52 protein-coding genes, 1 pseudogene and 1 riboswitch are annotated in these 54,617 nt (G+C 43.7%); of the genes and pseudogenes, 28 read left to right on the top strand and 25 right to left on the bottom strand.

What is annotated here, in order from left to right; translation table 11 throughout:
* Positions 1-734: 734 nt before the first annotated feature.
* Complete coding sequence (locus tag R8N49_RS20790) at positions 735-1,355, top strand: LysE family translocator (protein ID WP_186585445.1); 621 nt, start codon at positions 735-737, stop codon at positions 1,353-1,355.
* Positions 1,356-1,370: 15 nt separating this feature from the next.
* Positions 1,371-1,637: a hypothetical protein gene (locus tag R8N49_RS20785; protein WP_186585446.1), complete on the top strand. Its 267-nt coding sequence runs from the start codon at positions 1,371-1,373 to the stop codon at positions 1,635-1,637.
* A gap of 58 nt (positions 1,638-1,695) precedes the next feature.
* Here the strand turns inward: R8N49_RS20785 and secF are convergent, their stop codons facing one another.
* The 4 genes from secF to R8N49_RS20765 all read right to left on the bottom strand — a co-directional run bounded on the left by secF (position 1,696) and on the right by R8N49_RS20765 (position 5,920).
* Positions 1,696-2,598, bottom strand: coding sequence for a protein translocase subunit SecF (gene secF, locus R8N49_RS20780; protein WP_005373567.1), 903 nt, complete (start codon positions 2,596-2,598; stop codon positions 1,696-1,698).
* A gap of 2 nt (positions 2,599-2,600) precedes the next feature.
* The gene (gene secD, locus R8N49_RS20775; protein WP_186585447.1) at positions 2,601-4,439 is read right to left on the bottom strand and encodes a protein translocase subunit SecD; all 1,839 of its coding nucleotides are present in this window, start codon (positions 4,437-4,439) and stop codon (positions 2,601-2,603) included.
* Between the two features lie 164 nt (positions 4,440-4,603).
* Positions 4,604-5,083 (bottom strand): hypothetical protein, encoded by a 480-nt coding sequence (locus tag R8N49_RS20770; RefSeq protein ID WP_005373572.1) that lies wholly within the window; start codon positions 5,081-5,083, stop codon positions 4,604-4,606.
* A gap of 168 nt (positions 5,084-5,251) precedes the next feature.
* Positions 5,252-5,920 carry an SH3 domain-containing protein gene (locus R8N49_RS20765; RefSeq protein ID WP_138940091.1) on the bottom strand — a complete coding sequence of 223 codons (669 nt, stop codon included), beginning with the start codon at positions 5,918-5,920 and terminating at the stop codon, positions 5,252-5,254.
* Positions 5,921-6,023: 103 nt separating this feature from the next.
* Here R8N49_RS20765 and R8N49_RS20760 point away from each other — a divergent pair, with 103 nt between their 5' ends.
* Positions 6,024-6,572 carry a hypothetical protein gene (locus R8N49_RS20760; protein WP_017635183.1) on the top strand — a complete coding sequence of 183 codons (549 nt, stop codon included), beginning with the start codon at positions 6,024-6,026 and terminating at the stop codon, positions 6,570-6,572.
* Positions 6,573-7,098: 526 nt separating this feature from the next.
* Here R8N49_RS20760 and R8N49_RS20750 read toward each other — a convergent pair.
* Positions 7,099-7,722: a class I SAM-dependent methyltransferase gene (locus R8N49_RS20750; RefSeq protein ID WP_005373579.1), complete on the bottom strand. Its 624-nt coding sequence runs from the start codon at positions 7,720-7,722 to the stop codon at positions 7,099-7,101.
* Between the two features lie 5 nt (positions 7,723-7,727).
* Positions 7,728-8,183, bottom strand: coding sequence for an Lrp/AsnC family transcriptional regulator (locus tag R8N49_RS20745; protein ID WP_186585449.1), 456 nt, complete (start codon positions 8,181-8,183; stop codon positions 7,728-7,730).
* Positions 8,184-8,331: 148 nt separating this feature from the next.
* Between R8N49_RS20745 and R8N49_RS20740 the strand changes: the two genes are divergently transcribed.
* Together R8N49_RS20740 and R8N49_RS20735 are read left to right on the top strand one after the other, a co-directional pair.
* Positions 8,332-9,258: a DMT family transporter gene (locus R8N49_RS20740; RefSeq protein ID WP_017635181.1), complete on the top strand. Its 927-nt coding sequence runs from the start codon at positions 8,332-8,334 to the stop codon at positions 9,256-9,258.
* 94 nt (positions 9,259-9,352) lie between these two features.
* Entirely contained in the window at positions 9,353-10,015 is a 663-nt protein-coding gene (locus R8N49_RS20735) for a flagellar brake protein (protein ID WP_064369362.1), read from the top strand.
* A gap of 2 nt (positions 10,016-10,017) precedes the next feature.
* Here the strand turns inward: R8N49_RS20735 and R8N49_RS20730 are convergent, their stop codons facing one another.
* The 8 genes from R8N49_RS20730 to R8N49_RS20695 form a co-directional block, all read right to left on the bottom strand.
* Positions 10,018-11,055 carry a DUF2955 domain-containing protein gene (locus R8N49_RS20730; protein WP_186585451.1) on the bottom strand — a complete coding sequence of 346 codons (1,038 nt, stop codon included), beginning with the start codon at positions 11,053-11,055 and terminating at the stop codon, positions 10,018-10,020.
* Between the two features lie 12 nt (positions 11,056-11,067).
* Complete coding sequence (locus tag R8N49_RS20725) at positions 11,068-12,126, bottom strand: HlyD family secretion protein (RefSeq protein WP_017635178.1); 1,059 nt, start codon at positions 12,124-12,126, stop codon at positions 11,068-11,070.
* Between the two features lie 35 nt (positions 12,127-12,161).
* Entirely contained in the window at positions 12,162-12,617 is a 456-nt protein-coding gene (gene slyA / locus R8N49_RS20720; RefSeq protein WP_005373589.1) for a transcriptional regulator SlyA, read from the bottom strand.
* A 313-nt stretch (positions 12,618-12,930) separates the two neighbouring features.
* Positions 12,931-15,507, bottom strand: a complete 2,577-nt coding sequence (luxQ, locus tag R8N49_RS20715) for a quorum-sensing autoinducer 2 sensor kinase/phosphatase LuxQ (RefSeq protein ID WP_186585453.1) — start codon at positions 15,505-15,507, stop codon at positions 12,931-12,933.
* On the bottom strand, positions 15,507-16,604 hold the full coding sequence (locus tag R8N49_RS20710) for an autoinducer 2-binding periplasmic protein LuxP (protein WP_005385634.1): 1,098 nt from the start codon (positions 16,602-16,604) through the stop codon (positions 15,507-15,509). The genes luxQ and R8N49_RS20710 overlap by 1 nt, the downstream gene beginning before the upstream one ends.
* A 331-nt stretch (positions 16,605-16,935) precedes the next feature.
* Complete coding sequence (locus R8N49_RS20705) at positions 16,936-17,253, bottom strand: GIY-YIG nuclease family protein (RefSeq protein ID WP_053349265.1); 318 nt, start codon at positions 17,251-17,253, stop codon at positions 16,936-16,938.
* Positions 17,250-17,900: a YceH family protein gene (locus tag R8N49_RS20700; protein WP_054577764.1), complete on the bottom strand. Its 651-nt coding sequence runs from the start codon at positions 17,898-17,900 to the stop codon at positions 17,250-17,252. The genes R8N49_RS20705 and R8N49_RS20700 overlap by 4 nt, the downstream gene beginning before the upstream one ends.
* 165 nt (positions 17,901-18,065) lie before the next feature.
* Positions 18,066-18,269, bottom strand: a complete 204-nt coding sequence (locus tag R8N49_RS20695) for a hypothetical protein (RefSeq protein WP_031777159.1) — start codon at positions 18,267-18,269, stop codon at positions 18,066-18,068.
* Positions 18,270-18,510: 241 nt separating this feature from the next.
* On the opposite strand from R8N49_RS20695, the gene R8N49_RS20690 reads away from it, so the two are divergent.
* Together R8N49_RS20690 and R8N49_RS20685 are read left to right on the top strand one after the other, a co-directional pair.
* Positions 18,511-18,825, top strand: coding sequence for a DUF496 family protein (locus R8N49_RS20690; RefSeq protein ID WP_005373603.1), 315 nt, complete (start codon positions 18,511-18,513; stop codon positions 18,823-18,825).
* 121 nt (positions 18,826-18,946) lie between these two features.
* On the top strand, positions 18,947-20,284 hold the full coding sequence (locus R8N49_RS20685; RefSeq protein WP_005385628.1) for an MATE family efflux transporter: 1,338 nt from the start codon (positions 18,947-18,949) through the stop codon (positions 20,282-20,284).
* A gap of 74 nt (positions 20,285-20,358) precedes the next feature.
* Here R8N49_RS20685 and R8N49_RS20680 read toward each other — a convergent pair whose 3' ends face one another.
* Positions 20,359-22,995 (bottom strand): ATP-binding protein, encoded by a 2,637-nt coding sequence (locus R8N49_RS20680; RefSeq protein WP_258489111.1) that lies wholly within the window; start codon positions 22,993-22,995, stop codon positions 20,359-20,361.
* A gap of 614 nt (positions 22,996-23,609) precedes the next feature.
* On the opposite strand from R8N49_RS20680, the gene R8N49_RS20675 reads away from it, so the two are divergent.
* Positions 23,610-25,043: a glyceraldehyde-3-phosphate dehydrogenase gene (locus tag R8N49_RS20675; RefSeq protein ID WP_025767937.1), complete on the top strand. Its 1,434-nt coding sequence runs from the start codon at positions 23,610-23,612 to the stop codon at positions 25,041-25,043.
* Positions 25,044-25,283: 240 nt separating this feature from the next.
* A complete protein-coding gene (locus R8N49_RS20670) occupies positions 25,284-25,505 on the top strand; it encodes a hypothetical protein (RefSeq protein ID WP_104976599.1) in 222 nt (73 codons plus the stop codon).
* Between the two features lie 125 nt (positions 25,506-25,630).
* On the opposite strand, the gene R8N49_RS20665 is transcribed toward R8N49_RS20670, so the two are convergent.
* From R8N49_RS20665 to R8N49_RS20650, 4 genes are all read right to left on the bottom strand, one after another.
* Entirely contained in the window at positions 25,631-25,960 is a 330-nt protein-coding gene (locus R8N49_RS20665; protein WP_005373609.1) for a hypothetical protein, read from the bottom strand.
* A gap of 329 nt (positions 25,961-26,289) precedes the next feature.
* The gene (locus R8N49_RS20660; protein WP_318190067.1) at positions 26,290-26,904 is read right to left on the bottom strand and encodes a LysE family translocator; all 615 of its coding nucleotides are present in this window, start codon (positions 26,902-26,904) and stop codon (positions 26,290-26,292) included.
* A 109-nt stretch (positions 26,905-27,013) separates the two neighbouring features.
* On the bottom strand, positions 27,014-27,928 hold the full coding sequence (locus R8N49_RS20655) for a LysR family transcriptional regulator (RefSeq protein ID WP_258489112.1): 915 nt from the start codon (positions 27,926-27,928) through the stop codon (positions 27,014-27,016).
* Between the two features lie 40 nt (positions 27,929-27,968).
* Positions 27,969-28,424 carry an Lrp/AsnC family transcriptional regulator gene (locus tag R8N49_RS20650; RefSeq protein WP_005373615.1) on the bottom strand — a complete coding sequence of 152 codons (456 nt, stop codon included), beginning with the start codon at positions 28,422-28,424 and terminating at the stop codon, positions 27,969-27,971.
* A 327-nt stretch (positions 28,425-28,751) separates the two neighbouring features.
* Between R8N49_RS20650 and yjeH the strand changes: the two genes are divergently transcribed.
* Complete coding sequence (yjeH, locus tag R8N49_RS20645) at positions 28,752-30,014, top strand: L-methionine/branched-chain amino acid transporter (RefSeq protein WP_215810495.1); 1,263 nt, start codon at positions 28,752-28,754, stop codon at positions 30,012-30,014.
* Here yjeH and R8N49_RS20640 read toward each other — a convergent pair whose 3' ends face one another.
* Entirely contained in the window at positions 30,015-31,460 is a 1,446-nt protein-coding gene (locus R8N49_RS20640) for a PLP-dependent aminotransferase family protein (RefSeq protein ID WP_213965419.1), read from the bottom strand.
* Positions 31,461-31,560: 100 nt separating this feature from the next.
* Here R8N49_RS20640 and R8N49_RS20635 point away from each other — a divergent pair, with 100 nt between their 5' ends.
* Positions 31,561-32,217 (top strand): pyridoxamine 5'-phosphate oxidase family protein, encoded by a 657-nt coding sequence (locus tag R8N49_RS20635; protein WP_318190066.1) that lies wholly within the window; start codon positions 31,561-31,563, stop codon positions 32,215-32,217.
* Here R8N49_RS20635 and R8N49_RS20630 read toward each other — a convergent pair.
* Together R8N49_RS20630 and R8N49_RS20625 are read right to left on the bottom strand one after the other, a co-directional pair.
* On the bottom strand, positions 32,198-33,520 hold the full coding sequence (locus R8N49_RS20630; protein WP_213965418.1) for an ATP-binding protein: 1,323 nt from the start codon (positions 33,518-33,520) through the stop codon (positions 32,198-32,200). The genes R8N49_RS20635 and R8N49_RS20630 overlap by 20 nt on opposite strands.
* A 3-nt stretch (positions 33,521-33,523) precedes the next feature.
* A complete protein-coding gene (locus R8N49_RS20625) occupies positions 33,524-34,216 on the bottom strand; it encodes a response regulator transcription factor (protein WP_054701819.1) in 693 nt (230 codons plus the stop codon).
* Between the two features lie 366 nt (positions 34,217-34,582).
* Between R8N49_RS20625 and R8N49_RS20620 the strand changes: the two are divergent.
* Both R8N49_RS20620 and R8N49_RS20615 read left to right on the top strand, forming a co-directional pair.
* Positions 34,583-36,123 (top strand): annotated as a pseudogene (locus R8N49_RS20620) (hypothetical protein).
* A 12-nt stretch (positions 36,124-36,135) separates the two neighbouring features.
* Positions 36,136-36,825 (top strand): hypothetical protein, encoded by a 690-nt coding sequence (locus R8N49_RS20615; protein WP_132937193.1) that lies wholly within the window; start codon positions 36,136-36,138, stop codon positions 36,823-36,825.
* 90 nt (positions 36,826-36,915) lie between these two features.
* Here the strand turns inward: R8N49_RS20615 and R8N49_RS20610 are convergent, their stop codons facing one another.
* Positions 36,916-37,917 carry an AraC family transcriptional regulator gene (locus tag R8N49_RS20610; RefSeq protein ID WP_062731051.1) on the bottom strand — a complete coding sequence of 334 codons (1,002 nt, stop codon included), beginning with the start codon at positions 37,915-37,917 and terminating at the stop codon, positions 36,916-36,918.
* A 107-nt stretch (positions 37,918-38,024) separates the two neighbouring features.
* Here R8N49_RS20610 and R8N49_RS20605 point away from each other — a divergent pair, with 107 nt between their 5' ends.
* The 14 genes from R8N49_RS20605 to R8N49_RS20540 all read left to right on the top strand — a co-directional run bounded on the left by R8N49_RS20605 (position 38,025) and on the right by R8N49_RS20540 (position 52,687).
* Positions 38,025-38,351, top strand: coding sequence for a DUF3302 domain-containing protein (locus tag R8N49_RS20605; protein ID WP_213965417.1), 327 nt, complete (start codon positions 38,025-38,027; stop codon positions 38,349-38,351).
* On the top strand, positions 38,351-39,574 hold the full coding sequence (locus R8N49_RS20600) for an HlyD family secretion protein (RefSeq protein ID WP_132937195.1): 1,224 nt from the start codon (positions 38,351-38,353) through the stop codon (positions 39,572-39,574). The genes R8N49_RS20605 and R8N49_RS20600 overlap by 1 nt, the downstream gene beginning before the upstream one ends.
* A gap of 101 nt (positions 39,575-39,675) precedes the next feature.
* A complete protein-coding gene (locus R8N49_RS20595) occupies positions 39,676-40,998 on the top strand; it encodes an ABC1 kinase family protein (protein ID WP_256900903.1) in 1,323 nt (440 codons plus the stop codon).
* A gap of 112 nt (positions 40,999-41,110) precedes the next feature.
* Positions 41,111-42,457 carry a magnesium transporter gene (locus R8N49_RS20590; RefSeq protein ID WP_132937197.1) on the top strand — a complete coding sequence of 449 codons (1,347 nt, stop codon included), beginning with the start codon at positions 41,111-41,113 and terminating at the stop codon, positions 42,455-42,457.
* A gap of 805 nt (positions 42,458-43,262) precedes the next feature.
* Positions 43,263-44,501 (top strand): cytosine permease, encoded by a 1,239-nt coding sequence (gene codB, locus R8N49_RS20585; protein ID WP_318190065.1) that lies wholly within the window; start codon positions 43,263-43,265, stop codon positions 44,499-44,501.
* 9 nt (positions 44,502-44,510) lie between these two features.
* On the top strand, positions 44,511-45,788 hold the full coding sequence (locus tag R8N49_RS20580; RefSeq protein WP_258489118.1) for a cytosine deaminase: 1,278 nt from the start codon (positions 44,511-44,513) through the stop codon (positions 45,786-45,788).
* A 248-nt stretch (positions 45,789-46,036) separates the two neighbouring features.
* Positions 46,037-46,675 (top strand): HD domain-containing protein, encoded by a 639-nt coding sequence (locus R8N49_RS20575; protein WP_017819864.1) that lies wholly within the window; start codon positions 46,037-46,039, stop codon positions 46,673-46,675.
* Complete coding sequence (locus R8N49_RS20570) at positions 46,676-47,434, top strand: helix-turn-helix transcriptional regulator (protein WP_318190064.1); 759 nt, start codon at positions 46,676-46,678, stop codon at positions 47,432-47,434. It begins immediately after the preceding gene.
* Positions 47,435-47,580: 146 nt separating this feature from the next.
* The gene (locus R8N49_RS20565) at positions 47,581-49,434 is read left to right on the top strand and encodes an MFS transporter (protein ID WP_186585462.1); all 1,854 of its coding nucleotides are present in this window, start codon (positions 47,581-47,583) and stop codon (positions 49,432-49,434) included.
* 117 nt (positions 49,435-49,551) lie between these two features.
* Positions 49,552-50,169 (top strand): hypothetical protein, encoded by a 618-nt coding sequence (locus tag R8N49_RS20560; protein ID WP_005373653.1) that lies wholly within the window; start codon positions 49,552-49,554, stop codon positions 50,167-50,169.
* A 104-nt stretch (positions 50,170-50,273) separates the two neighbouring features.
* Positions 50,274-50,414, top strand: a riboswitch (FMN riboswitch).
* A gap of 113 nt (positions 50,415-50,527) precedes the next feature.
* Complete coding sequence (ribB, locus tag R8N49_RS20555; protein WP_005385579.1) at positions 50,528-51,184, top strand: 3,4-dihydroxy-2-butanone-4-phosphate synthase; 657 nt, start codon at positions 50,528-50,530, stop codon at positions 51,182-51,184.
* Positions 51,185-51,289: 105 nt separating this feature from the next.
* The gene (locus tag R8N49_RS20550; RefSeq protein WP_054577749.1) at positions 51,290-51,835 is read left to right on the top strand and encodes a glutathione peroxidase; all 546 of its coding nucleotides are present in this window, start codon (positions 51,290-51,292) and stop codon (positions 51,833-51,835) included.
* A gap of 10 nt (positions 51,836-51,845) precedes the next feature.
* Complete coding sequence (locus R8N49_RS20545; protein ID WP_005396352.1) at positions 51,846-52,289, top strand: DUF3429 domain-containing protein; 444 nt, start codon at positions 51,846-51,848, stop codon at positions 52,287-52,289.
* Between the two features lie 152 nt (positions 52,290-52,441).
* The gene (locus R8N49_RS20540; protein WP_005373664.1) at positions 52,442-52,687 is read left to right on the top strand and encodes a hypothetical protein; all 246 of its coding nucleotides are present in this window, start codon (positions 52,442-52,444) and stop codon (positions 52,685-52,687) included.
* Positions 52,688-52,757: 70 nt separating this feature from the next.
* Here R8N49_RS20540 and R8N49_RS20535 read toward each other — a convergent pair whose 3' ends face one another.
* Both R8N49_RS20535 and R8N49_RS20530 read right to left on the bottom strand, forming a co-directional pair.
* On the bottom strand, positions 52,758-53,357 hold the full coding sequence (locus tag R8N49_RS20535; protein WP_005373667.1) for a thiol:disulfide interchange protein DsbA/DsbL: 600 nt from the start codon (positions 53,355-53,357) through the stop codon (positions 52,758-52,760).
* Positions 53,358-53,440: 83 nt separating this feature from the next.
* The gene (locus R8N49_RS20530) at positions 53,441-53,821 is read right to left on the bottom strand and encodes a hypothetical protein (protein ID WP_318190063.1); all 381 of its coding nucleotides are present in this window, start codon (positions 53,819-53,821) and stop codon (positions 53,441-53,443) included.
* 278 nt (positions 53,822-54,099) lie between these two features.
* Here R8N49_RS20530 and R8N49_RS20525 point away from each other — a divergent pair, with 278 nt between their 5' ends.
* Entirely contained in the window at positions 54,100-54,396 is a 297-nt protein-coding gene (locus R8N49_RS20525; RefSeq protein WP_017635151.1) for an isoamylase early set domain-containing protein, read from the top strand.
* Positions 54,397-54,617: the final 221 nt, after the last annotated feature.

Genomic DNA, 54,617 nt, shown 5'->3' with positions numbered 1-54,617 from the left:
GAGCGTACCACTTTCAGTAGTTGACTTCCTCTTCTACACCTATCCATGAATGTCGCACTTATTATCTGAAATCGGGTTCTTTTGACAACCAATCCCGTGCTGCCTTTATTTTAAGTTAACCTAGAAATATTACATTTCAAATAAAAAACTCACCCAATTGCATAAGATTGATTTAGATCTCATTACCCGTGAAATGTTATAAAATGGTTAATTTTACATAAGTCATTGTTTTAAATCACACTTCCACAAAAGCCACTCCAACAGAAATAGAAACATAATTATTAAATATCATGAACTTACATACAGAATGGTAGACGTTACATTGTGTCATGATTTAAGATCTGAATTTTAAGCCTATATGATTACAACAAACTTGAGATTAGAATAATAATTCAATTATCAGTAAAAATAATTATCAAACATATCATTTAATTACTGCATTTAATGACAATTTAGTTATCAACTCGATTATTTTAATACAGTGAGAATTAATAACGATAAAATATAAGAAATTAAATATATTCAATCTAAAAATGATATAAGAGCTTGTCTCATACTGGTGCATTACGCACTATTATGACGCATAGATTAAAATATAATTTCATTTTAAATTTATATATTCGAAGAACATCAACTAGCTACTAGTGAAAGTAATCGCTCGCTTTGTAGTAGCATCCTTTTCCACTTTGCACTATCTTTGTGGCTTCTCTTTAATCACTAAATCATCAACAGATATGAATCTTGCATTGCTCAGTATGTTCATCCCTACTTTCTTTTTTGTCTCAATCACGCCTGGTATGTGCATGACTCTCGCCCTAACGTTAGGTATGAGTATCGGTTATCGTCGCACGTTATGGATGATGATAGGAGAACTTCTCGGTGTCGCGCTGGTGTCAGTCTCTGCGGTGTTAGGTATCGCTGCGATTATGCTCAATTATCCTTGGATGTTTATCGCGTTAAAGTTCATTGGTGGCGGTTATTTACTCTATCTTGGAATTGAAATGTGGCGGTCGCGAGGGAAACTTGCGATTAATGTCGACAACTTAGAAACACCAAAGAGTGACAATATCGCACTTATCATGCAAGGCTTCGTTACCGCAATCGCAAACCCAAAAGGCTGGGCATTTATGATTTCTCTTTTACCGCCTTTTATAGACCAAAACGCAGCACTTGCACCGCAACTGATCATACTTGTCTCCATTATTTTACTGTTTGAGTTCATTTGCATGTCTCTGTACGCTACTGGTGGTAAAGGGTTGAAACACGTATTAGGTCAGTCTAAGAATGTACGCCTAATGAACCGTATCGCAGGCACTTTAATGATGGGAGTTGGTGTCTGGTTGCTACTAAGCTAAGGCAAACTGGAAACAATGAAAAATATTCTGAATAAAATCGCTAAAGTCATGGGTGAAGTATTGGACTTTCAAGCCCGAGTTTGGGTTGTGAACGTCTATAGCGGTGAGCATAAAGGCGAGTCTTATGTCGTTAATGAAGATGCTTTCTCTGTACCTCTTCAGTGGATGAAGAAGAAAGGCTACCAAGAGTCGATGTTGAATAAAGTCGAAGCAATGAAGCGCTCACAAGTCTTAGAGTTCGATTTGGGACTTGAGAAACATCGTCTGATGCGCGTGAAATAAGCACAAGAAAGCGCCACTCAAGATGAGTGGCGCAAGCACTTTTACCTTAAAAATAATGCTACGGCGCTGCGTCAATCTCAACTGGAAGATAATGTTTCGGCTCCAGTTTCAACCACTCCGGCAGCACAGTACCAATCGAAATCGAAGACCATGTACCCGACAGAACGCCAATAAACATGGCGGTTGAGAAACCAGCCAAAGGCGCTCCTCCCATAATCCATAATGCACCAACAGTGATCAATGTCGTACCAGATGTCACCATAGTGCGTGAAAACGTCGCGATAACAGCTTGGTCATTGATGTCTTCTGTTTTCCAACTCTGTTTCGCAATCAACAGCTCACGGATTCGGTCTGCAATGATGATCGAGTCATTCAATGAGTAACCTAAAATTGCTAACACCGCTGCAAAAACGGTTAAGTTGAACTCCATTTGAGTAATTGCAAAGAAACCAAGCACTAAGATCACATCATGGGCCAAAGCAAATAGTGAACCACTCGCTAAACGCCATTCAAAACGGAAACACAAGTAACCGAGAATACTCAACACACAAATCAACAATGCTAAGCCACCTTGTTCAAACAAGTCTTGGCCAACTTGAGCGCCAACTATACTGTTGCTGACAACATCAACTTGGTGAGAGATTGGCTTCAACACCTCTTCTACACTTGGCAACGTTTGTCCATCTTCCGGCGCAGAGTAACGAATCACCCAACGGCCATCTTCACCAGAGCGTGTCACTGACGCAGATTCACCAAGCTTTGGTTGCAGAACGTCAAGCAGATCATGGTTAGTTAGCTGCTTATCTACCTTTACTTCTGTCACCATACCGCCAGTGAAGTCCAAACCTAGGTTCAACCCTTTAAAGCCTAGAGCGACGATCGCGATCACCGTTAAAATGATGGAAACTAGCGTAGTAAAGTAGCGAATTTTACGAATATTTTGTTTTAGCATTTCGACCATGATTAAACCCTCACATCACGACGGGCATCGCGGCCCCAAATTAAATTGATCATTGCTCGAGAGGCAAATACGCCTGTAAACATACTGGTTAACAAACCTAATCCGAGTGTTAAGGCAAAGCCTTGGATTGGGCCATTACCGATGGCGTACAAAATCACGGCGGTGATCATGGTAGTAATGTTGGCATCAAGGATGGTCGAGAATGCGCTGTCAAAGCCAAGGTCAATCGCTTGAGCGAAGCTGCGACCTTCACACATTTTGTCCTTAATACGTTCGAAAATAATAACGTTGGTGTCCACTGCCATACCGACGGTTAACACTAAACCGGCAATACCCGGAAGCGTTAGAACCGCTCCTGGTAACAAGGCGATTAAGCCAAGCAAACAAAGCATGTTGGCACAAAGCGCCACGTTTGCTACCCAACCTAAGCGGCGGTACCAAAGTGCCATAAAGGTCAGTGTTAAACCCATACCTAAAGCCAGTGCTGCAAAACCGTTTTCAATGTTTTCTGCACCCAGAGAAGCACCGATTGTTCGCTCTTCCACAATAGTAACCGGCGCAGTTAGTGAACCCGCTCGAAGTAATAGCGCTAACTGCTGTGCATCGTCCATGCTACCTGCACCAGTAATACGGAACTGGCTACCAAGTTGAGATTGAATAGTTGCGACGCTGATAACGCGCTCACTACGCTCAGTTACACCGCGATCGTTTGTTTTGTACTCTCGGTAAACGGTCGCCATTGGCTTGCCGATGTGAGTTGCTGAGAAGTCACTCATTTTCTTACCACCAGCGTGGTCAAGAGAAATATTTACCTCTGACATGCCCATTTTGTCGACACCAGCACGAGCGTTCACGATGTGCTCGCCCGTTAGAACTGGTCGTTTTGCCAAAATCACAGTACGACCGTCATTATCTTGAAGAACAAGATCTTGGCTGCTGTGTGCTTGGCTCGCATCTTTCACTTCATAAAACGCCAAGCTTGCTGTTGCACCAATAACGTTTTTCGCTTGAGCAGGATCTTGTACACCAGGGAGCTCAATTCGAATGCTCTCTTTACCTTGGCGTTGCACTAGTGCCTCTGTGATACCAAGTTCTTCAATACGACCACGCATGATCTTCAGGTTTTGTTGAAGAGTCGACGATTGAAATTCTTGGATATTTTGTTCACTCGGTTCAAGCACAAAGCCACGAGATGAACTTTTTGAAATCCAGCCCGGGTAGTTTTGACGCAAAAACTTGTTCACTTCCGACAATGCTTGCTCGCTGTCACTGTTTACCGTAATTCGGTTGCCACTTTCTGCTCGAACTTGCACACCACGAACACGTTGATCACGTAGGTTCGCTTTGATTTCATCAATCAATGCATCACGTTGTTCTTCAAACGCTTTATTCACATCAACATTCAACAGAAACTGAACGCCACCACGAAGGTCAAGACCGAGCTTAATTGGGCTAAAGCCCATCTCATTCAACCATTCTGGCGCAACCGATACGTATGAGAAAGTGATGCTGTCGTCTTTATTTAGCTCTTTGTTTAACAACGCACGAGCTTTACTTTGCGCATCTTCACCATCGAATACAATGGTTGTTTTGCCGTCTTTTTCGATGATTTTGTCGGCTGAAATATGGTTGGTTTTTAGCAGTTGATTCAGATGAACAACCGACATTTCACTGTTGTTTTGATCCGCAAACGTCAACTGGATAGAAGGCTGTTCGCCAAACCAAGTTGGTATAGCACTTAGGGTTAAAATAATGACTGTCGTGATTAATACGACATATTTCCAAGCTGAGTAGTGATTCATCAGCTTTCTGTTCTTTTGCTGCTTTGGCGTTTTTTTCATGTAAACATCATCCCTTCACAATGAAGTGAAGCTTTTAATAACAAGGCTTAACACACGACAGATGCTCCCAGAATAAATTCAGGGTATGAAATGCTCAGAACGCTCACGTCCTGTCGAATACAATCGTCGTGTTAAGAGTGCACAATGGTGCAAATAGATGGTGTTTAGGCAGAAAACTGACTATTGAGTGCGACGTACATGGCATTGGTCTCTTTCCAACCAGAAATGCGATGATCGCTTGTGAAATGATAAAATGTGGACTGGTTGTGACGCCAGTTAATGTCCATCAAGCTGTATGCGTAACCCGCATCAGCATAAAACGGAGTAGTGAGATCGCCGACAAAATCTACGTGCTCGTCATCAAGCCCTTCCCGTAAGTAAGACGTCCAGCGCTGAGAGTTAAACAAAGCAACGGAATCGAGACTTGCATGGCCTTCAGATACTGGAGATTGAGAGCTTTCTTCTGAAACTTCAGAAAAATCGACGGAAGAGTTTGGCGATACACTTACGGCTACAAAAGGTTGTAGCTTAGAAAAGTGCGGTACGTGAGCCTTGTGGTCGATTTGCGCAGCAGATACATGCACTGGTAGCAATACCATTGCAAATAGCAGCAAAATCAACTTTCTAAGGTAAATCCAAGGCATAGGAACTCACTAAAAACACAAAGAGCCAAGTTAGGTCACTTGACTCGTTGATAGTATTCCTATTGATTATGGTTCACAACTAAAAAGTTATAAATCTCTGATTTCAGGTTTGCATCGTTATTGCATTTATCAAAACGTCTTTAGAAAACTAGTGTAATTGGTGGTGAGTTATCGATAAAAAATATCGCCCTTATCAACATCTAAGTAGATCTTGTTCTCTTGCTCCAAACCGCCACAATAGATGAAGTAAACGTTGCGCTTTTTGAACGTCACAGAACGAACCCAGCCTCCGAGCTCCTCAAAATCACTCGGATCACAGGTTTCATCGTCTAACAATTGCTGTGTTTTCTTACGGAAAATATCCAAGTGAACTTTTAAATCATCCGACTTCTGTAGGTATTCATCCAATATCTCTAAGCGCTCTTGCTCTTTAATAACTGGCTCTGCATCAGATAACCCTTCAGCATTCAACCATTCGGCTTTTTCTTCTCCACCCTCTTCATAGACAAGATAGCCGGAGATTCGGTACCACCCATCTACTTTTTCTAACACCGATACTTTTTCTCCCTTATAGAGCGTATCGACAACTAAAGCATTAGGGTTAGGCTTATTGTAAACATTGACACGACGCTCAATAACGTAGTACTCGGTAACTTCCGGGGGAACGGCTTCTAAATCCAGAATCGGTTTGGATGTTTCTTTTTGCAGTGACGATTGCTCGACTTGTGTAGTCTTTGGTGCTTCAGGTTCATCTTTCTGCATAAAGAAGAAATAGTATCCAGCCCCCGCTCCGCCGAGCAACAGCATGACAATCAATGCGACGAGAATTTTCTTCATGCCCTTTTCCTTTTCATTCTTTATTCTTATCCCACCAGCAGCACGCATGTCGTAGAAATTTGGGTATATACTCAAAAGAGCAGGTCAACTAACGCGAGCAATAATGATCAACAGACTCAATTGGATACTACTATTTCTTCTGTTCCCGATAACGGGGCACGCCAATATTCAATGTAACCCATCGTCGTGGAATGACAATCTTACCCAATTCAATCGTTTAGAGTCCAATTACAATCAGCATGTTGAGGTATTCAATACACTTTTGACCGAACATAAACAGCGTCAGTTATTGTCCGAAACCTTTTCACTGCATGAGCTCGTGCTACTTTGGCGTGCCAAGTCGAACCAAAATGTGTTCAAAGCGCAATTAAAAGCATCGATTCAATACAAAGAAGAGCTCACAACTAAAGCGAATCAGCTGCTTAAATTGAGCACACAATCCCAATGGTCAGCAAATGGGTGGGAGATACTGGCCCAGAAGTGCCGAGAGTCAAACAAAACAGCCAATCAAATAACTGCGGAATGGTATAACACCAACGCTTTGGAACTTGCTGAAGATTACAAGCGCCTCTCTTCACAATATCAAACTCTGTCACAAGTCTATGATAAAGAAGCCCGAGCGCTTCAATACGCTCAAGATGTTTCGAAGTAAAAACAGAGCCAGTTTTGAATAGACGATGTTGGTTTTTCACTCCAATATTGGACGTTATTCGTGCTTTTTATCTTTCCTTAGTCGTGAATGATATCAAATGTAAATAATGGGATTGTTCCCTTTGACAAACTTGACTAAACCATGACCAAGACAATCAATTTATAGAGACATGCGTCACATTAATGCTTTACTTATGGACATTTTTTGGTTAGTTTAGCCATTAATAAAATTTAATAAAAAGTCACATTTGGCTGGAGATGATGCTACAAACATGGTTATCAATCGATTAAGTAACAGGGAATGTCCTAATGCTACCAAAGCCAAGTTTTTGTCAGTAGTTAGGCACGTAAAAGAGTTCGGTTCAATCAGTGATTTGGATCTGTGTAAAATCTTCGGAGAAACAATATGGAGTGATGGGAGGGAATACCATTCAGCCGCGTTCTCATTCAAGGTTGATAGATACACAGGTAACTGTGAAATCTCACAATACAAAAACCAATAAGGCTTAAGAATTTATTAAGCGGAGTCAGGAAACGGACTCCGCTTTTTTGATCATGGCAATCGTAAAGTCGTGCTCGGAGTATCCCTCAATCAATCGTGTATTCGGACACAGCAATCGACAATAGCGAAAGACACCTTCTTTATTGTGCGACGCTAACATTTTCATGCTGGGTAGTTTGGATTCATCCAACAAGTTAAACACACAACCTTTCTCTGTCGCTCGGTACATTTTATCAATCATTTCAATGGTATGATTTGGGTTGGTGGATTGATAGTTCAATGATCCGGAAGCAAAAACAAAATCGCAACGAGGCAATACCAACGTTGAAAAGTCGCCACATATAAACTTACTTTGCGTGCGAAAATCTCGTTTTCTGGCTTCAGAGATAAACTGTTTTTGCTGATCAATGCCAATATAGCTTTGAGGAAGCCCCCCCGTAAGTTCGATAAACGCTAACAAGTCTCCGTAGCCGCACCCAATATCTAAAATACTTGAACCGTCTAACGTTAACCCTCGGCACAACGCCTCAAAACGGCTGATCTGACTATACTTATCTGCCCATCCCAGAGTTCGGGCTCTGTCTTTACCAAACTGTCTATATCGCTTTCGATGATAGTGAGCAATCTTAAGTCTATCGAAAAATTTCATCTTTCTTATGCATAAATCGGCAAACTGCCATTTCCTTTCACTTGTCTAATCGCCAGGTGGGTATGAATATCTTTCACATTTTCTAATCGCTGTAACTTTCTAGTAAATGTTTCATAGCCAACGAGGTCTTTGCTGACCACCTCTAACAGGTAATCATAGGCCCCTGATACGACATGGCATGAGATCACTTCATCCATCTCAACAACGGCATGTTCAAACTCATCAATCGAAGAAGCTTGGTGGTTATTTAAACTCACTTCAACAAATACAGTCATCGCGATGCCTACAGTGTCTCTGGACACAATAGCTCGATAACCACTAATTACACCTTCCTGCTCCAAACGCTTAATGCGCCTTGCACAAGGTGATGCCGATAGCCCTACTTGGTCAGCAAGTTCTGCAGTTGTCAGAGTGGCATCCTTCTGCATTAGGTTGATAAGTTGCCTGTCAATTTTATCCATTTATTCTTCCGTGCCTTTAATCACTAATAATTAACATTTATACGCAATTTATCACCAACATCAAGCCTAATTACGTCAAACTTTGCCTCCCTTTGGCAAGAGTTTTATTCAACAATTAACACATCATTTACAAATGGACATGTCGATAATGATCTTGGGATACGCAGCTATATTAACGACCTTACTGCTTTGGTCTGGTTTCTTTATTTCTTTAAAAGGGGGCGCAATTTCTGCCTTGCAGCCAGCCGATATCGCGTTAGTTCGCTTTCTCATCCCAAGTATAATTTTATTACCATTTGTGATTAAGCATAAACAGTCGCTGCGCGTAGTGCCTAAACGCTACCTGGTTGGTGTTGTGGTTGGAAGCGGCCTTCCCTATCTTCTGGTCGTCGGAACGGCTATGCATTTCGCTCCCGTGGCGCACGGCAGTGCATTAGTACCTGGCACTTTGCCATTGTTTGTTTCTGCTATCGCGGTACTTTGTTATCAACAGTCGCTGAGTGCTCACCGCTTAATCGGGCTTTCTACGGTGCTGTTAGGGATTTTCGTATTCCTTCTTTCTAATAGCGGCGCAGAGTACAACTGGTCTCAATTACAAGGGCATATCCTGTTTCTAACTGGCAGCATCATGTGGGCTGCTTTCACCATCAGCGCTCGTGTCGCCAATCTTAATGCACACGTCTGTGCAGGATTCGTTGCAATCGCGTCTTTGGCTCTGCTCATTATCGCCGTTGGTTTCGGGTGGGTAGACAGTTATTTGGTGGTAACACCGTTCAGCCAGTGGCCATGGGAGGAGTTATTTGGCCACGCGATGCTACAAGGTGTTGGCGCAGGTTTAATCGCTTCTTTCACTTTCATTTATGCAATTAGGATCATCGGTGCCGAAGCCAGCGCTGCTTTTGGTTCATTAACTCCAGTCGTCGCGACACTTCTTGCCGTTCCAATTTTTGGTGAACAACCAGATTCTCTCACTTGGTTAGCGCTGATGTTGGTCACATGCGGCAGTATTGTGGCAAGCCAAATCTTTATGAAAGGTGGAATGAGCCAAACTTATCGCCCACCACTTCACAGATAGCGATGATTTTACAAAAACTTATGCCTTACTATCTTGAATAACAAAATGGCGTTTTGATAGCCTCAGCTCAACTAATAATTAAAACGCCAATGTGATGCCAGCCACTCATACTAAAGATGAACTGCATAGGTTTCTCAAACCGGGAATGAAACTTTCTACTAATTTCGAATTTGGGCCTAAGGATCAATATACGTATTCCACCACCTATCTGGGGATGAAAGAAAATGCTTATTTGATTCTTGATATACCAATGCGTTTGCTTGAAGAGCAAGTGATGAGAAAACTCCCCAACGCCGATGTCATCGTGCGTGGTGTATCAGATACGGAGTTAGGCCATGTCATTGCGTTTAAGTCCAGCGTACTGACGACGACCGTTCGACCATCCCCCCTTTTGTTTATCCGCATTCCAGGAACATTTGCAACCAAACCAGTTCGGGAACATGAGCGTTACAAGTTGCAAATGGACTGTAACGTTATTCATGCAGGGAATGTCTACGACGGTAGCCTTATCGATTTCTCTCTAGCAGGTGTTGGTATATCAACCTTGATTGAGCCCGAATTCAACGTGGGTGAGAGTGTTACCATCGAATGCCCGTTAAGCCACTATATCGGAGAAGAAAATCGATGTGTCATTGCCAACATTAAGAAATTGGTGAAGGGATGGGTAGTTGGAATTAAGTTTGCCAGTCCCATTGCGATGACTCACGAACTAAAAACAGAGTTACTGGAGCAATCCTTTCTAACCAGTAACGTCTGAAATTACTGCTCGCTAAAGCGCGTCGCCTCAAAGCTGTTGAGTATTCTGTGAACCGTATAGGTCACAAGCAGCGTCGCAACAATAGCAAACAAAATACTGCTCACGCGATACAGCGCACTGAACATTAAGTCACCATCCGGAGTAAGATATTGGCCGAACAAAATGCCTAATGTGGTTAAGCCGCCAAATCCGGCTCCCGAACCGCTAGACTCTTTCACGTGCATATAGCTGAACATCATCGCACCAATCCAAAGCAATGGGACGATAAACAATAAGGTATCCGACCAATCGTATAATACAAGTTGTCCGACAATACCAAAGGTCACCCCCATCAAGGTCCCCATTGCTCTTTTTCGCGCATACCCTAAAGCACCGTTCCAATGCATAGGAAACAATAAAAGTAAGGTTGTCGCCTGAGCAGACATAGAGTCACTGAGGTCAAATAGCTGGAATACAAGGAAAGACATTGTAGCGATACTCGCCCCCATAATGGCTTCATGACGCATTCGATGACTCTGTTTAGGCTGCGACGGTTTCGCTGGTGGCTGACGAGGTTCCGCATCGGGAATCAAAAATGTCACCACATAAGCAACGATCACTGAAATAACATTCGCTTGCAGGTTGCTAAATATTAGGTCATTTAAGTCAGTGGTTGGATAACTCGCAAAGTGCAGCATGATGCTTAAGCTCAGTACGCTGTTCGCTCCAAATAAGAATAAGCTCCCTTTTGACATACAGGCGAATTTATACAGGAACAACCCGAATGCAATGATTGTCATCATGCCTGGGTGCCCACCAAATAACCCACCAAGCACACCAACTTCTAATCCACACACAACCGCTGAAAAAATCAGTTGTCGTGCGGCATGTAGACTCATGACTGGCACCATTCCAAGTAACAGCATCGGGGTTACAGTAAAGAATACGCCATAGTTCCAACCAAATACTTTACATAAAGTGAAACCAATGGTCGCACCAGTTGCAATGCGCAAACACTGACGGAAGTCGTTTTCCGACATGGGGTGGTCCCATAACTTCATATCGCCTCCTCGTTAATAAATATAATGAAGAAGACTCAAGAATTGGATCTGGCACCTCGCTAACCAACCAGATAACGAGTTTTCTGGCAACAACTGCACGGTTGCTCGTGCCCCTGCTGGAAATGCGCGCTGCTGAGGTTCATCGATAGCTAAATGTAAACGTAAGCGCTGCGCATCTCTCACCCAACGGTTTGAGTCAGTTGGTGTTGCTAAGCGACCATCCGCATCGAATTGACCCGAGCTGACCCCGGCATCCACACTCGTAATACGAGCTTCAAATACATCACCAGGTAAGCTATCAAAAGCCACTAACGCACGGCTGTTCTGATTAAAGTGTCGTAAACTCTTTTCACGAAAGTCGGCAATGATATCCACGTCATCGGAGACTAAAGCGACAAGAGGTGTACCAGCTGCCGCATAGGCCCCCGTCTCCAGCTGCAAGTTAGCGACAACGCCATCATGTTCCGCCGAGACTTGAGTGTAAGACAGATTAAGTTCCGCTTGTTTTAGCTGGTTTTGCGCCACGCGGATATTCACATTCGTCGCGCCTAAATCACCGCGGTTTACTTCCAACTCTTTTAAACGAGCACGTGCGGCCAGTAAGTTCGCTTTAGCTGCCGTTGCACTGCTCTGTGCGTCATCGCGCTGCTGTTGCGAAGTACCATTACGGTGAAACAGAGTATTAAGACGTTTTGCTTCGCGAACTTTTTGTTCCGCCACGATTTTGCTCGCTTCAACGTCTGCTTTTGCCGCAGCAATAGAAGCATCAAGTTGTTCGTTGTTTTGAATCACACGCTCAAGGTTAAGTTGAGCCTTTTCTACGGCGAGCTGATAAGGCTGGGGATCAATCTGAAATAGTAGATCGCCTTGGCTTATTTCTTGGTTGTTGGCAACATAAAGATGCGTAATCTGCCCACTCACACGGGGGGCCACTTTAGTTACCACACGCGTTGCCATTGCCTGAGGCGTCAACGGCATGGCGAGATCTGCAACTAGAAAATAGGCAAAGACAAGGACAAACGCGACGCAAGAATATTTGATCCAACGTGCGAATTTTTGATCTGGAGTCATAGGCGTTTACTTCTCTTTTAATTCGGTTTTCTGACTTATTCGCTAAGTGAATCAAGCGCATTGTGAGCAATCTGATCAAGAATCAATGAAAGCTGCTGAAGTTCCTGGTCGTTGATGTCCGTTAGGAGCTTGCTTCGAACTTGAAGAATTCGAGCCTCCATTTGCTTTAGTAGGGTTTTCCCCTCTTCTGTGAGGCTAACAATACGTGCTCGCTTATCGTGTTCACAGCAATGGCGAGTGATCAGAGATTGCTCTTCTAATAATTTTAATGTTCGCATCAACGACGCTAACTCGATCTCAAGCGCTTCAGCCAAATGCTTCTGACTGATGTTGTCACCCATTCGATAAAGCTTCCATAACGCAGTCCAACGCGGATACGTTAGGTTTAAAGGCTCTAACTCGCGATCTGCAACCATTTTCCATAAACGAGCAACACGAGATAATTTTTCAGCCAGAGAAAGGTCTCGCAAACTGTTGATGTCTTGAATCATAAGATCTACTCAATTACTTAGCGTGCTAAGCAATATAAAATAGTTAGCACGCTAAGTAAATATCTTTTTGTGATTGAAATCACGTTGGGTGTGTCAGTGAAGGGGCAGAAATCTAAGTAATACAACACTATGTTTGAATTTGAAATGCTGCGATGTACACAACAAACGTCGAGACCAATAAAGTCTGAAAAGTCTGAAAAGTCTGATTTGTATAAGAGTAAAAGGGTCAGATACAAAAAAGCACAACCCACAGTCATGGTGTTGTGCTTTTCAGATAATGAATAATTGGGTTATCCCGTAGTGAGCCAATTATTCATGTTCGCTCGACTAAGAACCGCTGCTTAAAATCCACAAATGCTTCATGGAGCGCATTTTCTTTAATCGGCTTGAGAAGCACGTAATTCGCACCCGATTCCATAAAGGCGTCACTGGTTTCTTTCGCGGTGTCAGCAGTACACGCATAAATTGGCGTGCCTAGTTTTAGCTTTTGTCGGATCTCTTTGGTCGTTTCAATTCCACCAAGATGCGGAAGTTGGTTGTCCATCAGTATCAAATCGTAAGTATGATCTTTTAAGAATTCCATTGCTTCTAACCCATCTTTCGCCCAATCAACCTGCATTTTGTACTTGTTACAAAACGCTTTTAGAATGAATGCGTTAGTATGGTTATCCTCTACCAACAACACTTTGAGACTCTCTGCAAATAGTTCACCTGGCTTAACTCGCAAACTCGAATCAAGAGGGGTGAGTACTCGCTCACGATCTTTCACTGGCATTGTAATGACAAAAGTCGTTCCTAAGCCTTTCTGACTGCGGACTTGAACATCACCTTCCAGCATGTCGACAAGGCTCTTCACAATGGTCAGCCCTAAGCCACTGCCGCCGTATTCTCGAGTCGTTGTTGCTTCTTCTTGAACAAAAGGTTCGAACATTTGGTCGAGTTTGTCAGACTCGATGCCGATACCTGTATCCGTAATTTCCACGACCAGCACGCTATTGTCAGCGCCATAGAACTGCTCCAGTTCCGCATGCAAGCGCACGCTACCCGAGGGCGTAAACTTCACAGAATTACTGACTAGGTTGAATAAAATTTGGTTCAGACGAACTTGGTCAGTAAAGATTTCAACATTGGGATCTATTTTGTTTTCAATGACAAGGTTGACGCCTTTACTTTCACAAATAGGACGATAAATGTTTTCTAACGTTCGAATTGTATCAGTGAAAGAAAACGGGTGCTTTTGGATATTAAACTTACCCTGCTCAATTTTCGAAAAGTCCAAAATATCATTCAAAACAGCAAGTAAGTGCTCACCACTATGCCGAAGTACGTCAATTTGGTTATTCTGCTCTTCTGTTTCCACAGAGTCTTTTAGCAATTGAGCAACCCCTAAAATTCCATTGATTGGCGTTCGGATCTCATGGCTCATTTTAGCCAGAAAGTCGGCACGGGCTTGAGCAGATTTTTCCGCTTCTTTGCGCGCCAAGTTACTCTGTTTTTCCGCCTCAATAAGTGTGGTTATATCCTGACCTTGAACAATAATACCGCTAATATCTCCATCAACTCGAATCGGCGATAAGTTCCAGCGATATACTTTGTCTCCAATTGGCACATTAACGCCTGTCAACGTAGCTCCCTGAGCCGCCATGCGAAGGTGTGGCATCAACTTTTCTTTGAAACCTTTGAACACTGGGTGCATGGTTTCAACATCGTTTTCCATGACTAACTCTTTGCGTGCTGCCGGATTGATTTGGACAAGCACACCCGATTCAGACCACACCATAATAGGAGATAACGCAAAGTTAAACAGGTCGCGGAAAGAGCGCTTTTGTGCTTCAAGCTCTTCAAAAGTGTTTTCTAGTGTCGAACCAATATGATCGAATTCCTCAATATCTGACCCCTCAAAACGCTCAAATCCTTTTTCTTCACGAGCCGAGCGGGTATATGCCATCAGGGATCCTAACTCTTCAACTACACGATTCTCGATCCATTCTTTAGTCATCAGCGCAATCATGACCATACCGATAACTGAGGCTAGCATTGCTAGCAGGTGTTGGATTTGCAATGTCACCACGCTCTGATTGTCTTGCACAGTAAGCAAGCACAAGTCAGTCTCGGCGGCATTTACCTCAATAGGGGTTTTGATGATCAATAATTGGTCAAGCTTGTGCTGGGACTCTCGTCGTTTGAGTACGTCAAATATTTGATAAGCCTCATCTCCTACTAATGAGCTTGCCAATGGTGTGTTGTTAGCGACCAACACAACATTGTCGACGTTGCCTTCATTTTTTAACCTTTCCATCAACCCAAAGTTATTATCTAAAACAACAACATTGTAAGAGTACCCCATCACTTCACCGGTTTTAGGTTGTAAAACGGGTACGCGACGAAGTAACAGATGGCGAGTTCCCATCGGGGTCTGTGAGGGTAGATAATACCAGTTGTTGCTAAAGGTCACCTGACTGGCAAGTCGGCTAAGTATCAGATTGTTGATGCCATAGAAATGCGCGTTACCATCGTCCCAAATAATACCTTGATGATCGGTTAGGAAACGAAACTCTGGTGTATGGGAAGGATCACTCTGGTCAATACTCATGAAAAAGTAATTGAGTGCCTCTTCATCACGTTCTGTATAAAAATCCAATACAACATCACCTTTCGAATTGCTGTTGTGATGAATCTGAATCGCTGCAAAATGGCTATCAAAAATGTTCAGGATCAGGGCAGAGGTCTGCTGCTTGGTTCGGTCGACTTCCTGCCAAATAATCTGCTTCGAGAAGTAATAACTCTGAACAAAGATGCCTAGAATGATCGGAGCAAGTACGAGAATAATTATTTTGGTAATAAGCGTCGACAGTGAGCGACGCTTTCTTGTTTTTGATGTAGTTGTCATCAATTATCTGAGTATCTAAATGCACGTTTTCTTAATGCTTCAATTCTTTCTGGAGAGTCCGATTTGGTAACGACTTCAAAATCACCAGAGTAAACGGTGGGAACTGGCTTTCCTTCTAAATCCCACTTAATGGCCTCAGCCATTGCAATACCTGTATCATCGTTCATACGCATAACGGTAACGTCTAACTCCCCTTTAGAAAGCGCCTCTAACTCTGCTGAACCGCCGCCCCAACCATTGATCATGACATCATCACGACCTAACTCTTTAAGAGCGTCAACAGCACCTAATGCTACATCGGTAGAACACGCGTAAATGAAGTCAACGTCCGGATACTTCTCCAAACTGGCTTTTGCAGCTTCATACCCAGATTGCTTTGTTGCTTTGGTGTAGTAAGCAGATTGTAGTTCAAATTGATTATCGCGGTTCACTTGGTTGATAAAAGTGTTGCCTCTGATGTCACTAATGTAGCCCTCTGAGAAGTAGAGAACACTATAGTGGCTATGTTTAGGGAAACGCTTGCCAAACTCAACGGCCAATTCACGACTTCCTTCTGCGTGGTCGAAACCAACATAAAGAAACGGCTGATGATGTTCCCAATCCCTAACAGGTGTGGTGATATTTTGTAAAATTAACTTGGTTTTCTTTGAATCTAAGACATGCTCAACAAACTTACGATGTCTTGTGGTATCTAGAGTAAAGATCAAGTAATCGGAGTTGCTTTTCAGCGCCTCCATTAAAGACAAACTTTGCTGCTTTATATCTGCATTAGGACGAGTAAACACTTGATTTAGTTGATAGTCGATATCAAGCTTATCTAGGCGTTTTTCAAACGCATCGATGTTTCGAATCCAATAATCAGAGATCTGCTGCCCTGGATAAACAACAGAAATTTTCAGTGGACGCTTTTTGTCTTTTGCTACGGGTACAGGGGTTTCTCTTACCACTTCAGCCAACGCACTAGTTAACTGCTTCTGTTGTGGAAACTGGTCTAAAAACTCTTGATATGCCCAATACCCATTAAGAACTTGGGTGGCCTGCACATTCGGCGCAAAAGCGGCCATTGAAATCAGGGAGAATACTAACGCTTTTTTCATCTACTGCTCTTTTAGCTTTTTTATGAGCCTAATTCAGCTCTATTCATTACCTAGCCGAGTCATCCTATACTCTTGTAATCTACCTTCCTCTTAGTGCCTGTTTCAATAGTAAATTAGTTCTTGGTCTGAGTGGATGCAAATGAAAGTACATTGAGTCGCTTCCTTTGTCTCGATAACGTAGAGACATTTCGCGCTTTTCATATTCAGGCCCTTTAAACAGAACACCAGCCCATTATGCGTCAGTTTATTCCTACATGGTACTCCAAAAACAAAAAGAAACCGCCAATGTGACATAGGCGGTTTCCGTGTATCTTTGCGTAGCAAGGGCTTATCAGAGTGCCACTATCTCTAACATCATTTGTTGATGTTCGTCGACGACAATATTTGCTTTTGACATAACGAGCAGCTCTTTTTTCGCTTTAGTTAGTTGCTTAATATAGTACTCTGCTCGCATGGCAAGCGTCTTTGACTCAAAATCCGATGACCATTCCAATATCAAAGGGCCTTTTCCCTTCAAAGCTTTAGCTCCTTTTCCGGTTTGGTGCTGATTGAATCTTCGTTCAACATCATTGGTAACACCACAATACAACGCGTTGCGGTTATTTCGTATCAGGTAGACACTCCAACGCTGCGTTGTATTTTCCATCATGAAAGCAGTAACTCAACCTTAGCTTTTAATTCATCCAGCTCTTCTTTAAGCTGAGCGACTTCGAGCTCTAGCTGACTTACTCGATCGGAGCTCGAGCTTGCAGCAGACACAGGCGCTGCAAGTTCGGACGCATCAACATCACCACAGAACAAATGCATATAACGCGACTCCCGCTTACCAGCCTCACGTGGTAATTTGACCACTAATGGTCCTTTCTCTTCGCTTGCTAAATGCTCAAGGACCGTTTCCACTTCTTTTACATCATGAAATGTCGCGAGACGATTAGTACGAGTACGAATTTCCCCAGGTGTTTGAGCACCGCGCAAAAGCATACAGCATACAATGCCCTTCTCCTGCTCTGTCAGCTTTAAATCACCAAATTCCGTATTACAGAAACGGTGTTGATACTTGCTGACGCGGCTGTTGAACGCACTTTCGTCACTGACGAGCCTGCGCTCAATAAGAGCATCAACGGCATCGAGAACGTCTGACTCAGAGAGTGACATCACGGGATCACGGTTGCTTTTTTGATTACACGCGTTGGTTAATGCGTTTAGGCTGAGGGGGTAAAGATCTGGGGTAGTGACTTCTTTTTCGATCAAACAACCAATAACTCGTGCTTCAATTGCCGTTAGCTCAACTTTCATAATGCATTTCCTTATTATTTTTGCATTTGACTTTGTACCTAAATCGCTTCGAAATCATACGCCATAAATTCACACAGCAGTGCAAGAAGCGTTAGCGGTTCAGGTGTTGGTGTCAGGCTAAAGCATAGCGTAAGACCTGACACCCCTTACGAATAGGGTCAGGTATCAATGCTCCGAGAGAATCGGCACTCTCGTCAAATTGCCATCTTGGTCGACCATCATTATTTTTGAACGATTAAGCTCAACTTCGATGATTTCGAGTTGCTCGCGAGCGTTGATATACGCCGTTTTTAACTTTTCAGCCACAGAGCGAGTGACTTGCTCATTATCTTGACTATTTACTTGCTCCGCAGTGTTACCAGAGTCCATATCAAGTTCATCATTTTGCATTCAATGGTGTTGATAATATAGTGAAGGCCACGTTATGACAATGAATCGATGGATTCTACGATGTTGGCCAAAACTCGAAGAAAGCAGCACGATTATATGGACACAGCGCAATTGGTTGAGAAATGTTCAACTCTGCATTGCTATTGATCTAAAGACTGTTATGCCACTGGATGTTGTGCTTTAATCGAGGAAGATATTCATAAAATTAGGAAAGAGAACTATGAGTAGCGTATTTGAAATCGTTAACCAAGCTCGTCGTAAAAACAAACTAAAACGTGAGCTTCTTGATAACGAGAAGAAAGTTCGTGATAACCGTAAACGTGTTGATCTTCTAGAAAACCTTCTAGACTACATCAAACCAGAAATGACTCACGATGAAATCGTCGCAATCATCAAAAATATGAAAGCAGACTATGAAGATCGTGTTGATGACCACATCATTAAAAGCGCTGAGATCTCTAAAGCACGTCGTGACATCAGCCGTCGCATTCGTGAGCTGACTGAAGAAGACAAGCAAACTAGCGGCAAAAAATAAACGCGTAAGCTAGATTTTCGAACCCCGAGCAAGAATATCTTCCTCGGGGTTTATTTTTGTCTCTAAACTAACCGCCGTGTACAATCAATCTAACTCTTATTCCTAACGCATTCAGCTTTCTATGTCTTCAACTACGACAAGTACACAACCAACGCTTGCAAAACAATTATTTACAATGACCTGGCCAATGCTTTTTGGCGTTCTGTCTTTAATGAGCTTTCAGCTTGTGGATAGCGCGTTTATCGGTCAGCTCGGCGTTTTACCGTTAGCCGCTCAAGGTTTCACTCTGCCTTTGCAAATGGTCATTATCGGTATTCAAGTCGGTCTAGGGATCGCAACGACAGCGGTCATTTCTAAAGCTCTTGGGGCGAATGAAAGTCGGTATGCCAAACAACTTGGCGGATTGGTATTGATGATCGGCTCAATTGGTGTCGCTATTTTTGGCGGGCTAATTTGGCTTTTGCGCTACCCCATTTTAGCTCTATTAAGCGCTCCAGAATCTGTTATGCCGATAATCGACAGTTACTGGCCTTGGTGGTTATTAAGCTCATGGACTGGTGCGGTTTTGTATTTTTATTACAGTATCTGCCGAGCTAATGGCAATACAATGTTACCTGGCACAATGATGATGATAACCAGCGGCGTGAACCTTGTGCTCGATCCGCTATTTATTTTCACGTTTGACTTGGGTATTAACGGAGCGGCAATAGCAACCATCGTCGCTTTTGGGTTTGGTATTTTAGTCGTCGCTCCTCGCGTGAAAAAGAATCACTGGGCAACGACACAATGGCAAGATCTTAACGTAGCCAAAAGTGTTGCATCTATCGGTAACATTATGGGCCCCGCGATGATTAGCCAACTGCTGCCACCGTTGTCTTCCATGCTAGCAACAAAATTATTGGCAAGCTTTGGAACCGCAGCAGTCGCCGCTTGGGCACTTGGTTCACGCTATGAGTTCTTTGCTATCGTTTCGGTCTTGGCGCTGACAATGTCTATGCCTCCAATGGTTGGACGCTTACTTGGAGCAAAGAACTATGAAGATATCCAAAGGCTCGTCAGTATTGCCGTAAAATTCATTCTAGGTTTCCAACTTTTGATTGCTGCCATTACATTTGCCGTCGCAAACCCACTCGCATTATTGATGACAAGTGATGTGCAAGTGGAGCAAGTCTTGGAAATGCATTTACTGATAGTGCCGATCAGTTTGGGTTCGTTAGGGGTTTGTATGCTAATGGTTTCTCTTTGTAATGCATTAGGCAAATCTTACACCGCGCTCACTATTTCAGCGCTGCGCTTGTTTGTCTTTTTCCTACCGTGCTTGTGGGTTGGCGCTCAAATGGATGGAATCCGAGGTTTACTCTTAGGCGCTTGTATCGGCAACCTGTTAGCTGGTGTTTCCGCATACCTAACCTATCGCCAAACCATACGCAAACTCGCAGGCGCTCAAGCCAACGCGTAACGATGAATAATCAGAACTAAGCCCCTGAAATGGGGCTTAATCGTTTTGACACCTTGTCTAAGTTGAAATGTTAGCTAGGCGAGTTTTAATTCACTAAAGAGCTCAAACAACTGGTTCGATTTATACGGCTTAGGTAAATAAGCATCCATGCCTGCCGCAAAACAGTTGTGGATGTCTTCTTCCAAAACACTCGCAGTGAGTGCGATAATCATCGTTTTTTCACGTCCTGCTTTCTTTTCCCAACGACGAATTTCTTTCGTCGCGGTCAGTCCATCCATCACGGGCATCATGCAGTCCATTAAAATTGCATCGAATTCTTCTCCCTTTGTGATGGCTTCTAACGCTTCTTGACCGTTGCTTGTTATCAAATAGTCATAACCTGCTTTATCCAGAAAGAAACTCGCTATTTTCTGGTTCATCAAGTTATCCTCCGCAATTAAGATCCTCCGATGAGAGCGCGACACTCGATATTCAGAGCTGACAACATTATTGGTGACATTGTCACTTGATATAGTCTTTTCAACCTTAGCTAAATCATCAATGACATGCTTAAATCGATTGCCAAGGAAAGGTAATGTGAGTACGGCATGTACTTTTTCTGCATTTTCGTAGGGAGTGGATAAATGATGGTGGCAAATAATCACACGGCGAAGATCGTAATTAAATGATAGATTATCCAAGATTTCATCGGTATTAGCGTCGTTACTGTGGCACAGAAATATGACATCAAAGTCATCATTTATCGCTTGCACTTCATTCACATTATTAACACCAAAGAGATTGATTTTCGCTAAGCGACACTCTTTTAATACTTGGTCGGCGTAGTCGTAATTTGAGCAGATCAAAAGCCCTTTATTAATCACCTCAGAACGCCAGCCAAACACCGGAATTGCTTCAACCTCAATCGAGAATTCAAAGCATGTGCCCACTCCTTTTGTAGATGTTGCTACGAGCTTGCCCCCCATCATCGACACAAGCTGACAACAAATTGCCAAACCCAACCCTGTGCCGCCAAATTGCCTCGACACTCCTTCATCTTCCTGAGTAAAGGGTTCAAAAATCGTGGTTAACTTATCTTGATCAATGCCTATTCCGGTATCTTCTACTTTAAACGTCAGCACTCCACGTTCTTTCTCAAGTAACTCCTCATAACTAACATCAACGCATACATGCCCACTTTCGGTAAACTTAACCGCATTCGATACCAGATTCGTAACTACCTGTTTGACACGATGATCATCGACCATCACGCGAATGGGGATATTTTCAGCTAAATTAATACCTAACTTTAGCTGTTTAGATGTTGCTTTGGATTGGAATAAAATCATCGACTGATACACGACTTCTCGGATATCCGCTTCTACTAGTGACAGCTCCAATCGTCCAGACTCGATTTTAGAGAGATCCAATATATCGTTAAGTAAAGTAAGCAGTGTTTGAGATGAGGAGTCAATGTCATCAACAACTTCTTGTTGATGCGAAGACAACTCACTTTGAGAGAGTATTTCTGTCATGCCCATGATCCCGTTAAGGGGCGTGCGTATTTCATGTGACATGTTGGCAAGAAACACAGATTTTGCACGATTAGCCGATACTGCTGACTCTTTTGCATGCAGTATTTCTTCAGTTTGTCTCTGCATTTCTTCAACCACTCGATTCACTTGCTGAGCAAAAATGGTCAGTTCATCACTTCCATCAACTTTGACTTTTGTTTGCTTCTCTTCGGAGTTGATCAACGCGTTTAAAGTATGAATGATCGCATCGAGTTTGCTGTTAACTCGGAACCAAGTACTAAATCCGAGCCAACAAAGCAGGATAACCACTAAGGCAACGCCAAAACTGATCATCGCTATATTGGCCTTTTGTTCATGAACCTGCGTGAGAAGCGACTGCTCAGTTTGTTTGGTGAACCCATCAATGAGCACTTGTAAGCGCTGCACACGAAAATCGAGTTCTTTTAAATACGCGGCGTAGTCACTTTGTGACATGTCTCCTGACATTAATTGTCCGCGAGACGCCAAGTTTCTCTGATATCTCGGCGAAGTAAACAAGCCAAGCAATTTATCCACTTGCTCGTATGACCCACCTAAGTTTAAAAACGCATCCAAATTTTGCTGCTGTCGGTCAATCGCCTGATAAAACATGCTTTGACTTAGCCGACTCTTAGGGTCTTGGACTAAACGGTTCGTCAGCCAAGCTTCTTTCTGTGTCCAAAAAGAGAGCTGAGCAAGGTAGGCAATAAAATTTTGCATGCGAATGCCATCGTCGCTGCCATACCATTGATGATTTTGCAACAAAGAGCGCGACATATTTTGGAGCTGTTTAAATGCCCAATCACCCAGATCGTTCATCTCACTCAATCTACCTGACAATACCCCCAGCATGGCTTCTTTCAGTTCATCAGCATACTCAGCAGTATTAGGGTTACTCACAAACTTTTGATGCAAAGAAGAAATAACTTCACCTTGTTCTTCAATATTAATGGCTGCAGAGACTTGAAGATCAGGCTGTCGGCGTACTTTCTCTATGGAGTAAATAAAGTGGGAGGCCTTGGATATCAATTGGAAACCTTGAATATTGCTAACCGTTTGATTGAGACGGCTCACGCGCAACGCATTATCAGAAAACTGCTGAACTGCAAATACCACTATTACCACAGCGGGTAATAGTGCGAGGAGTGCTAAGCGTGTTTTTATTGATAATCTCAACATCCATCAGCCTAATGGTTGATTTCATCCGTTTATTTAATATTAGACTAGTTTCCAGCATTGAAAGGCATATACGACATTGTTACTTTCAAACAACATTCACCTACCTAGATTATGGTTATTGTGAGTGTTTTATCATCGGCTAATGAAGTGACAATTGTGATTCAAGTCATATTTTTGATCTTAAAGTTGGATGCAAACAATAAAGTTTCACTCACAACTAAGAGTCGCATCACTTTTCGGGAAATCATCTATTGTATGTTTACCTATTGAGTTGCCTTGTCGAGTTAAATCACACAAAAATGCAAAATATCCATTTTTGTCAACAAAACTAATTTGAAAGCAAACGTTATCATCGCAAAAAAAGTAAGTTACTTTCTAAATGTCAATACGTGAAAACCACTGCTTTAGTCACATTAATCCACCACTAACGTCCCCTTAAGTAGTGTTTTACACTGGATTTAATTTTCCTAGCAGAATAAGGACTCCGACCTTAGAATCCGCACACATAACTATTACAACCCGATTACATAACCCACCACACTCTTGCACGCTGCCGAAGAGGCAACAGCAGAGAGTATGGTTAGCCCCCAAAACGTGAAAGGTCTAATACAACAATGAGTCCAGAGAAATATCTCCAAGACTGGCAAACTAGCCAAACGATTGCTGAATCTATTTCCCCTCTAATTGGTAAGCTATATCGTCAAAAAGGAATCGAAGTGGTTCTGTTTGGTAAAACGCTTATTAATGCTACTACTATAGACATTCTCAAAACTCATCGCGTTGCAAGACGTTATACCGGTAACCCACTTTCGCTTGAGCACACGATGCCTATTATTCAAGCGCTTTGTGAAATGAGCATTTCTTCATGCCGTGTCGATGTTGGCCAATTGGCAACTATGTACTGGAATGAACATGACGATACAAGCTCTCTAAACGATTTCCTTATCACTGCACTTGATGGCGCTCGCGACGCAGATTCTTCATTGAAAGCGCGTGATGTGGTTCTTTACGGGTTCGGTCGCATTGGTCGACTACTTACTCGCCTTCTCATTGAGAAAAGTGGTCCAGGTTACCCACTAAGACTACGTGCGATTGTGGTTCGTGGCGGTAAAAAAGGCGATTTGGAGAAGCGTGCTAGCTTGTTGCGTCGTGACTCAGTTCACGGTCAGTTCAACGGTAGCATTGTTATCGATGAAGAGCGTAAAGCACTGATCGTTAACGGCAACTACATCCAAATCATCTACGCAAATAATCCAAGCGAAGTGGATTACTCAGCTTTCGGTATCAATAACGCGCTAGTTGTTGATAACACAGGTGTTTGGCGTGATTCTGAGGGTCTGAGCCAGCACTTAGCGTGTAAAGGCGCAGAGAAAGTACTGCTAACAGCACCAGGTAAAGGTGACATCAAAAACGTTGTATTCGGTGTAAATGAGTCGGTAATTAAAGAAGATGACACCATCATCTCTGCGGCAAGCTGTACAACAAATGCAATCACGCCAGTCCTTAAGGCTCTGAACGATAAATATGGTGTTCTTTCTGGCCATATTGAAACCGTGCATTCATACACAAACGACCAAAATTTGATCGACAACTTCCACTCTGGTGACCGTCGCGGACGTAGTGCTTCACTAAACATGGTTCTGACTTCAACAGGTGCGGCAAAGGCAGTTGCTAAAGCATTGCCAGAGCTTGCAGGCAAGCTAACAGGCAACGCGATTCGCGTACCGACACCAAACGTTTCTATGGCAGTCGCTAATCTAAACTTAGGTGAAGACGTAGACCGTGATTCACTGAACGATTACTTGCGTGAAATGGCGTTGAACTCTGAGCTTTCGGCACAGATTGACTACACCGATTCAACAGAAATTGTATCAACTGACTTAGTTGGTTCTCGTCATGCAGGCGTCGTAGATGGTCAAGCGACTATCGCACAGGACAAGCGTTGTGTACTTTACATCTGGTACGACAACGAATTCGGTTACAGCTGCCAAGTTGTGCACTGTATGGAACAAATGATGGGTGTTCGTTACCAAACATTCCCTCGATAGGTGAACTTTGCTCCACAACGTTAACCACATAGCGTAGCGGACAATATCTCATATTTGTTCTAAATAATAAGCGCCATGCGCATTACTAATATTTTTCCCCGTTTATACGCCTGATCACCCTCAGGCGTTTTTTCGTTTCATTCATTTGACACTCTCCGGACAAAGTGAACGTCAGCATTCATGTTTTGTTCATGTTCACAGCATTAATCTGAGCACATAAATTACAGAGAGGTCATGATTATGAATCGGATTATTGTAACTGCACTAGCACTGATTACCGGCTTTTTTACGTTAGTATTTAGCTTGATCATTGCGATTCCGTTGACCATCGCAGCATTAATTACCGGTAAACGTATTGAAAAGCGCGTAAAGAAAATGCAGAGAGAAATACACGAAGAATATGAATTTAATACAGGTAAAGCAGATGCGATTGAAGGTGAATTTGAAGAGGTTCGCCGGTAAGTAAATAAGATTTAGATGAGTTTCTCTCCCCCGACCGCTCCTGAGAAACTTCTTGCTTTCACCCTGTCCTTAAAATGGCAGGGTGCTTTTTTGAAAAGCACAATATTGAATAAACACCTAGCGGTTTATTGCTTTATCTTTTTATTGTAGGAGGCTGTGTAACCAGCCTCCCATAAATCACCATCGACACCAGAGTATGGGTTGGATTCTTTCGGAGCGCCGCTTAGGCAAGCATCTTTGCCTTCCTTCTTAATTTCATCGATGTGGTTTAAAACAAAGTCAAAGTGTTTAGGATCAGCCTTTTGTAGTAACCCGTACAAAAGGCCAAAGCCAAGCATCGTAAATACAAACAGTTCAAAAAACACCCAAATGCTCTTTGTTGAAAAGAATATCCAAGCAACGCTGCAAACACTGGTCAAAATTACTACTGGAGCTAAATCTACTATTCTTTGCATATTGCTCTCACCTTCTAAACGGTCATGGAGTCTCTACCCCTTTCATAGGGTAAGTAAGAGGAAAGTCCGTTTTTATCCAATAAAGCACTCTCGACTTAATATGCGACACTGTTAGTATTAACGTTAAGTGGCTATCGTTCTCATTATAACAATGCGTTGGAAAGTAGCTTTCACAGCAAATGAGAATATGAACCAAAGTAACACTATTGATAATATTAATTTTAGCAACATTTAGCGTCAGAATTACGTAAATTGTGTAAGGGTTACTGAGAGTAGACAAAAAAGCAGCCACACGGGCTGCTTTTAGTATTTCTGTCTTGCGAGCTTGTCTATACCGTTACGACCACTCTAAGAGCCAGCAGCATGAGTACTACTCCTGACAAACGATCAATCAACACTGCCTTAGAGCGAATTCTGTCAACGACTTTAGAGCTCGATAGCACTAGGGTAATAAAGGTGTACCAAAGCCCATCCACAACAAACGGCGTGACAACAATGATCATCTGATTACTCAAATCATTACCGAGCGCGACAAACTGACTGAATAATGCGATAAAAAACAAAGCAATTTTGGGACTTAAAATCGAGATAAAAAAGCCTTCTCGCGCAGACTGGATTACCGTTGTTTCCTCACCTGACTCCAACTTCGCAGCCACACCACCTTTTGAACGCAAAGCATTAAACCCTAAATACGCAAGATATGCCGCACCCACAAGGCTAATCGTCTTGAACAGCATCGGGCTTTGCTGCAAAACAACAGCGAGCCCAATCAAGGTAATAAACGCATATATACCAATGCCAAACGCATGAGCCCAAGCCGTAGCTAATCCATTGATACGTCCACCAGCCAACGAGTGCTTAGCGACAATAGCTAAACTGGGACCTGGTGACATAGCCCCTAATAAACACACGGTAAAAAGTGATAACCAAACTGTTAGTGTCATAAGAATCTCCCCTCTTTGACGCTCACTCTATCAACGGAAGAGGTATAATTAGAAATCAAAGTTATTCATACTAATCATGACTTCAAGTCATGGCTAAACGGTGTACGTATTAGCGAATGGAATATTCAGAGATTTGCATTACTGAGCGAATCTCTTCTCGCACCCATTTATGCGCAGGATCCGTGTCGTATTTGGGGTGCCACATTAACCAATATTGATGAATAGGTGTTTCGAGTGGTAATGCTTTATGGGTTAAGTCCCAATGCTTAGCGAGGTTAACGGCAATATGTTCAGGAGCCACCATCAGGTGCTCACTTGCAACTAAGCGATTGATCGCAGCAGAGAAGAATGGAACCTTAAAGGTAACGTGGCGGGTGTGCCCTAGCTCTTTCAATGCTAAATCAGTGTAGGAATCTTTGTCTCCGCCGCCAGTCACTTTGATGTGTGAATATGAAATCAAGTCTTCAATACTGATCTGGTCCTGCTTTGCTAACGGATGAGAAGATTTCATCAAACAAACTGATGAATCCTCACCAATTTTAACGCTCGACACACTCTGTGGTTTTTCTGGATACATAGAAGACGCGATATGGATGCCCGTCTCATGAAGTTTATCAAGAAAGTTGGGTTGCCACAGTCGGTACACCATATCTACCTGTGGCGCTTGTTCACCCAAGTGAGAGGCAATATCGGGCAATACGTATTGCGCCACGTAGTCACTAGAAGCAATAACAAGCTCACCTTGCCACTGCCGCGGCTCAAAAGGTTGGTCATCGAGTAAATGGTCAAACTCAGCCAGTAATGCATCAAGCTTTGATTTTAACGCTATTGCTCGTGGCGTTGGTATCAGTTGATTACCTTGACGAATAAGCAGTGGGTCACCACACAGATCGCGCAATTGTGCAAGCTGTCGACTGACGGCAGACTGCGTAATGTGCAAACGGTCTGCGGTCCGGCTGACATGACACTCCTCTAAAAGTACATGCAAGGATCTAAGTAGATTCAAATTAATGTTGTTTAACATATTCGCTCAGAAGGGTTTTCAACATGGCATCCATTCATGGTCACTTCACAAACAGGTTCCCAGTCGTGTTAAAGAATTCAGCTAAGACGGTATGAGTCATCAGGTTTCGAAGCTCTGGATATCGTTGAATTTGATCTCTGATTTCGTTCAAGCGAGCCATCGTAGGCACTTCGACAAAAACCATCATGTCCGTCTCACCGCTGATCGCATGACACCATTTTACGCCATCAATTTTGTATAACTCGTCCGCGTATGATTCGCAATAATACGTAGAGGTTGATTTATCGAACTTTAAGGCAAAATAGGCGCAAATCGAATCCCCACCCGAAGGTGCAATTTCAGCGTGATACCCTAGAATCACTTTGTCATGCTCTAGCTTACGAATACGGGCCGTTACCGCAGAACGAGAAAGGTTTACTTTATCCGCAATTTCAGTCACCGACAGCCGAGCGTTGTGCCTGAGCAGATCCACAATCTTATGATCAAACTTGTCCATACCGTTACCAAGCTTTCCTTATTTTTCTCATTCTATACCGATTCTAACTGCATAAGAAACCAACATTTTGTTGGAATTATTTAAAACAACCGTCATATTGACGGTTTAGTAAATCATTTTGTTATTAACATTTTGGATATGCTATTTGGCGGGCATGAGATGAGTGCTGTTATCCATTTCAACAGAAAATAGATAACACATTGAAATCAAATTCCCAACTTAAGTGCTCAGCACATAAATAGCATCGCTTAAACACATAAAACGAAATAACCAGAAGCCACAAGCTTTTTCGTAATAAGCCTCATAACATTGGATGAATCAATTCGCATGGAAGAGCTCAAAAAAGACATTTCACTCACATCAGGTATCGCACAGTTATCCACCACATTAATGGGAACTGGGCTGTTTATGATCCCGGCTATCGCAGCAGGTATAGCTGGCCATTTTTCACTATGGGCTTGGATTTTATTGTTCATCGCGATTTGTCCTATTGCGCTGACTTTTGCTCAACTGGGTAAACGATACCCCAACGCGGGCGGAACAGCCTTTTTTGTACGCAAAGCCTTTAACGCCAAACTGGAAAGTAGTGTCGCTTGGCTATTTGTTAGTGTCATTCCGGTAGGGGTTCCGGCCGCGATTGCACTCGCCGCAGGCTTCCTACAACAAATATTGCCAGAGCCTATTAGCAACAATCTGTTTGCACAAATTCTGACGGTAGTACTACTTGTGTTCGTCAACTTGATGGGCACAAAATCATCAGGTCATTTACAAACTCTTATTGCTTTGAGTGTCTTCGCACTTGTTGGCGCATTTTTATGGAAAGGCGACGTTAACAGCGCCGATCTTGTGATGCCCGCCATCACACAAGAGTCAATTTGGCCTATTACCGCAGCGTTAGGCGTGATGTTCTGGTGTTTTGTTGGCATAGAGGCTTTTGCCCATATGGGGGAAGAGTTCAAAAACCCTCAAAGAGATTTCCCTATTGCCATTGTGGTCGGTTGTTTTGTAGCAGGGGCTACCTATTGGGCATGCTCTGTCGTTATTTTAAAATTTGGCGCGTATGGTAACGCTCAATTTGATAACGCATCCATCCCCTGGCTTAGTGCCCAACTACTAGGCGATGGAGCCAAATGGATAATCAGCTTGATAGGTTTCTCCGCTTGTTTCGCGAGCGTTAACTTATACACACAGAGTCTAGCGCGAATGGTCTGGGCTCAAGCTCGTGAACATCGTCCTTCTAGTCCACTAGCCAAGATTTCACGTCGTGGTGTCCCTTTCTCAGCCACCATATTAGTTGGCGGTATATTATTGATATCTTGTGTGATAGGAACCCTATCACAGCTCGATCTGGAGTTTTTCCTAAAACTCGCAAACAGTGTATTCGTTCTGGTTTACATGTTGGCGATGTTAGCCGCTTTCAAATTGCTTCGAGGATTTGGTAACACACTTGCGGGACTGTCCCTACTGCTTTGTACCGGTGTTTTTATATGTTTAGGCTGGTCAATGTTTTATGCACTTGGCATTTTTACTCTACTTTTACTGCCTTGGAAACAGTGGCGACATAAGCGACAAACACGTGTAGTTGAATAGTCATCGCTTCCCATTTCGAAATATGTGAGCTAAACGTTGGATACCAGCGTCTATGTTCTCTAACGCGATATTGCCGTAACCAAGCACGGCACCATGCCAGTGACGTGCTTGAAAATCTGGGTGTTCATAATAGCTCAAAGGTCGCAAGATGATCCCTTCATGCTCTGCCAGTTTTGTAAAACGCTGCTCATCCATACCGTCTTGCCATTTCAACGTAATATGAAGCCCCGCCGCTTGGCTAACGACGCAAACACGGTCGCCAAAATACTGTTGAATGGATAAATGCATCTGTTCATGCTTAGTTTTGTATAGTCGACGCATTTTTCGAATATGACGTAATAACCCACCTTCAGTAATAAAATCTGCCAATGCTTCTTGTGTATGCGTCGGCGAATCACCAGTTAACGCGTCCTTAACCACTAAGCATTGCTCTACTAAACGTTCAGGAACTACAAGGTAGCCAAGCCGCAATCCGTTAAACATCACTTTACTGAAGGAACCCACATACAACACGCGATCATCTCGACCCATTTGAGCTGCTAGCCCCTGTAAACTGGTATAGGGACGATGAGCAAACTGAAATTCGCTGTCATAATCGTCCTCGATGATCCAACTTGATTGTTCGACCGCCCAGTTGATGATCTTTCCTCTTTGCTCGGTATTGAGTGTGGTGCCCATCGGATATTGATTACTTGGTGTAATATACAGCGCATCGGCATCGCTTGAGGTCACCGCTTCCACATCAAAACCTAATTTCTCTCTTACGAACAAAGGCTCAAATTGATAGTTTTGGAACTGAATCAACTTCCGCATTTGCGCGTAACCTGGTTGCTCCATCAGAACCTTATCACCTTGTTTGAGCACTACCATCGTCGCAATTGACAACGCTTGCTGCGCCCCGGAGGTAATAATAATGCGCTCTGGAGAACAATTCACTGAACGGCTTGATGCGAGGTAGTCAGCTAAAGCACAGCGCAATGCCCAACTACCCTGAATATCTTGATTACCCAGCAAGCAAGTACGAGACATATGGCGAGTGAGTAACTTTTGCCATTGCGCCATCGGAAATGCGTCCAAATCCGGTACACCCGGTGCAAATGCGCGGTTGATATCAAAGTGAGCTTTCGGTGATGAGTCTCTCTGAACTGAACTAGGTTCAGGCAAGTACTGCTCTGGCAGTTCTACGGCAACATAAAAACCAGAACCTTTTTGGCTGTTCAAGTACCCTTCCGCCACTAACTGTTCGTAGGCAGAAATCACGGTATTCCTACTTAGATTAAGCTCTTGTGAAAGCTTCCGCGTAGAAGGCAGCTTCCCATTCTTCATCCACAGTCCTTGAACAATTTTCTTGCGAATAGCAAAAAACAACGCTTGCTGACGCGTTCCATCACTGTCTTTTAAATGCAGGTCACCGATATCAATCAAAGACAAACTGGATCCATCCATTAGTTAAAAGTGGCTCTCTTTAAGCTACCAGTTAAACGCTACATTGCAATCAAAGAATGAGGATCAATCGCTCGTAATCGTGAGCAAACAAGGAGAGAAAATGCTATCCAACACCAATAGAACGGAAATTAAGAAAGGCGCACATAAAGCCGTCTCTGATGTTAGCAAACTGCACGCCATCATAGATGAAAGCCTAATCGCTCATATTGCGATAACCAACGAGTCAGGCCCTGTGGTCATCCCTATGCTGGCATGGCTTGTCGATGATTACGTGTATATCCATGGTGCCAACAACAGTCGACTGTTACGCTCACTCAAACAAGGAGTGCAAACGTGCTTAACCTTTACTTTGTTTGATGGTTGGGTATTGGCTCGAAGTGCGTTTCACCACAGTGCGCATTATCGCAGTGCTGTGGTCTTTGGCCAGTTTGAGGTGGTGGAAGATAACCAAGAGAAAGACAGGTTGCTGAATCACTTTATTGAACAGATCGCTCCGGGGAGAACAGAACAAATCCGTTTGAGTAATGAAAAAGAACTCAAAGCCACCATGCTGCTGCGTATTCCACTCACAGAAGCATCGGTGAAAATCAGCAATTTTGGCGTCAACGACGATGCGGAAGACATGGACATCCCTGTTTGGGCAGGTGTCCTACCCTACCAAACCGTCGTAGGTCCGCTGCAAGCTTGTGACGATTTGTATGAAGGTATCGCAGAGCCAGACTACCGCAGTGCCTACTCTAACCGTTGGCAGGAATAAGCACCGTAAAACGTGCGCCGCCTAAGTGACTCTCGCCGACAGAAAGCTCCCACCCCAGTTGCCGCGCTGCACTGGTAGCGATGGCAAGCCCTAAACCAAAGCCTTTCATGTCGGCGTTGCGGCTTTTGTCTAAGCGCGAAAATGGCATAAATACTTCTTCTCGCATCGCCTCAGGGATGCCCGGACCATCGTCCTCAATATCGATGCTCCAGCAATCCGCTACCGTTCGAATCGTCACCTCAACGCAGGATTCACCGTAACGCTTGGCGTTTTGCAGTAAATTATCGAGGACGAGGTTACCCAAAGTAGGCTGAAAGTGAATCAATCGGTTCGCGAGTTCATTTTCTGCTCTCAACATGGCGGACTCTAAGCCTAGGTAATTCATGCGGCTTTTACACCAAAGTGGCAGTTCCATGGTTTCAACAGAATCGATCCATGAGTGGTTTTTCACACTCAAGCGAGACAGCATGACGATGTCGGATGTTAAATCCGTCACGACATCAACGTATCGTTCAATATCGTCATGTAACTCTGCCTGCATTTCACCACTCGTGCGTCGAGCTAAATCCGTCGCTAGCTGAATACGACTCAGCGGAGTGCGCACTTCATGAGGAATAGCTTGAGTAAAGATGTGTGTTTGGCGCACTCGTCTCTCAATCTCTTCAGACATGCAGTTGAAGCCTTGGGCGAGCTCTTTTACGGGTTGCGAAAATTGCTTTAGATCGACTCGCGTATTCAACTCACCAGAACCAAATTGGTGTTGCGCAGCCGTTAATTGCCGAATTTGGCGGTCAAGACGTCGTACAGGTATGTAAACCATAATGCCTAAACTGCATACAACAACCAAAAGTAGAGTAAGTATAAATACAATCTCAGAATCTTCATTCCAATCAACGTGTGGGCTAAAGAAATCCGTTTTTTCTTTGAAAACTAAACTCTTCGAAGTGTTAGGCAAAGGGAATACCGCAGCATAGGTACTGCCATCAATAAGATAAACAGGTATCCCTTGCATACGGTACAGCAGATTACAATCTCGACAAGGCGGTGATCCGTCCCAGTTTTCAACCAATGTTAAATCAAAGATAAAGAAATCTTGCTTGCCGTTTTCGGTTAACTTCTTGTAGAGAGAATCCGGAGTGCCTCGTTGCTCAATGTATTGATCGACAAAATAAGCACCGTCACTCAAAAAAACACCGACTTCTGTTTTGCGCATGTACTCTTCCCCCATAAAGAGAAACAAAGCAACAGTCAGCGCAAGGCCGGTTACTAACCCCACATATAGACGAGTAAACAGGGAAAACACGCGTCATTTACCTGTCAGCATGTAGCCGTGGTGACGTATGGTTTTAATGGTAGCCGTATGGATATGAGCCTTGGAGAACTTCTTCCTTAGCGAGGATATACGCATATCAATCGAACGATCAGTAATGCAGTATTCAATGCCTCGGGCAAGACGACAAAATGATTCACGAGATACTGGCTTATCGACATTCAGCATCAGGAGCTCTAAAATTTCAAACTCAGAACTCGTTAAACCAATATCTTTTTGCAAATAAAATGCTTGGGAGCGACGAAGACAAAGACTAATGCCATATCGGCTCAGCTTTTCTTCTTCAACGATATCAACTTGACGACAATAGCGACGCAACGCTGCTTCAATACGGGCGAGAAGGATATTGCCTTTTATCGGTTTGGTAAGGTAATCATCAGCACCGAACTTAAATAAGCTCACCTCGCTCATTTCATCATCGGTCGCAGTCAAAACAATGATAACACCATGATAAAACTTACGCGCCTCTTGGCATATTTCTGCGCCATTCTTTCCTGGTAACATCAAATCTAACAGCACTAGGTCAGGCTTGAGTCCCCTAATCGTTTCTAATGCATTTTGACCGTTATCGATGACAGTTACCGTATACCCCTCGGCTTCGAGGTACATTTTGGTTAATCGAGCAATCTCAGAGTCGTCTTCTACTAGTAAGATTGTATTGCCCACCATGAATCATTTACTCCACCAATATGATGGAGGGAGTATATCGCTCGTCCTATACTGCGCAACCTACTTAAATGATAATTTTAATAAAACGCAAGCTTACATACGCTTACAAACCATACATATACGATAATCCTAATCATTCTATACCCCTAAAACCATGCAATAACCTGAGGTTTTATTCATTATCAGAATATAGCTTCACATAGAAAATAAAATTCGGAATAAAAATCCACTATATTTTTAAATATATCGAATAATAGGTCTTACCAAAAAACAATATCAACATATATGACTTAGTTTGCTTATATAGACAGGACTTTATGTTGCTTCTAAGTTTCTTGCTCTAATAAAGTCTACGAGTAACATGAAATGAGATATTCCAAATTAACGCCTTTAGCCATATTTTGCGCGATAAGTCTAACTGCTTGTGGCGGCAGTGAATCTAATTCGAAACCATCGACAACGACACCTCCAACACCACCAATGCCAACATTGAGCACTGTCACAATCCCAACTGTCGTTTCTACAGAGTTTCCAGCCAAGTTAAAAGTGGCTGCTGATGCTGGCTTCACCCACTATGTGAAAATCTCCCTTTCCGAAGCAAACAACAACGATACATTTCACATTGTGGCTGTTGATGACGGTGCGAATAATGAAAAAATCTTTCGTGCAGCCAAAATCATCCAACACCTTCTCACAAACCAACCAGACTCTAAGTACGGTGCTGACAAGTCTCGTATCGCTAAGACATTAGCCGAGCGTGATGCCACACTAATGCTGACCGAAAACGATGAACAGAATGATGAGATGTTAACCAAAATCTTTATCAACGAACTGATTCGCCAAGATAAATTGAACGATGCAGTTACAAACTCGGGCTTAGCACACTCTTTTGATACGAGTTCTCTAGAAAAGTTTGTTGTAAGCATGATCGTACTTAACGAAGATGATATGGATACACTTGTCACATCTATCGCGTCAACATTAGTAACTAGTAAAGAAACACCAAACTGGCTAAGGAATAGCCAATCTTTAATGTATCGAGAACTGACAGTTGAAGGCGATTGCCATTACATGAGTAATTTTGCCGATTACTGCGCCAATCTTGGTAAAAAGCCGAACGAGACGCCGCTTTTGAAGAAATTTTACACTTGGTCCAAGCGCAAGGTATTGCACCTAACACGGCGACTGCGGCACTGCAAAATGACATTCAAGCTCATGCGTTAAGCATCTATAACGATATTCAATCGGGCAAACCGACGGTGTGGCGCCCTACTCAGTATGACTGGGACGATTGGAAATCGGACGACTTCGATCCTGAAAGTGTTAAACAAACGGGCCCTTCATATTCTCACGAATATTTTGCTGCCGCTTTTGAAGCGTACATGGGCGTAGCAAAAGCAAACGGACATGGTTTAGATGGCTACCAAGCGTTAACGCGTGAAGAAATGCAAACCCAAGATCCACAAGCCGTTGATTGGATCAGTGGCTTATTCCACGGATACTTGCAATATACCGCGAATATCGACTCTGCGGGCGTCAAGCTCTACACAGAAAAGACAAATCCAGGCACAGTACCTACCTTCCGTATGGCTCCCAACAAAGACGGTTTGATAGAAGCGTACACCTACAAATCTCAGTGGCTAACAAAAGTGAAGATCATTGGCGACGACGCGATGAATGTGATCGGTAATGATCAAAACAATACTTTTGAAGGCAACAGCAAAGACAACAGCATTTATGGTGAAGGCGGTATCAACACCTATATCGTGCAACACAAACTGGCGGAATGTACTGTTATCAAAGCAAAGAGCGTTTCTGTTGAGTGCCCGAGTACAGGCACTGACGAGTTGTACGACATTCAGAACATCCAATTCACCGACCAAACCCTAGATGTAACCAAGCTATAAAAAATGAAAAACATGAAGAAACTTATTCTATTCGCTCCCTTGCTCCTTGCTGGTTGTGGTGGCCTAGCCGTCATGGATCGTACTGATGCCGTAAAAGCACAACCAGAAATGCTGATCAAAACCGACGGTGATTTTTGGGGATTCGGTGAAGATGGCCATTTTGATTTTGCTGGTAAGTACAAAGGCAAGTATTCACGCAGTGCTTCTAACTCAAGTTGGTTTAACCGTATCTCTTTCAAAGAAGGTTCAATGGGCGCAGAAGTGACTCGGATCGACAGCGGGGAAACTTGGCTTTTGAACTGCACCGGAGGCGGTATGTCGGTTAACTACATGGGTGTCGATTTTGGTGGGAATGATCCTTACACCTGTGACATTACTCAAGATGGTAAAAAAGTCGGTGAGTTTGCGATGGAGCCAAAATCCGCTCTCATCGACATCAGCTTTGAGAAAAAAGAGACAGGCGTAGTGCGTATTGGTAGCACCCACTTTAATGTAGAAACTGTACATACTAGTCCTGACGCCATGATGGCGGTAGACATTCCATTGGGTTATAGCTTTAAGGAAGGCACACAAGAAATTGCCGCAGTGCAGACGAACGGTACCATTGCGGTACAGATGCTCCCTGAACTTAGCGAACAAAAAAAGGATGTAGTTGCCATCGGCGCTGTTGCAAGTGCACTAAGTTGGCGCCCTAAAAAATAGCCATTACATAAAACAACAACACACAAAAAACAAAGCCCTCTACTTTTTTGAGGGCTTTTATTGCTTGTACTCATAGAAATAAGTGGAGCACTACTTCTCTAATCTTCCCATATACTGCTTGGGCGTTAATCCACGATGTTTCTTAAACATACGATTGCAGCTCGCCACATTGGTGTAACCAAGGCGCGTGGCAATGTCATCAATACTCACGCGCTTACTCAACAAACCAGCTGCAATATTACTCAATACATAGCCAGAAACCGTCGAAAAATTGAGCCCTAATTTATGCAAACGACGTTGAAACTGCTGTTCAGATAAATCAAGCAGAGAAGACACGCGCTCTAACGTTGGCAATCCATAATGGCTGCTGTAATTCACCACTTCATAAATCACTTTCAACTCATCTTCTGGGTCGGGCATATTAAGCAAATCATCCAAATCGGAAAAACTCATCGCTAGACGGTTGTCTTCTCGATGGCTCACTTGGCGAGAAGCTAGTCGGTCATCTCCCGGGATCCATATCTCTGTTTTTGGCTGACTCCATTCCACCTCGCAGCCGAAATATTCCCGGTATCGCTCAGTATTTTTTCTCGAGCCTGAAACCTTGACACGTAAAGGCTGGTAATCTTTACCAAGAAATTCGCGTAACACCTTAATCATAAATACCGCACAGCGGATACTATCGTGCACCTTTACTGACGTTTCTATAAACGGGTTGTGGTAAGTCCATTTGATGATTTTACCCGACTGTTCGCCAGCAAAAAACGCCCCTGATTGTAGGTTGCTCACACCATAATTCACTCGCCGAATGGTACTGGCCAAATCATTGCCGGAGAATAACCAGCGTCCCACTGGCCCTAGCTTTTGCAGTTCAATACCTCGGCTGAGACTCAACACCACATCCGGGTCACCACTGGCTTGTTCAACACAACGATACCATTCCGCAACGGCTTTTAGCGGGATCAGTGTCATTGGGTTACGAAACACCGATGCTGGGATCCCTAACTCATCCGAGTCCAAATTGTATTTAGATAACGCGAGGTTATGCATGTTTAGAATGCCCATCGCGCGAATAAACCGAACCGTTTTCATAACCAATTACATCAAATTTAATCCTATAGTGATTGAATCTGTCACAAAGAAAGCCGCAAATCAAATTCAGATCACAATACGCCAACAGTTTGATAGAGGAGTGTTTAATGAGTTTACTGAGTGTCCCATTTGTCGGTACAGGCGCAGATACGGCGTTACATGTTGTCGCTGCTATCGTTTTAATCGCGAGTGTCGCGGGCGCGTGTTACGGCTTTTGGAAAATCCATGAATTACCTATCAATAAAGCACACAGCAAAGACCATCATCAGATAGGGCTCATCACTGCGCTTACCTGGATAGGGTTTGTCTGGCACTGGGTTTGGGTGCTAGCCGTGATCTTTGCATTCGTTGATATGGAAAAAGCCATCATCAATCTGCGTGATACATGGAAAAGTAAACCGCAAACAGAAACACAGCCAAAAGAGGAAGCATAATGTTAGAAGGTTTAGCGGTATGGGCACTCTTCATCTATCTGTTGCGTTTGGTTGGCATGCCTTGGAACAAAGCAACCAAATCGTTCGCTTATCTTGGCGGTTTGAGTTGGCTGATGTTCGTCTGGGTAGGTTTGATTAACTTCACCCCGATGGATTTATCCGGCGGTTCTGTCGTGCAGTCACCACACATCCAATTGCGTCCAGATTCAACCAATGTAAAAGGTAAAGTTGACCACATTTACATTGAGCCGAATCAGCAAGTTAAAGAAGGTCAGCTCATTTATGAACTTGACCCAACGCAATACAAAATCGCATTAAATCAAGCGAACGTATCCGCTGATTCTGCTCGCGTTGCATTAGCTACAGCAAAAGGCGACATCGAGATTGAAGAAGCTAACCACGAAGCGCTAGTGCAAGATCTAGAAACATCAAAGAGCCAGTTGGAAGCGGCGAAAGTTGACTACAAATTGCAGAAAAAAATGCTAGATCGTTATGTTGAGCAAAACCGAGTAGTGCACAACACCATCACGGAAAGCGATATCGACAAACAATCGAGTGCGGTTGATATGGCACGTCACAACGTGTTGACCCTTGAGTCTCAAATCAAGAAGAAACAAGTCGATATTTCCCGTGCAAAACTGGCGATTCATAAAGCGGAACTTGCAGTTGAAACTAAACAAGCCGAACTGCGCCAAGCTGAAGAGCAAATTGCAAAAGCGCAATGGGATTTGAATAGCACAAAAGTTCATGCTCCAACAGATGGCTTTGTCACCAACTTTATCCTGCGTGAAGGTCAGCGTGTATCGATGATGCCGCGTATCAACATGTACACTAACGAGAAGTACGTGCTGATGCGAGTCAACCACCAGGCGATTCGTAACATCAAACCGGGTCAGCTAGCGGAATTCTCTTCGTCCGTTTACCCAGGTAAGATCTTCTCAGCGACCGTCGAAGGCATTGTTGAAGCAACAGGTGAGTCACAAGGTAATCTACTGGGTTTCGATGATTCCGTACGTGTCACCACTGGAAAGAACTTACAGAACAAACACCACTTTGTTCGTCTTAAGATTGATGAGCCAGAAGGCTACGACATCCCTGTTGGCTCTGTTGGCCTCGCATGGGTCAGCGGTGAAAAACCGATAGGCTTCATGGCCTTCTTAGATGTGATTCGCGGGATCATCATCCGAATGAAGTCTCAACTGTACTTCTTCTACTCTATCTAAACTCGCAAACCGCCAGTTACGCTGGCGGTTTTCTTTTCATTTGTATCCAAACATATCCTTTTCCCGTATAACAATTAGTTAGTAAATAGCGGAGAAGATTCATGTCGGCAAAGGAAAGAAGCCTACCTACCCATCGCATCTCAAGATTCAGCAAGTTCGCTTCACTTGCTACCCGTGTCGCAGGCAATGTGATTGCAGAAGGCACGAAACAGATAGCCAAAGGCAACAAACCAAAAGCGAAAGACCTCTTGCTGACGCCACAGAACATCGCGCGCTTAACTGACCAACTTGCTCACCTGCGTGGCGCTGCAATGAAGCTTGGTCAAATGCTATCAATGGATGCTGGTGATGTTTTAGAACCTGAACTTGCCGATATTCTTTCCCGTCTTCGTTCCGACGCAGACCCAATGCCTGCAAAACAACTCAACGCAGTAATGGAAAGTTCGCTAGGAACGAATTGGAAAGCTGAGTTTCTGTCATTTAACTTCAAACCAATCGCCAGTGCATCAATAGGACAAGTGCACCAAGCCTACAGCGATGCGGGCGATAACCTAGCCGTCAAAGTGCAATATCCGGGCATACGGAAAAGTATCGATAGCGACGTCGACAATGTCGGTACACTGCTCAAGGTCGTTGGGTTGATTCCCGAGTCTGTCGACTACAAAGGATTGCTCGAAGAAGCGAAAAAGCAGCTACATGATGAAGCCGATTACGCACGAGAGGCGCAATTTGCCATTCGTTATCATGACGCTTTGAAGGAGCACTCTCATTTTGTCGTACCAAAGATTCATACTGGAAGTTGCTCAGACTCCGTTCTCGCGATGGAATTCATTGATGGTAGTCCGATTGAGCAAATCGAACATTATGATCAGAGTACGCGAGATTTTGTCATGCACAGCCTACTCGAATTACTGTTTCGAGAGCTGTTCGAATTTAAGATGGTGCAAACCGATCCTAACTTCGCCAACTACTTATATATCGAAAACACTCGTCAAATCGGCTTGCTAGACTTTGGTGCGACCCGCGAATACAGCGAACGGTTCAGTACCGGCTATCGCCAAGCTTTTGCATCTGTCGTGAATAATGACGAACAAGGCTTGAATGATGCGCTTGAACAAATAGGCTTCTTCAGCCAAACCATCCTTCCAGACCAACGCCAAGCGATTCTCGACTTAGTAAAAATGGCATGTGAACCGATGTTAGTTGATGAGCCTTATGACTTTAAAGCCAGCGACTTAGCACAAAAGCTTCGCGAGGCTGGCACCATTCTAAGCATGGAGCAAGAATACTGGCATACTCCACCGGCAGATGCCCTATTTTTACACAGAAAAATCGGCGGAATGTACTTGCTGGCAGCCCGTATTGGCGCAAAAGTGAACATTCGCCAATTGGTACAGCCATATCTCACCATCAACAGCGAATAGCCTATTGTTTTTCTGTTACTTTCAAGTACCTTGAGCAAGGTTAAGATGCATAGTTGTGCATCTCAATAACATGCCATACTTCCATAAAACGAATTAACTATCGGGGTACTCGGTGAGCAAGTTTCAAGATCTCTCCACTCTAATCCAGCAAATTGGCCAAGCCGAAGAAGCGGATCAAGTCGCAACGCTCAATGAATCTATTGAAGCGGGCCTCGAGCCCGGCGCGGTTGCCCTGATTCTAGAAGCCTTTCCAATCGACGATCGTGTTCGCTTATGGCGAGCTTTACCACTAGAGCTACATATCGACGTGTTAACGGAAATGCGTGCGGACGTACGTTTCTCTATCATCAATGCGTTATCTGAAGTCGAGCTAAAGCTCACTCTCGCTAAACTCGACAACTTGTCGCTCATCGAATGGGCCGATTCGTTGCCAGAGTCGATCATCAACGAAGCGCTCTCGTTGATAGAAAAAGATGAGTTGGAACTTTACGATCAAGCAAACGAGTATGCTGATGAAGAACTCGGCCACTGGGCTGAACGTAAGATCATCACCCTGCCCTTCAACATTACGATTGGGACAGCTAAGCAGTTAATGGAGCGCTATAGCTACGACACGCCTCAACAGGTGTATCTGATTAATCGTAATAAACAGTATCGTGGAACGGTCAACTACTTCGATATCTTACGTGGTGAGCCCGATACTCGCTTAAAAACACTCGTTATTGAGGCTGTGACGGTTCTAGACAGTAAAATGATGCTTCCTGAAGCGGTAGAGGCATTAGAACACAGCACACTGCCCGCTCTCCCTGTAACTGATGCAGACCAAACACTGATCGGTGAAGTCGATTGGCAGTTTGCATTGAGTACACAGCGTGAAATCTACGAAGCACGTTTGATGGCCGGTACAGGTATGGATGAAGGCGATGACTTGTTTGCGCCAGTATTAAAAAGCTCGCAAAAGCGCGGGGTTTGGTTAGGCATCAATTTGCTTACTGCTATTTTGGCGTCTGTCACTATCGGACTGTTTGAAGATGTAATTGCTCAGGTAGTGGCTTTGGCGGTGCTCATGCCAATTGTTGCATCCATGGGGGGCATTGCTGGCAGCCAAACGCTCACTCTAATGATTCGTGCGATGGCGCTTAATCAGATCACCCCAGGTAACCGCTTCAAGCTTTTGAAAAATGAGTTGGGTATTGGCTCTCTGAACGGCATTGCTTGGGCGTTAATCATCGGCGGGCTCGCCGGATTGTGGTTTCAATCTCCGGTTCTAGGGGGAACCATCGCGCTCGCCATTATCGTCAATATTATTACCGCAGCTTTATTTGGTGTGCTGATTCCCATTATTCTGGATAAGTTTAAATTGGACCCCGCTTTGGCTGGCTCGGTGATTCTAACAACAGTGACAGATGTAGTTGGTTTTTTCGCCTTTTTAGGAACGGCGAGTTTAGTCATGCTTTAAAAGGTTCATTGTTTATTAATCAATCATTAGCATAATAGAGTCAAATTGCATAACGCAGTTGCAAATTGCAAACATACTCAAACTTTAAGCAACGCATGTCACAGAAACTACGTATTTTAGGGCATATTAAAGTTGGCACAGTAACTGCATTATATAAATCGACCCTTCTTAAGCCGAGGGTCACCTAGCCAACTGACGTTGTTAGTGAACTTGATTTTGTTCACATGTATATAAGCCAATCGCACTCTTTGCGGTTGGCTATTTTTTTATGTGGCTATTGCCCTCTTATCCTCTGACCGAGCTCGGTTGTACTTTTCTTACCCACAACAGATTGTTTACTGTTTATAAAATTCAAATATTCGCCCACTAAACCATTAGAAATGCCAGCTTCAACAAAAATAAGTCACCTACATAAAATAAAACCAAGAAAACACACCCAAGAAAAGAACAAATAACGTCCAAACCAAAAACCTCATCATGAAATCGTTTTCCTTTAATAGAAATCGACTGAACAATCCAGAGTTATAGATAAATTTAATCCATAAAAACAAATAGCAATTCAAAACATTAATTTCACATAGAAAACCTGTCTATAAATCATAGAAAATACGTAAAAACAAACTTTCCACTTTTAGAATTTAAAAACCAAACAATTGTTATTAAAAGAAAAAATACACATAAAAAACCAAGCAAACGTTTAAATTTCAATTTTATCATTGACTATTAAATTTACATCACGATAATACGCGCCGTTTGCCTGAAAATCAGGTGCTATAATTTAATATTTCAATGTGCGGAGGCAATAATGGCTGGAGACAATAACTACAGTCTTGGACCAGTTCCCAACACGGCCAGAAAAGGCGTGGCGTCACTAACCATGGTGATGTTAGGACTCACTTTTTTCTCCGCAAGTATGTGGACAGGTGGTTCTCTCGGTACTGGGCTCTCCTTTAATGATTTTTTCCTCGCTGTTCTCATCGGTAACCTAATCCTCGGTATTTACACTTCTTCCCTCGGTTACATCGGCGCTTCTACTGGTCTCTCTACCCACCTTCTTGCTCGTTTCTCTTTTGGTTCTAAAGGCTCTTGGCTTCCTTCTGCTCTTCTTGGCGGAACTCAAGTTGGGTGGTTTGGAGTTGGTGTCGCGATGTTTGCGATTCCGGTGCATAAAGCAACGGGCATCGATACCAATACTTTGATCCTTGTCTCCGGTTTGCTCATGACCGCGACCGTTTACTTTGGAATCTCAGCACTGATGGTGCTGTCAGCAATCGCCGTTCCCGCGATTGCACTACTTGGCGGCTACTCTGTCATCGAGGCAGTAAAGAGCGTTGGCGGTATTGGCGAACTACAACAAGTTCAACCAACCGAACCACTCGACTTTTCAATGGCTCTCGCGATGGTTGTCGGCTCTTTTGTTAGTGCAGGTACGTTAACGGCGGATTTCGTACGCTTTGGCAAAAAGCCGCGCAGCGCCGTGATGATCACCATGGTGGCATTTTTCATCGGTAACTCGTTAATGTTTATCTTTGGCGCGGCAGGTGCGTCGGTGACGGGTCAATCAGACATCTCTGAAGTGATGATCGCGCAAGGTCTTCTTATTCCAGCTATCATCGTTCTTGGCTTGAACATCTGGACCACCAACGACAACGCGCTCTACGCATCGGGTCTTGGATTTTCCAACATCACAGGCTTACCAAGTAAATACATCTCAATGGCGAACGGTCTTGTTGGCACACTTTGCGCTCTCTGGCTCTACAATAACTTTGTTGGCTGGCTGACCTTCTTATCGTTGGCAATTCCACCGATTGGCGGCGTGATCATCGCTGACTTCTTCACGAACCGTAAACGCTACGCAAACTTTGAAGCCGCCCAATTCCAAAACGTTAACTGGGCTGGCATTATCGCTGTCGTGATTGGCGTTGGTGCGGGACACTTCCTGCCTGGCGTAGTGCCGATTAACGCTGTACTTGGCGGCGCAATTAGCTTCCTGATTCTTAATCCTATTCTTAACAAAAAAGCACTGGCTACACAGCCAGCGTAAGGAACCATCATGACAACACTACTGTTCAAAAACATAACGCTAAAAGGACAAGAAGGTCTGCAGCAAATTTTGATTGAAGATGGTCAATTCAAGCGCATTGAAAGCAACGATGTGGAGCTTAGTCATAACGGTGACATCATCGATGCTGAAGGCGGTATGGCGGTTGCGCCTTTCTGCGAGCCACACATTCACTTAGATACAACTCAAACCGCAGGCGAGCCTAGCTGGAACATCTCTGGCACATTGTTTGAGGGTATTGAACGTTGGGCTGAGCGCAAAGAAATGCTGTCGATTGAAGACGTGAAAGCGCGCGCAAAACAAACCTTAAAATGGCAGATAGCAAACGGCGTACAACACGTTCGTACCCACGTCGATGTTTCAGACCCTACCCTAATTGCCCTAAAAGCGATGGTAGAAGTGCGTGAAGAGATGAAAGAATGGGTAGATATCCAAATCGTCGCCTTCCCGCAGGAAGGAATTCTCTCTTACCCAAATGGCAAAGAGCTGCTAGAAGAAGCCGTCAAATTAGGTGCGGACGTGATTGGCGCGATTCCACACTTTGAATTCACACGCGAATATGGCATTGAATCGCTGCACTACGTATTCGAGTTAGCGCAAAAATACGACCGCCTGATCGACGTGCATTGTGATGAAATCGATGACGAACAATCTCGCTTCGTTGAAACACTGGCAGCATTAGCGCACAAGTTTGATATGGGGAATAAAGTCACGGCCAGTCACACCACAGCGATGGGTTCCTACAACGGTGCATACGCATCTCGCCTGTTCCGTTTATTACGCATGTCCGGTATCAACTTCGTGGCAAATCCATTGGTGAACATTCACCTACAAGGCCGTTTTGATGATTACCCAAAACGTCGCGGCGTAACACGAGTGAAAGAGATGCTGAATGCCAACATCAACGTCTGCTTTGGACACGATGATGTATTTGACCCTTGGTACCCACTAGGCACTGCAAACATGCTGCAAGTGCTACATATGGGTCTGCACGTGTGTCAGGTGATGGGTTACGACCAAATCAACAACTCACTGGATCTGATCAGCACCAATTCAGCACGTACACTGAACATTCAAGACAAGCACGGTATTGAAGAAGGCAAACCAGGTAGTTTACTGATTCTTCCCGCAGAAAATGGTTTTGACGCAGTACGTCGCCAAGTGCCGGTTCGCTACTCTGTTCGTCACGGTAAAGTGATTGCAGAAACACAGCCTGCGACGACTCATATTCATCTTGAACAAGCAGAGCAAGTAACGTTCAAACGCTAAAAAGATCGGCGTGACGAAAAAGGCCTGACGACATCGTCAGGCCTTTTTTCTACTGGTAAACATCACTGCTCGCTCTGTCTATTCTTGTCTCATAAACCACTGAACACATTGAAAGGCCATATAAAACGGCTCAGTACCAAACGTTGCACAAGGTTCTGGTGGCTGAATCTCAATTACACCATCGCACTTGGAAATTATTCTAAGCGTTGGGCATACTTCTGACTTCATTTTAGTTGTAGATATGAACCATGACGTCATTAAGCCAGATAGAACCGCAATTTTTGGAATTTATGCAGCAAGAGATGCAAGTAGATGCAGCTCATGATCTTAAACACGTAAAACGCGTGGTCAAAACAGCGAAACAGCTCTGCAAAGAAGAAAATGCAGACATCGCGATTGTATTACCGGCTGCCTATTTGCATGATTGCTTTACTTACCCGAAAGATCACCCAAATCGCAAAGAGAGCTCAATCATCGCAGCCAAAAAAGCGGTCGCATTTTTAGAGAGTATCGATTATCCGCAGCAATATCATGATGCCATTGCTCATGCGATAGAGGCACACAGCTTTAGCGCAAACATCAGGCCAAATACGTTGGAAGCCAAAATCGTCCAAGATGCCGACCGTCTGGACGCTTTAGGCGCAATTGGCGTGACGCGATGCATTCAAGTCAGCACTCAGTTTAACGCGCAACTTTACAACGACAGCGATATATTTGCCGAAGAACGTGAACTTAACGATAAACAATTCACTCTGGATCACTTTCAAACCAAGTTATTCAAAATCGCTGAAACCATGAACACAGAGTCAGCAAGACGCGAAGCGCAAAAACGCAAAACCTTTATGCAAACGTACCTAGAGCAGTTACACGACGAGGTAACAGCGTAAATGTCAGAGAGTTATACGTTAATTAAAGAGCTTAAACGCCAACTAAAGTTAGCTGGGCTGCATTATGCCGATGTTGCACAACACCTTGATTTAAGTGAAGGAAGCGTCAAACGTTTACTCGCTGAAGGTCAGCACATTAGTCTTGAACGCTTAGAACGCATTTGCCAATTGATTGGTTTAGAAATGGCGGAACTGTTTAAGATCGCGGCTACGCACAATAAAGGTCTAGAGTCGCTAACGTTAGAGCAAGAAAAGCAGTTGGTTGATGATAAAGCCCTGCTACTCGTGGCAATCTGTGTTGTAAATGGCTATCAGTTTGAGCAAATCGTTCAGCAATACACCTTCAATGAGTTTGAACTGGTGCAAAAGCTTGCTCATTTGGATCGTCTGAACATCATCGACTTGCAGCCAAATAACAAAATTCGTTTGCGTATATCTCCGACATTTAAGTGGCAGATGGGCGGCCCTATTCAACGGTTCTTCCAACAGCAAGTTCAAGACGCCTTTTTCCAAAGCTACTTTTCTGGTGAAGATGAAAAGTTCTCCATGGCAACAGGACTGATGAGTGTACCAAGCAACAAGAAGCTACAACAGAAACTGCAAAAGGTCATCGATGAGTTTTATCAGGCTTGCCAAAATGATAGCTCTCTCGATATGGACGAAAAGCACGGCACCTCTCTGATTATTGCGATGCGTCGTTGGACGTTCCCTTTGTTTGAACCATGGGAAAGAAAACCTGCTCAGAAGTCTCGGAATTAGTAACTCAATAAACGAATGGAAATGAAAGTAACGAATTTCGTTACTTTTGGTGGCATACAACGTCACTTGAAAGAGAAAGCTGGTTTAATCGTTCATTGAGCATAAAGTGCTCCCATCTCATTCGACTTTGTTTAATCGGGGCCCGTATGTTTTTCTCAAAACGCTTTTTTCCTTACTTTGTGACGCAATGCCTTGGCGCACTCAATGACAACATCTACAAAAACGTTCTGTTATTGATGGTGACATACAGCCAAATTGATAACCTACCAATATCCGTCAATCTATTCGTTAATTTGGCGGCAGGCTTATTCATCCTACCTTTCTTTCTATTCTCAGCGCATGCTGGTGCCGTCGCTGACAGCATGGACAAAGCCAAATTAATCCGACGTCTAAAGCTCATCGAGCTGGCTATCATGTCTTGCGCAGCAACCGCTATTGCCACCCAAAGTGCCATGCTGATGCTGGTTCTGCTGTTTATGACAGGCACTCAATCGGCCTATTTTGGTCCCGTGAAATACGCCTTGTTACCACAAGCGCTCAAACCAAATGAGCTTGTTAGAGGAAATGCTTGGGTTGAAATGGGCACGTTTCTTTCGATTCTTATAGGTACGCTTAGCGCAGGCCTGCTGCTAGCCATTCCTAATGGTACCTTGATTGCTTCTTGTACCGTGATTGCCTTGTCTTTGCTTGGGTTCATGAGCAGCGTGAATATTCCAACGATGCCTAGCCAATCGAATGACAAAGCGAAATTTGAACCGATTTCTGGTTTAAAGAACACGTTAAAAGTGGCAAAAAAACAGAGAGGCATCTGGATGTCTATTCTTGCCATCAGTTGGTTCTGGTTCATGGGTGCGACTTACCTAACTCAATTCCCTAACTTCGCACGCGAACATTTGTTCGCAGATAGCACTGTCGTTTCTTTACTGTTGGCATTGTTTTCGATTGGTATCGCGACAGGCTCTTGGTTGTGTGAAAAACTTTCTTTCAACCACGTTGAGCTTGGTATTTTGCCATTCGGTATCCTTGGTCTGACAGTCTTTGGCGTCGACTTGCTATGGGCAGTCCCAAGTTATCCATCACTTCCGGTGCACTTTTATGATGTGCAAAGCTTCGTTGCTGAATCAAAACATCTGCGCGTCATGATTGACCTGTTCCTTGTTGGTGTAAGCGGCGGTGTCTTTATTGTTCCTCTTTATGCGTTCATCCAATCGCGTTCAAACAAAGGGGAGTGTGCACGTGCCATTGCTGCTAACAACATCATGAATGCGTTGTTTATGGTGGTGTCTGCTTTGGTTTCGATCGTTGTACTCAGCGTACTAGAGCTTTCTATTGTGGAACTGTTTGCCATGATGGCAATAGGTAACTTTTTCGTGGCGATCTATGTATATCGCCAAGTACCGGAATTTACACAACGCTTTATCAGTTATTTACTCAGCCATTGTATGTATCGTGTGTCCGTAAAGGGGCGCCAACATATTCCTGAACAAGGTGCTGCGTTAATCGTGGCTAACCATGTTAGCTATGTCGATGCATTGATTTTGATGGGAACCTCTACTCGCCCGGTTCGTTTTGTGATGGACAAATCCATCAGCGAGCTACCTGTTCTTAAATATGTATTCCGTCATGCCGGTGTTATCCCGATCTGTTCTCCACGTAAGTGTGCCGACACTTACCGACGAGCATTTGAACAGATTGAACAAGCACTTAACGACGGTGAGGTTGTCTGTATCTTCCCTGAGGGTCGTTTAACGTCTAACGGTCAATTGGGTGAGTTTCGCCCTGGTGTAGAGAAAATCCTTGAACGTAACCCTGTTCCTGTCATCCCTATGGCGTTAAAAGGGCTTTGGGGTTCTTTTTTCAGCCACAAAGGCGGACATGCTCTCACAAAACGACCGACTCGTTTTTGGTCAAAAGTGGATGTTGTTATCGGTGAAGTGTTAAGTCCTGCGTCTTTAAATCGTCATCAATTGCAACAACAAATACAGGATTTACTGGGCTGAGTCGCTTGCTACAGCAGTCAAACTTTGCAGCAAAACGTAAATATGCACCACAAAGCACAAGTAGTTTCTTGTCAATTAGAGTAGGATATCTACGACGTCATAAATCTAGGAGGTATTATGAAAATCATCATCTTACATGGTCTTTATATGCATGGGCTGGTCATGCAGCCTCTTAGCCAAAAGCTGAGAAAACTCGGATACGAAACGCAAGTACTCAGCTATAACACCGTTGCTATCGATGAGTCTTCACTGTTTGATTCTATTGATCATTCGCTTAATCCACTGACCACAAACGTGCTCGTGGGACACAGCTTGGGAGGCTTGATGATTAAGCGCTATCTCGCCAACAGAAAACCGAGCACTAACTTAATCTCTCATGTTGTCGCTATCGGTTCGCCTCTGAAAGGCGCGTCCATTGTAGGTCGAATTCAAGATCTCGGATTGGGTGCAATTTTAGGCAATTCGCCACACCACGGATTAAACAAACATGATGACGCTTGGGATTTCCCTCAAAAACTCGGCAGTATCGCAGGAACGATGCCGATTGGCGCTCGCCCATTGTTGATCCGTAATGACAACACCATGTCGGACGGTACCGTTACCGTAGAAGAGACAAGACTGGACGGTATGCAAGATCATATCGAAGTGAAGCAAACGCATACGAGCCTGATTTACAACACCTTCGTGCCGCAGCAGATTGATCACTTTATTCGCACAGATTATTTCCGTCGATAGCACACTTTTCCATCATACAGATGGAATCGACTTTCCAAGCTATTCAGTTCGCAGTACTATCCTAGCTCCACTTCTTCACAACTTGGATGAAGTGGTACATTTTTAATTGTTCTCAGGGCGGGGCGAAATTCCCCACCGGCGGTATACTTTTTCAAGTGAGCCCGCGAGCGCTCGATTCGTCGAGGTCAGCAGATCTGGTGAGATGCCAGAGCCGACGGTTATAGTCCGGATGAAAGAGAATAAGAATACACCAGCATAGCGAGTCAGATCGCTAAGAATGCTGGTGCACTTCTTTTTGATCGTATTTTACGGCGATCTCTCATACCGCCCTGATTCTGGTGAAATTTAGGAGTTAACCATGAATCAGTCATCACTACTTGCCGAATTCGGCGACCCAATTACTCGCGTTGAAAACGCACTTATCGCTTTAAAAGAAGGCCGTGGCGTACTGCTTCTTGATGATGAAGATCGCGAAAACGAAGGCGATATCATTTATTCAGTCGAGCACCTCACTAACGAGCAAATGGCATTGATGATCCGCGAATGTAGCGGCATCGTTTGTTTGTGCTTAACAGATGTTCAAGCAGACAAACTGGAACTGCCTCCAATGGTGGTAAACAACAACAGCGCAAACCAAACCGCATTTACGGTTTCTATTGAAGCGAAAGTTGGTGTAACAACGGGTGTTTCAGCAGCAGACCGCGTAACGACCATTAAAACGGCGGCAAACCCGCACGCAAAACCGGAGGATCTTGCTCGCCCGGGTCACGTATTCCCTCTGCGTGCACGTCCAGGTGGTGTAATGACTCGCCGTGGTCACACAGAAGGTACGATTGATCTGATGCAAATGGCAGGGCTTCAACCCGCTGGCGTACTGTGTGAAGTGACCAATCCAGATGGCACGATGGCAAAGGCACCGGAGATCGTAGCATTCGGTCGCCTGCACAACATGCCGGTACTGACGATTGAAGACATGGTAATGTACCTGAACCAGTTCGAGTTGAAACTGGCATAGTCAGATCTCAGCTCTTGAAAAAAGCCGCGCATTTGTGCGGCTTTTTTGATCGATCCTCTTTGCACTTGAGTAGTTATACTTATTGAAAACAAGGGGAACAACACCATGAAAGGATTACTGAAACTCGCCGCTCTCGTTAGCTTTCTCTCCATGAATTCGCTTGCTCTTGCATCTGAGTGCCCTGATATTCTTCAAGGTAAGCAAAGGTTGTTAAACTCAACGGAAGAAGTCGATCTATGCGAAAGCTTTAAGGGAAAGACACTACTAATCGTCAATACAGCAAGCCAGTGCGGCTTCACTCCTCAGTTCGAACAGTTAGAAACCCTCTATCAAACTTACAAAGACCAAAACTTCACCGTTATCGGTTTCCCGAGCAATGACTTTCGACAAGATAGAGGAAGCGAAACAAACACAGCGAAAGTCTGTTATCTCGATTACGGGGTAACCTTTCCAATGATGGCTCGCTCTTCAGTATTAGGTGTAGATGCGAACCCAGTCTTCAACCAGATTACTAACCAAGCAGGCATAAAACCAAAATGGAACTTCTACAAGTTTCTAATTAGCTCTGAAGGTAAAGTTATTGCTACTTTTCCAAGCTCCACATCACCGACAAGTACTACGCTTACCAATATGATAGAGCAACAATTATAAGGTGACGACCATGACAACACGCTCAACCATGCTACAACTCGGTTACTTAGGCCTGGTTCCATTTGTGTTTAGTTTAGGGCTGATTTTCACTGACATCTCACTCTTCAATTTAAGTGGTCAGCAATTTTTCATCGCATATAGCGCCGTTATATTAAGTTTTTTATCCGGCATCCTTTGGGGTAATGGCATTGAGCATTACTACCACCGCCTTAGCCGAAATATATTAATTCTCAGCAACCTTTTTGTCTTACTGGCTTGGGGCGCATTACTGCAGGGCCACAAACATTACGCAGTCGCAACCCTACTCTTAGCAATTGGGTACCTTGCTGTTTGGTATGCAGAAAAGCTCGTGAGGAAAGTCGAACAAGACGCCGAGCCCAAGGGATATCAAGGAATGAGGAGCAAACTGACCTTCGGCGTAATCGTAATGCACGGATTGGCTTTAGTTTCATAACCTGGTCTGTCCAGTACTAAGATCACAAAAAAACGTCTTTTTATAAAACAATGTTCATTTCGTGAATGCACACATATTTTGAACACTGTTTTGTTTCATTTATGAATCAATCCACATATAAGTAATTCAAAGCATTCACAAAGGATATGAATATGTTTTTTCGCAAACTTTTGTTTAGCACTGCGATGATCAATGCAACGACAGGTTGCGTGTCTTACCAGGCACAACAAGCCGCCGCTCAAACAGTAAATAATACAGGTGCCGTGCTTACCAATGTGATTAAAACCACGATTGCTCAGCCATGTAATGTTGCAATCACTGCTGCTAGCTTGTTTTATCCGCATGCCATATTTATGACTAGTGTTCCGACTCAAGCATGTACAAGCGTTCTTAGATAATACGAGTGTGATAAGCATAAAAAATGGCGACTCTACCGTCGCCATTTTTAAGCATCAATGCTATTTACAGTTACAGCGTCAATAAGTAATTAACTAATTGATTGTACTCGTCGTAAGTACGAATTTCGTTGGCCAAAACAATGTATTTATTGTTCACAACCACACCCGGAACCCCTCTTAACGTGCTAGCAGAGAATTGCTTATCAAAACCTTTCTGCATTGAGTTTACGGCGAAACTGTTGTACGCCGCATCAAACTTCTTACCTTCTACGCCATTATCAACGAAGAGTTGTTTCAGCTCAGCTTCGTCTTTTGGCGCTTGTCGCTTTTGATGAATTTGGGCAAACATGGCAGGAATCATTGTATCTTCAACCCCAAGCGACACCATCGTCGCGTAGGACTTGGCCATCGGAATCGCCATATCTCCGCCCATGAACCCCACATGCACCTTTTCAAACTTTGCCTCTTTTGGCAGAGCAGGTTTTAAACGCTCAATAAGCGACTCAAACTTGTAGCAATGTGGGCAATAAAAAGAAAAGAATTCCGTCACAACAGGTTTCGATGCTTTCTTTACATCCAGAACTTTGTAGTGCTTCCCTTCTTCAAATTGCGCTGCATGAGCGGTAAAAGTCAGTAAAAGTGCACTACATAAGGCAAGTAGTTTTTTCATTGTTTATTTCCTTGTGGCATTCAAATGCCAAATCATTTCATTTGGTAAAAAGGGGTAGACCCCAAGTAATTTGAGATGAGGAATTAAACAATCGGAGGACGATAAAGCTTGGTGATCACTGTCACTACTTTTTCGACTAGAGGCCTATCAATCAAGGCAAGGCTATAAGGAAGAAGCAGTAAGTCGTTTTGAGATAAGTTGGAGGGAATTTTGACCATGCAGGAAGAGCTACAACTCGTGTGAGATTGTTGTGCCTTATTGATGGCTGACTCATCGTGATGTGATTCTACGCAGTCGTCATTGACGCCAAGTTGTTTGTGCAGAGCAGCCTTTTGAACAATAAGATCGCGTACTTCAATTGTTTTCATCGGAGCGGAAGCCTGCACCACAGGAGCGACACTACTCAAAAGCATAGCAACTAAGCAAACTATCGCAGTCAACAATGTACGGTTAAACTTCAACATAGCTACATCAAGGAAAATGGTGATTTAAGATAATACATGATAACGGTTTGACTTCAAGATACGGACTCTCGGCTCGCTAACAAACTCTGTTCTTTGACTATTTTAGGCTAGTGAATTTTCTCTCTAACGCTCCCTCAGTACACGAAACCAGCACAACGAGCTATTCACCGTTCGGATACTCCCCTCATCAGATACCAGCAACAATTCGATAAAACTTGAAATCATTATGAAACACGAGTAATAGTTAGAACAGTTTTTGTACGAACAAGGAAAGATCAATGCTTAAAAAAAGATTCTTTAAGACAAAAGATGAAGTCGAAGTCACGTTCGAGCTAGATAAAGATCAGTGGGACTCTGTCCAAATTGCTGGAGACTTCAACAACTGGCAGCCAGAACCGATGAAATTAGTGAAGAAAAGTCGTCAGTTTAAATTTAAAACCCGCTTACCTAAAGCGCAGAATGTTCAGTTCCGTTACTTGCTCGATGATGCGAAGTGGGAAAATGACCCACAAGCTGATGCTTACGTTCCAAATGTTTTTGGCAGCGACAACAGCGTCGTGTGTACCACCGAATAAGCGGTAATTTCGCTTTAAGATTCCATACCTAGGCGCAAACGTTGCGCCTTTTTACATCTCCCGAAATGTGATTGGTGATTAGATTTAAATCATTAATTGGCAATTTTATCCAATTAACTCATCCGATAACCTTATTCTGAGAAAGCCCCGATTTCAGATAATAAGTGCGACATTCATGGATAGGTGTAGAAGAGGAAGTCAACTACTGAAAGTGGTACGCT

This window comes from Vibrio sp. 1978, assembly GCF_033344345.1.
Note: the sequence above shows the minus strand (reverse complement) of the source record. Positions and strands in the feature narration are given on the sequence as shown.

What these genes read in the sequence shown, in the direction of transcription:
- R8N49_RS20790 (WP_186585445.1), top strand. Translation starts at nt 735, where the DNA reads ATGAATCTTGCATTGCTCAGTATGTTCATCCCTACTTTCTTTTTTGTC.
- R8N49_RS20785 (WP_186585446.1), top strand. Translation starts at nt 1,371, where the DNA reads ATGAAAAATATTCTGAATAAAATCGCTAAAGTCATGGGTGAAGTATTG.
- secF (WP_005373567.1), bottom strand. Translation starts at nt 2,598, where the DNA reads ATGGTCGAAATGCTAAAACAAAATATTCGTAAAATTCGCTACTTTACT.
- secD (WP_186585447.1), bottom strand. Translation starts at nt 4,439, where the DNA reads ATGAAAAAAACGCCAAAGCAGCAAAAGAACAGAAAGCTGATGAATCAC.
- R8N49_RS20770 (WP_005373572.1), bottom strand. Translation starts at nt 5,083, where the DNA reads ATGCCTTGGATTTACCTTAGAAAGTTGATTTTGCTGCTATTTGCAATG.
- R8N49_RS20765 (WP_138940091.1), bottom strand. Translation starts at nt 5,920, where the DNA reads ATGAAGAAAATTCTCGTCGCATTGATTGTCATGCTGTTGCTCGGCGGA.
- R8N49_RS20760 (WP_017635183.1), top strand. Translation starts at nt 6,024, where the DNA reads ATGATCAACAGACTCAATTGGATACTACTATTTCTTCTGTTCCCGATA.
- R8N49_RS20750 (WP_005373579.1), bottom strand. Translation starts at nt 7,722, where the DNA reads ATGAAATTTTTCGATAGACTTAAGATTGCTCACTATCATCGAAAGCGA.
- R8N49_RS20745 (WP_186585449.1), bottom strand. Translation starts at nt 8,183, where the DNA reads ATGGATAAAATTGACAGGCAACTTATCAACCTAATGCAGAAGGATGCC.
- R8N49_RS20740 (WP_017635181.1), top strand. Translation starts at nt 8,332, where the DNA reads ATGATCTTGGGATACGCAGCTATATTAACGACCTTACTGCTTTGGTCT.
- R8N49_RS20735 (WP_064369362.1), top strand. Translation starts at nt 9,353, where the DNA reads ATGCCAGCCACTCATACTAAAGATGAACTGCATAGGTTTCTCAAACCG.
- R8N49_RS20730 (WP_186585451.1), bottom strand. Translation starts at nt 11,055, where the DNA reads ATGAAGTTATGGGACCACCCCATGTCGGAAAACGACTTCCGTCAGTGT.
- R8N49_RS20725 (WP_017635178.1), bottom strand. Translation starts at nt 12,126, where the DNA reads ATGACTCCAGATCAAAAATTCGCACGTTGGATCAAATATTCTTGCGTC.
- slyA (WP_005373589.1), bottom strand. Translation starts at nt 12,617, where the DNA reads ATGATTCAAGACATCAACAGTTTGCGAGACCTTTCTCTGGCTGAAAAA.
- luxQ (WP_186585453.1), bottom strand. Translation starts at nt 15,507, where the DNA reads ATGACAACTACATCAAAAACAAGAAAGCGTCGCTCACTGTCGACGCTT.
- R8N49_RS20710 (WP_005385634.1), bottom strand. Translation starts at nt 16,604, where the DNA reads ATGAAAAAAGCGTTAGTATTCTCCCTGATTTCAATGGCCGCTTTTGCG.
- R8N49_RS20705 (WP_053349265.1), bottom strand. Translation starts at nt 17,253, where the DNA reads ATGATGGAAAATACAACGCAGCGTTGGAGTGTCTACCTGATACGAAAT.
- R8N49_RS20700 (WP_054577764.1), bottom strand. Translation starts at nt 17,900, where the DNA reads ATGAAAGTTGAGCTAACGGCAATTGAAGCACGAGTTATTGGTTGTTTG.
- R8N49_RS20695 (WP_031777159.1), bottom strand. Translation starts at nt 18,269, where the DNA reads ATGGACTCTGGTAACACTGCGGAGCAAGTAAATAGTCAAGATAATGAG.
- R8N49_RS20690 (WP_005373603.1), top strand. Translation starts at nt 18,511, where the DNA reads ATGAGTAGCGTATTTGAAATCGTTAACCAAGCTCGTCGTAAAAACAAA.
- R8N49_RS20685 (WP_005385628.1), top strand. Translation starts at nt 18,947, where the DNA reads ATGTCTTCAACTACGACAAGTACACAACCAACGCTTGCAAAACAATTA.
- R8N49_RS20680 (WP_258489111.1), bottom strand. Translation starts at nt 22,995, where the DNA reads ATGTTGAGATTATCAATAAAAACACGCTTAGCACTCCTCGCACTATTA.
- R8N49_RS20675 (WP_025767937.1), top strand. Translation starts at nt 23,610, where the DNA reads ATGAGTCCAGAGAAATATCTCCAAGACTGGCAAACTAGCCAAACGATT.
- R8N49_RS20670 (WP_104976599.1), top strand. Translation starts at nt 25,284, where the DNA reads ATGAATCGGATTATTGTAACTGCACTAGCACTGATTACCGGCTTTTTT.
- R8N49_RS20665 (WP_005373609.1), bottom strand. Translation starts at nt 25,960, where the DNA reads ATGCAAAGAATAGTAGATTTAGCTCCAGTAGTAATTTTGACCAGTGTT.
- R8N49_RS20660 (WP_318190067.1), bottom strand. Translation starts at nt 26,904, where the DNA reads ATGACACTAACAGTTTGGTTATCACTTTTTACCGTGTGTTTATTAGGG.
- R8N49_RS20655 (WP_258489112.1), bottom strand. Translation starts at nt 27,928, where the DNA reads ATGTTAAACAACATTAATTTGAATCTACTTAGATCCTTGCATGTACTT.
- R8N49_RS20650 (WP_005373615.1), bottom strand. Translation starts at nt 28,424, where the DNA reads ATGGACAAGTTTGATCATAAGATTGTGGATCTGCTCAGGCACAACGCT.
- yjeH (WP_215810495.1), top strand. Translation starts at nt 28,752, where the DNA reads ATGGAAGAGCTCAAAAAAGACATTTCACTCACATCAGGTATCGCACAG.
- R8N49_RS20640 (WP_213965419.1), bottom strand. Translation starts at nt 31,460, where the DNA reads ATGGATGGATCCAGTTTGTCTTTGATTGATATCGGTGACCTGCATTTA.
- R8N49_RS20635 (WP_318190066.1), top strand. Translation starts at nt 31,561, where the DNA reads ATGCTATCCAACACCAATAGAACGGAAATTAAGAAAGGCGCACATAAA.
- R8N49_RS20625 (WP_054701819.1), bottom strand. Translation starts at nt 34,216, where the DNA reads ATGGTGGGCAATACAATCTTACTAGTAGAAGACGACTCTGAGATTGCT.
- R8N49_RS20615 (WP_132937193.1), top strand. Translation starts at nt 36,136, where the DNA reads ATGAAGAAACTTATTCTATTCGCTCCCTTGCTCCTTGCTGGTTGTGGT.
- R8N49_RS20610 (WP_062731051.1), bottom strand. Translation starts at nt 37,917, where the DNA reads ATGAAAACGGTTCGGTTTATTCGCGCGATGGGCATTCTAAACATGCAT.
- R8N49_RS20605 (WP_213965417.1), top strand. Translation starts at nt 38,025, where the DNA reads ATGAGTTTACTGAGTGTCCCATTTGTCGGTACAGGCGCAGATACGGCG.
- R8N49_RS20600 (WP_132937195.1), top strand. Translation starts at nt 38,351, where the DNA reads ATGTTAGAAGGTTTAGCGGTATGGGCACTCTTCATCTATCTGTTGCGT.
- R8N49_RS20595 (WP_256900903.1), top strand. Translation starts at nt 39,676, where the DNA reads ATGTCGGCAAAGGAAAGAAGCCTACCTACCCATCGCATCTCAAGATTC.
- codB (WP_318190065.1), top strand. Translation starts at nt 43,263, where the DNA reads ATGGCTGGAGACAATAACTACAGTCTTGGACCAGTTCCCAACACGGCC.
- R8N49_RS20580 (WP_258489118.1), top strand. Translation starts at nt 44,511, where the DNA reads ATGACAACACTACTGTTCAAAAACATAACGCTAAAAGGACAAGAAGGT.
- R8N49_RS20575 (WP_017819864.1), top strand. Translation starts at nt 46,037, where the DNA reads ATGACGTCATTAAGCCAGATAGAACCGCAATTTTTGGAATTTATGCAG.
- R8N49_RS20570 (WP_318190064.1), top strand. Translation starts at nt 46,676, where the DNA reads ATGTCAGAGAGTTATACGTTAATTAAAGAGCTTAAACGCCAACTAAAG.
- R8N49_RS20565 (WP_186585462.1), top strand. Translation starts at nt 47,581, where the DNA reads ATGTTTTTCTCAAAACGCTTTTTTCCTTACTTTGTGACGCAATGCCTT.
- R8N49_RS20560 (WP_005373653.1), top strand. Translation starts at nt 49,552, where the DNA reads ATGAAAATCATCATCTTACATGGTCTTTATATGCATGGGCTGGTCATG.
- ribB (WP_005385579.1), top strand. Translation starts at nt 50,528, where the DNA reads ATGAATCAGTCATCACTACTTGCCGAATTCGGCGACCCAATTACTCGC.
- R8N49_RS20550 (WP_054577749.1), top strand. Translation starts at nt 51,290, where the DNA reads ATGAAAGGATTACTGAAACTCGCCGCTCTCGTTAGCTTTCTCTCCATG.
- R8N49_RS20545 (WP_005396352.1), top strand. Translation starts at nt 51,846, where the DNA reads ATGACAACACGCTCAACCATGCTACAACTCGGTTACTTAGGCCTGGTT.
- R8N49_RS20540 (WP_005373664.1), top strand. Translation starts at nt 52,442, where the DNA reads ATGTTTTTTCGCAAACTTTTGTTTAGCACTGCGATGATCAATGCAACG.
- R8N49_RS20535 (WP_005373667.1), bottom strand. Translation starts at nt 53,357, where the DNA reads ATGAAAAAACTACTTGCCTTATGTAGTGCACTTTTACTGACTTTTACC.
- R8N49_RS20530 (WP_318190063.1), bottom strand. Translation starts at nt 53,821, where the DNA reads ATGTTGAAGTTTAACCGTACATTGTTGACTGCGATAGTTTGCTTAGTT.
- R8N49_RS20525 (WP_017635151.1), top strand. Translation starts at nt 54,100, where the DNA reads ATGCTTAAAAAAAGATTCTTTAAGACAAAAGATGAAGTCGAAGTCACG.